At 41.8% G+C, this 54,669-nt stretch carries 51 protein-coding genes, 1 tRNA gene, 1 other RNA gene and 3 pseudogenes (1 of these 56 running past the window's edge); 33 read left to right on the top strand and 23 right to left on the bottom strand.

Translation table 11 applies throughout. The features are described from left to right. The first annotated feature begins 340 nt into the window (after window positions 1–340). On the top strand, window positions 341–1,045 hold the full coding sequence (locus tag ACLFKQ_RS15315) for a DUF4230 domain-containing protein (protein WP_449000665.1): 705 nt from the start codon (window positions 341–343) through the stop codon (window positions 1,043–1,045). Window positions 1,046–1,059: 14 nt separating this feature from the next. On the opposite strand, the gene ACLFKQ_RS15310 is transcribed toward ACLFKQ_RS15315, so the two are convergent. Further along, window positions 1,060–1,497, bottom strand: coding sequence for a GFA family protein (locus ACLFKQ_RS15310; RefSeq protein ID WP_449000664.1), 438 nt, complete (start codon window positions 1,495–1,497; stop codon window positions 1,060–1,062). 112 nt (window positions 1,498–1,609) lie between these two features. Between ACLFKQ_RS15310 and rplI the strand changes: the two genes are divergently transcribed. Together rplI and ppsA are read left to right on the top strand one after the other, a co-directional pair. Beyond that, window positions 1,610–2,068 (top strand): 50S ribosomal protein L9, encoded by a 459-nt coding sequence (gene rplI / locus ACLFKQ_RS15305; RefSeq protein WP_449000663.1) that lies wholly within the window; start codon window positions 1,610–1,612, stop codon window positions 2,066–2,068. 506 nt (window positions 2,069–2,574) lie between these two features. Next, entirely contained in the window at window positions 2,575–4,959 is a 2,385-nt protein-coding gene (gene ppsA / locus ACLFKQ_RS15300; RefSeq protein WP_449000662.1) for a phosphoenolpyruvate synthase, read from the top strand. A 59-nt stretch (window positions 4,960–5,018) separates the two neighbouring features. Here the strand turns inward: ppsA and ACLFKQ_RS15295 are convergent, their stop codons facing one another. From ACLFKQ_RS15295 to ACLFKQ_RS15280, 4 genes are all read right to left on the bottom strand, one after another. Then, window positions 5,019–6,047, bottom strand: coding sequence for an isochorismatase (locus ACLFKQ_RS15295; protein ID WP_449000661.1), 1,029 nt, complete (start codon window positions 6,045–6,047; stop codon window positions 5,019–5,021). 33 nt (window positions 6,048–6,080) lie between these two features. Next, window positions 6,081–6,731: a phosphoribosyltransferase gene (locus ACLFKQ_RS15290; protein WP_449000660.1), complete on the bottom strand. Its 651-nt coding sequence runs from the start codon at window positions 6,729–6,731 to the stop codon at window positions 6,081–6,083. 61 nt (window positions 6,732–6,792) lie between these two features. After that, window positions 6,793–7,050 (bottom strand): redoxin family protein, encoded by a 258-nt coding sequence (locus ACLFKQ_RS15285; RefSeq protein ID WP_449000659.1) that lies wholly within the window; start codon window positions 7,048–7,050, stop codon window positions 6,793–6,795. A gap of 255 nt (window positions 7,051–7,305) precedes the next feature. Next, complete coding sequence (locus ACLFKQ_RS15280; RefSeq protein WP_449000658.1) at window positions 7,306–7,800, bottom strand: BON domain-containing protein; 495 nt, start codon at window positions 7,798–7,800, stop codon at window positions 7,306–7,308. Between the two features lie 346 nt (window positions 7,801–8,146). On the opposite strand from ACLFKQ_RS15280, the gene ACLFKQ_RS15275 reads away from it, so the two are divergent. From ACLFKQ_RS15275 to ACLFKQ_RS15250, 6 genes and pseudogenes are all read left to right on the top strand, one after another. Continuing rightward, window positions 8,147–9,340 (top strand): site-2 protease family protein, encoded by a 1,194-nt coding sequence (locus ACLFKQ_RS15275; protein ID WP_449000657.1) that lies wholly within the window; start codon window positions 8,147–8,149, stop codon window positions 9,338–9,340. Between the two features lie 99 nt (window positions 9,341–9,439). Further along, window positions 9,440–9,955 carry a hypothetical protein gene (locus tag ACLFKQ_RS15270; RefSeq protein ID WP_449000656.1) on the top strand — a complete coding sequence of 172 codons (516 nt, stop codon included), beginning with the start codon at window positions 9,440–9,442 and terminating at the stop codon, window positions 9,953–9,955. 179 nt (window positions 9,956–10,134) lie between these two features. Continuing rightward, window positions 10,135–10,299, top strand: a complete 165-nt coding sequence (gene rd, locus ACLFKQ_RS15265; RefSeq protein WP_449000655.1) for a rubredoxin — start codon at window positions 10,135–10,137, stop codon at window positions 10,297–10,299. Between the two features lie 459 nt (window positions 10,300–10,758). Next, window positions 10,759–12,217: pseudogene (tnpC, locus tag ACLFKQ_RS15260) on the top strand (IS66 family transposase). A gap of 599 nt (window positions 12,218–12,816) precedes the next feature. Beyond that, entirely contained in the window at window positions 12,817–14,553 is a 1,737-nt protein-coding gene (locus ACLFKQ_RS15255) for an alpha-glucosidase family protein (RefSeq protein WP_449000654.1), read from the top strand. 16 nt (window positions 14,554–14,569) lie between these two features. Next, window positions 14,570–16,234 (top strand): alpha-glucosidase family protein, encoded by a 1,665-nt coding sequence (locus ACLFKQ_RS15250; protein ID WP_449000653.1) that lies wholly within the window; start codon window positions 14,570–14,572, stop codon window positions 16,232–16,234. Window positions 16,235–16,322: 88 nt separating this feature from the next. On the opposite strand, the gene ACLFKQ_RS15245 is transcribed toward ACLFKQ_RS15250, so the two are convergent. After that, complete coding sequence (locus tag ACLFKQ_RS15245) at window positions 16,323–16,700, bottom strand: hypothetical protein (protein ID WP_449000652.1); 378 nt, start codon at window positions 16,698–16,700, stop codon at window positions 16,323–16,325. A 422-nt stretch (window positions 16,701–17,122) separates the two neighbouring features. Between ACLFKQ_RS15245 and ACLFKQ_RS15240 the strand changes: the two genes are divergently transcribed. After that, entirely contained in the window at window positions 17,123–17,797 is a 675-nt protein-coding gene (locus ACLFKQ_RS15240; RefSeq protein ID WP_449000651.1) for a M23 family metallopeptidase, read from the top strand. A 4-nt stretch (window positions 17,798–17,801) separates the two neighbouring features. Here the strand turns inward: ACLFKQ_RS15240 and rnc are convergent, their stop codons facing one another. After that, window positions 17,802–18,509, bottom strand: coding sequence for a ribonuclease III (gene rnc / locus ACLFKQ_RS15235; protein ID WP_449000650.1), 708 nt, complete (start codon window positions 18,507–18,509; stop codon window positions 17,802–17,804). Window positions 18,510–18,569: 60 nt separating this feature from the next. Next, an RNA gene (rnpB, locus tag ACLFKQ_RS15230) (RNase P RNA component class A) lies at window positions 18,570–18,964 on the bottom strand. A gap of 117 nt (window positions 18,965–19,081) precedes the next feature. On the opposite strand from rnpB, the gene ACLFKQ_RS15225 reads away from it, so the two are divergent. The 6 genes from ACLFKQ_RS15225 to ACLFKQ_RS15200 all read left to right on the top strand — a co-directional run bounded on the left by ACLFKQ_RS15225 (window position 19,082) and on the right by ACLFKQ_RS15200 (window position 26,436). Then, on the top strand, window positions 19,082–19,669 hold the full coding sequence (locus tag ACLFKQ_RS15225; protein WP_449000649.1) for a DUF3611 family protein: 588 nt from the start codon (window positions 19,082–19,084) through the stop codon (window positions 19,667–19,669). A gap of 33 nt (window positions 19,670–19,702) precedes the next feature. Beyond that, the gene (locus ACLFKQ_RS15220; protein WP_449000648.1) at window positions 19,703–20,053 is read left to right on the top strand and encodes a DUF565 domain-containing protein; all 351 of its coding nucleotides are present in this window, start codon (window positions 19,703–19,705) and stop codon (window positions 20,051–20,053) included. A 494-nt stretch (window positions 20,054–20,547) separates the two neighbouring features. Beyond that, a complete protein-coding gene (locus ACLFKQ_RS15215) occupies window positions 20,548–20,742 on the top strand; it encodes a hypothetical protein (RefSeq protein WP_449000647.1) in 195 nt (64 codons plus the stop codon). Between the two features lie 528 nt (window positions 20,743–21,270). Next, complete coding sequence (locus tag ACLFKQ_RS15210) at window positions 21,271–22,626, top strand: efflux RND transporter periplasmic adaptor subunit (RefSeq protein WP_449000646.1); 1,356 nt, start codon at window positions 21,271–21,273, stop codon at window positions 22,624–22,626. 68 nt (window positions 22,627–22,694) lie between these two features. Next, window positions 22,695–23,168 carry a DoxX family protein gene (locus ACLFKQ_RS15205; protein ID WP_449000645.1) on the top strand — a complete coding sequence of 158 codons (474 nt, stop codon included), beginning with the start codon at window positions 22,695–22,697 and terminating at the stop codon, window positions 23,166–23,168. 85 nt (window positions 23,169–23,253) lie between these two features. Then, window positions 23,254–26,436, top strand: coding sequence for an efflux RND transporter permease subunit (locus ACLFKQ_RS15200; RefSeq protein ID WP_449000644.1), 3,183 nt, complete (start codon window positions 23,254–23,256; stop codon window positions 26,434–26,436). A gap of 302 nt (window positions 26,437–26,738) precedes the next feature. Here ACLFKQ_RS15200 and ACLFKQ_RS15195 read toward each other — a convergent pair whose 3' ends face one another. Continuing rightward, window positions 26,739–26,912, bottom strand: a complete 174-nt coding sequence (locus ACLFKQ_RS15195; protein ID WP_449000643.1) for a hypothetical protein — start codon at window positions 26,910–26,912, stop codon at window positions 26,739–26,741. A gap of 68 nt (window positions 26,913–26,980) precedes the next feature. Further along, window positions 26,981–27,052, bottom strand: a tRNA-Asn gene (locus tag ACLFKQ_RS15190). A gap of 193 nt (window positions 27,053–27,245) precedes the next feature. Between ACLFKQ_RS15190 and ACLFKQ_RS15185 the strand changes: the two genes are divergently transcribed. Continuing rightward, on the top strand, window positions 27,246–27,731 hold the full coding sequence (locus ACLFKQ_RS15185) for a hypothetical protein (protein WP_449000642.1): 486 nt from the start codon (window positions 27,246–27,248) through the stop codon (window positions 27,729–27,731). Between the two features lie 51 nt (window positions 27,732–27,782). Here ACLFKQ_RS15185 and rimM read toward each other — a convergent pair whose 3' ends face one another. The 4 genes from rimM to ACLFKQ_RS15165 all read right to left on the bottom strand — a co-directional run bounded on the left by rimM (window position 27,783) and on the right by ACLFKQ_RS15165 (window position 31,172). Further along, entirely contained in the window at window positions 27,783–28,436 is a 654-nt protein-coding gene (rimM, locus tag ACLFKQ_RS15180; protein ID WP_449000641.1) for a ribosome maturation factor RimM, read from the bottom strand. Continuing rightward, window positions 28,433–29,707, bottom strand: a complete 1,275-nt coding sequence (locus ACLFKQ_RS15175) for a valine--pyruvate transaminase (protein ID WP_449000640.1) — start codon at window positions 29,705–29,707, stop codon at window positions 28,433–28,435. Before ACLFKQ_RS15175 ends, rimM begins: the two co-directional genes overlap by 4 nt. Window positions 29,708–29,857: 150 nt before the next feature. After that, complete coding sequence (locus ACLFKQ_RS15170; RefSeq protein WP_449000639.1) at window positions 29,858–30,541, bottom strand: DUF4335 domain-containing protein; 684 nt, start codon at window positions 30,539–30,541, stop codon at window positions 29,858–29,860. 1 nt (window position 30,542) lies between these two features. Next, window positions 30,543–31,172, bottom strand: coding sequence for a DUF3038 domain-containing protein (locus ACLFKQ_RS15165; protein WP_449000638.1), 630 nt, complete (start codon window positions 31,170–31,172; stop codon window positions 30,543–30,545). A gap of 185 nt (window positions 31,173–31,357) precedes the next feature. Here ACLFKQ_RS15165 and ACLFKQ_RS15160 point away from each other — a divergent pair, with 185 nt between their 5' ends. The 5 genes from ACLFKQ_RS15160 to pdhA all read left to right on the top strand — a co-directional run bounded on the left by ACLFKQ_RS15160 (window position 31,358) and on the right by pdhA (window position 35,360). Further along, window positions 31,358–31,876, top strand: a complete 519-nt coding sequence (locus ACLFKQ_RS15160; RefSeq protein WP_449000637.1) for an adenine phosphoribosyltransferase — start codon at window positions 31,358–31,360, stop codon at window positions 31,874–31,876. Between the two features lie 268 nt (window positions 31,877–32,144). Then, entirely contained in the window at window positions 32,145–33,023 is an 879-nt protein-coding gene (locus ACLFKQ_RS15155; protein WP_449000636.1) for an SDR family oxidoreductase, read from the top strand. Between the two features lie 34 nt (window positions 33,024–33,057). Continuing rightward, complete coding sequence (gene ruvX / locus ACLFKQ_RS15150) at window positions 33,058–33,501, top strand: Holliday junction resolvase RuvX (protein WP_449000635.1); 444 nt, start codon at window positions 33,058–33,060, stop codon at window positions 33,499–33,501. Between the two features lie 123 nt (window positions 33,502–33,624). Beyond that, window positions 33,625–34,224, top strand: coding sequence for a cob(I)yrinic acid a,c-diamide adenosyltransferase (gene cobO, locus ACLFKQ_RS15145; protein WP_449000634.1), 600 nt, complete (start codon window positions 33,625–33,627; stop codon window positions 34,222–34,224). Between the two features lie 104 nt (window positions 34,225–34,328). Further along, window positions 34,329–35,360: a pyruvate dehydrogenase (acetyl-transferring) E1 component subunit alpha gene (pdhA, locus tag ACLFKQ_RS15140; protein ID WP_449000633.1), complete on the top strand. Its 1,032-nt coding sequence runs from the start codon at window positions 34,329–34,331 to the stop codon at window positions 35,358–35,360. A 219-nt stretch (window positions 35,361–35,579) separates the two neighbouring features. Here pdhA and ACLFKQ_RS15135 read toward each other — a convergent pair whose 3' ends face one another. Then, the gene (locus ACLFKQ_RS15135) at window positions 35,580–35,753 is read right to left on the bottom strand and encodes a hypothetical protein (protein WP_449000632.1); all 174 of its coding nucleotides are present in this window, start codon (window positions 35,751–35,753) and stop codon (window positions 35,580–35,582) included. A 336-nt stretch (window positions 35,754–36,089) separates the two neighbouring features. Here ACLFKQ_RS15135 and ACLFKQ_RS15130 point away from each other — a divergent pair, with 336 nt between their 5' ends. The 3 genes from ACLFKQ_RS15130 to ACLFKQ_RS15120 all read left to right on the top strand — a co-directional run bounded on the left by ACLFKQ_RS15130 (window position 36,090) and on the right by ACLFKQ_RS15120 (window position 37,839). Continuing rightward, window positions 36,090–36,545 (top strand): Hsp20/alpha crystallin family protein, encoded by a 456-nt coding sequence (locus ACLFKQ_RS15130; protein WP_449000631.1) that lies wholly within the window; start codon window positions 36,090–36,092, stop codon window positions 36,543–36,545. A 359-nt stretch (window positions 36,546–36,904) separates the two neighbouring features. Next, complete coding sequence (locus tag ACLFKQ_RS15125) at window positions 36,905–37,108, top strand: DUF4278 domain-containing protein (protein WP_449000630.1); 204 nt, start codon at window positions 36,905–36,907, stop codon at window positions 37,106–37,108. A gap of 89 nt (window positions 37,109–37,197) precedes the next feature. Beyond that, the gene (locus ACLFKQ_RS15120) at window positions 37,198–37,839 is read left to right on the top strand and encodes a histidine phosphatase family protein (RefSeq protein WP_449000629.1); all 642 of its coding nucleotides are present in this window, start codon (window positions 37,198–37,200) and stop codon (window positions 37,837–37,839) included. A 171-nt stretch (window positions 37,840–38,010) separates the two neighbouring features. Here ACLFKQ_RS15120 and ACLFKQ_RS15115 read toward each other — a convergent pair whose 3' ends face one another. The 4 genes and pseudogenes from ACLFKQ_RS15115 to ACLFKQ_RS15100 all read right to left on the bottom strand — a co-directional run bounded on the left by ACLFKQ_RS15115 (window position 38,011) and on the right by ACLFKQ_RS15100 (window position 39,527). Further along, window positions 38,011–38,439: a DUF29 domain-containing protein gene (locus tag ACLFKQ_RS15115; protein ID WP_449000628.1), complete on the bottom strand. Its 429-nt coding sequence runs from the start codon at window positions 38,437–38,439 to the stop codon at window positions 38,011–38,013. Window positions 38,440–38,488: 49 nt separating this feature from the next. Beyond that, window positions 38,489–38,709: pseudogene (locus ACLFKQ_RS15110) on the bottom strand (type II toxin-antitoxin system HicA family toxin). 5 nt (window positions 38,710–38,714) lie between these two features. Beyond that, window positions 38,715–38,921, bottom strand: coding sequence for a type II toxin-antitoxin system HicB family antitoxin (locus ACLFKQ_RS15105; RefSeq protein WP_449000627.1), 207 nt, complete (start codon window positions 38,919–38,921; stop codon window positions 38,715–38,717). 288 nt (window positions 38,922–39,209) lie between these two features. Further along, a complete protein-coding gene (locus ACLFKQ_RS15100; protein ID WP_449001044.1) occupies window positions 39,210–39,527 on the bottom strand; it encodes a DUF29 family protein in 318 nt (105 codons plus the stop codon). A gap of 129 nt (window positions 39,528–39,656) precedes the next feature. Here ACLFKQ_RS15100 and ACLFKQ_RS15095 point away from each other — a divergent pair, with 129 nt between their 5' ends. After that, complete coding sequence (locus ACLFKQ_RS15095) at window positions 39,657–40,925, top strand: class I SAM-dependent methyltransferase (RefSeq protein WP_449000626.1); 1,269 nt, start codon at window positions 39,657–39,659, stop codon at window positions 40,923–40,925. Window positions 40,926–41,255: 330 nt separating this feature from the next. On the opposite strand, the pseudogene ACLFKQ_RS15090 reads toward ACLFKQ_RS15095, so the two are convergent. Continuing rightward, window positions 41,256–41,681: pseudogene (locus tag ACLFKQ_RS15090) on the bottom strand (IS4 family transposase); the annotation flags it as partial. On the opposite strand from ACLFKQ_RS15090, the gene ACLFKQ_RS15085 reads away from it, so the two are divergent. Continuing rightward, window positions 41,652–41,777: a hypothetical protein gene (locus tag ACLFKQ_RS15085; protein ID WP_449000625.1), complete on the top strand. Its 126-nt coding sequence runs from the start codon at window positions 41,652–41,654 to the stop codon at window positions 41,775–41,777. The pseudogene ACLFKQ_RS15090 and the gene ACLFKQ_RS15085 sit on opposite strands and share 30 nt — an antisense overlap. Before the next feature lie 189 nt (window positions 41,778–41,966). Here the strand turns inward: ACLFKQ_RS15085 and mfd are convergent, their stop codons facing one another. After that, entirely contained in the window at window positions 41,967–45,500 is a 3,534-nt protein-coding gene (gene mfd, locus ACLFKQ_RS15080; RefSeq protein ID WP_449000624.1) for a transcription-repair coupling factor, read from the bottom strand. A gap of 386 nt (window positions 45,501–45,886) precedes the next feature. Between mfd and ACLFKQ_RS15075 the strand changes: the two genes are divergently transcribed. The 5 genes from ACLFKQ_RS15075 to ACLFKQ_RS15055 all read left to right on the top strand — a co-directional run bounded on the left by ACLFKQ_RS15075 (window position 45,887) and on the right by ACLFKQ_RS15055 (window position 51,073). Continuing rightward, window positions 45,887–47,236, top strand: coding sequence for a glutamate-cysteine ligase family protein (locus ACLFKQ_RS15075; protein ID WP_449000623.1), 1,350 nt, complete (start codon window positions 45,887–45,889; stop codon window positions 47,234–47,236). Between the two features lie 377 nt (window positions 47,237–47,613). After that, complete coding sequence (locus tag ACLFKQ_RS15070; protein ID WP_449000622.1) at window positions 47,614–48,216, top strand: hypothetical protein; 603 nt, start codon at window positions 47,614–47,616, stop codon at window positions 48,214–48,216. A gap of 164 nt (window positions 48,217–48,380) precedes the next feature. After that, the gene (locus ACLFKQ_RS15065; protein WP_449000621.1) at window positions 48,381–48,686 is read left to right on the top strand and encodes a hypothetical protein; all 306 of its coding nucleotides are present in this window, start codon (window positions 48,381–48,383) and stop codon (window positions 48,684–48,686) included. Window positions 48,687–48,864: 178 nt separating this feature from the next. Beyond that, window positions 48,865–50,355, top strand: coding sequence for an Asp-tRNA(Asn)/Glu-tRNA(Gln) amidotransferase subunit GatB (gene gatB, locus ACLFKQ_RS15060; RefSeq protein WP_449000620.1), 1,491 nt, complete (start codon window positions 48,865–48,867; stop codon window positions 50,353–50,355). 226 nt (window positions 50,356–50,581) lie between these two features. Next, window positions 50,582–51,073, top strand: coding sequence for a sigma factor-like helix-turn-helix DNA-binding protein (locus ACLFKQ_RS15055; protein WP_449000619.1), 492 nt, complete (start codon window positions 50,582–50,584; stop codon window positions 51,071–51,073). A gap of 220 nt (window positions 51,074–51,293) precedes the next feature. Here ACLFKQ_RS15055 and ACLFKQ_RS15050 read toward each other — a convergent pair whose 3' ends face one another. Next, window positions 51,294–52,085 (bottom strand): SAM hydrolase/SAM-dependent halogenase family protein, encoded by a 792-nt coding sequence (locus tag ACLFKQ_RS15050; RefSeq protein WP_449000618.1) that lies wholly within the window; start codon window positions 52,083–52,085, stop codon window positions 51,294–51,296. 93 nt (window positions 52,086–52,178) lie between these two features. On the opposite strand from ACLFKQ_RS15050, the gene ACLFKQ_RS15045 reads away from it, so the two are divergent. After that, window positions 52,179–53,651, top strand: a complete 1,473-nt coding sequence (locus tag ACLFKQ_RS15045; RefSeq protein ID WP_449000617.1) for a sodium-dependent transporter — start codon at window positions 52,179–52,181, stop codon at window positions 53,649–53,651. Window positions 53,652–53,767: 116 nt separating this feature from the next. Here the strand turns inward: ACLFKQ_RS15045 and ACLFKQ_RS15040 are convergent, their stop codons facing one another. After that, window positions 53,768–54,669 carry the 3' portion of an alpha/beta hydrolase fold domain-containing protein gene (locus tag ACLFKQ_RS15040; protein ID WP_449000616.1) on the bottom strand. The gene runs 277 nt beyond the window's last position, so 902 of the gene's 1,179 nt are visible here — the last part of the coding sequence; its start codon lies beyond the right edge, outside the window; the stop codon is at window positions 53,768–53,770.

The raw sequence follows: 54,669 nt of genomic DNA, 5'->3' as shown, positions 1-54,669 counted from the left end.
GACATTGTTCTTATCCTTCTCTTATTCCTCATGCTTGCACCTGAATCCTTACTTAAAATTTAAGGTTAGCTAGTGCTAAAGATGAAAAGTGAATCATACTATCTAAACTACGGCATAGAAAATAAATATGCTTCCTATGATCAAAGTGTACATAACTGATTTTTTCTAATTAAAATACTCAGTTTTTTTTACAGTTGCTCTATTTGGGTTCAGTTAAAATTAGATCGAGCCAATTTATAGAATAGGCAGATAAAACTATAGCCAAGTACTGCTAAACTTCAATATATTTTAAAAATAATAAATTTTATTTATCTTTGCGTTTATTTTTAAAGCTTCTATCATGAATCAAACTAAACCATCAATACCGATTTGGCAGATTTTGCTGCTAATCAGCGTAGGTAGTGTTTTTGGAATTGTTTTTCTAATAATATTCGGTATTTGGCGAACGAGCGATCGCTTTTTTGAAACCGTAGAAGGATTGTTGCAACCTCAGCCTATAGTGCCGCGAACCCAACTTTCGACTGCGATCGTAGAACAACTCGAAAGCGTAAGTGAATTGACGACTACAGTTTATAGAATGGAAACCATCGTTCCTGCCTCTGCCGATCGCAAAATTGGTGAATTTTCTTTAGCTACTACCAAACTGCTATATCTGGCTCATGGTGAAGTAAAAGCAGGAATAGATTTAAGCGCAATTACGGTAAATAATATTAGCGTTACCGATAACCAAATCGATATCAGTTTGCCATCACCTCAAATACTCGACAGTAAAATAGACATCAATCGTTCTCGCGTATATAATTACAATCGCGGTTTCCTCAATCTCGGTCCTGATGTCGCACCCCAACTTCAAATCTTGGCTCAACAGCAGACTTTAGAATATATATTAAGTAGTGCTTGTCACGACGGAATTTTAAACGCTGCCAACAAAAAAGCTGCAAAAACAATTTCTCAACTACTGACAATTACCAGCGACAAAGATATCTCGATTCAAACTACACCAACTTCCGTAGAATCTTGTTTGAAGAGTGTCAATAAGAAATAAAAAATATTATTATTTTATTCATTAAGACAATGAACGACTGTTTTATCTTCGGGTAATTGTTCGTATTGGGGCAAGTCGTCGGATATTTGCCACCAGTCGGCTTTTGAGTCGGTAAAAATATGAAACTCGCGATAATTATTATCTAACTTGCCTTCACATCCAGCTATAGGCAAACCTAATAAGTTTGGTCTGAGAGGATATATCGTTACCAAGCTAGAACCGCAATTGCGACAAAAAGTTTTGATTACGTTTGGTGTCGATTGATACTGCGTTACACATTCTTCTCCCTCAAGCCATCTATAGTCTTCCTTTTTAATAACCATTCGGCTTCTAAATGCGGCTCCGTGCCATTTGCGACATTTAGAACAATGACAGTGAATTAAATTACCAGTTACGCCTCGGTATTCGTATTTAACTTTGCCGCAAAGACATTCCCCTTTCAAATTCGCCATTAGTTTGCTCGCCAATCGTACACAACTGATATAATTGTAAGTTCTGGATTATTGAAATCTTGGCGATCGAATCAAATATTAGAAATCATTAAGTAAAGTTAGGAAAGAGAAAATGTCCAAACGTGTCTCTGTAGTTTTAAACCAAGATGTTAAAAAACTAGGTAACAATGGCGATCTAGTAGAAGTTGCCCCTGGTTATGCTCGCAATTATTTAATTCCTCAAAGTTTAGCAGTTTTGGCAACACCGGGAATTATCAAACAGGTCGAACAAAGAAGAGAAAAAGAAAGACAAGAGAAGCTAGCTGAAAAACAAGCCGCTGAAAATAAAAAAGTCGCTTTCAAAACGATTGGTCTTTTGACTATACGCAAACAAGTGGGAGAAGCAGACGCAATTTTTGGTAGTGTTACCGCTCAAGAAATTGCCGATGTGATTAAAGAGCAAACTGGAATTGAAGTAGACCGCAGAGGTATTGAAGTTCCCGACATCAGTAAGACTGGAGAATATCAAGCAGAGGTTAAATTACATCCAGAAGTTTCGGCAATGGTCGATTTTCAGGTTATACCTCTTTAATTGGTTCGAGGTTATTCACGATCGCGGTTATCTAGGTAGATAAAAGAACGAGGAGAGGTTCGAGCTGTTCCTAATGCATCCTCAGTCGATCCCTTCAGCAGTTAGCACAATAGAAGGAAAATATAACACAGCAGGAGTTTGACTTGCTCGCGAAGAGTAAAGTGAACTTCTGCTTTTTTAACAACTCGCTGCACTCGAAGGAAGAGGGAAGAAGGGTAACTTCTTACCTCTTCCCTCTTCCTTCTTACCTCTTCCTTCTGTTTAATTTTTTGTCTCAAATTTACAATCTATAACTATAAAGAGATGCAAAGCTCGTGTCGGTTTGCCAATATGTTCCTGGAAATAGATTGCGAAGGTTAGCCTAATAATATAATTTCCGATAGGCTCGTCTAGATCTGGAACTAATAAGACTCAATTGAATTTTTCCCTCGCTTCTGCCACTGAAGTTATAGCTTTAGAGAAGGCAAGAATTTAGCAACGGACTAAACTTTATCTCTTTTAAATTTATGAATGAAGACAAAAATAATTCTTACACTCGTTGGTTTGCCGATCTAACCAATCAGGATGTGGAGCTTGTAGGAGGTAAGAACGCCTCTTTAGGAGAGATGATTCGTAGTCTCAAAGATGAAAAGGTGAGCGTTCCCGACGGGTTTGCTACTACGGCTGAAGCATACAGAGAATTTTTACAACATAATAATTTAACCGAACAAATTAAGTCTCAAATTGAAGCTTTAGAAAATAAACAACAGTCCTTAGAAGAAACGGGCAAAGCCATACGTCGCCTGTTTTATCAAGCTGATTTTCCCCAAGAAGTCTATCGCGCCATTCGTCAAGCTTACCGAGAACTAAGTCAGCGTTACGATACCGAAGAAGTCGATATTGCCGCTAGGAGTAGCGCCACGGCAGAAGATTTACCAGAAGCCAGCTTTGCAGGGCAACAAGAAACTTTTCTCAACGTCACGGGAGCAGAAGAAGTTTTAAATGCCTGTCGTAAGTGTTACGCATCTTTGTTTACCAACCGCGCCATTAGTTACCGCGAAGAAAAAGGATTCGACCACCTGCAAATCGCTCTTTCGGTGGGTATTCAAAAAATGGTGCGGAGCGATCGCGCCAGTGCGGGAGTCATGTTTTCCATCGACACGGAAACTGGATACCCGGATGCGGTGATTATTACTGCTGCTTGGGGTTTAGGAGAAAATGTGGTACAAGGTACGGTCAATCCCGACCAGTATACGGTATTTAAGCCTTTACTCAAAGACAATCTGCAGCCGATTATTGAAAAAACTAAAGGTAGCAAAGAGAAAAAGATGATTTATGCCACCGAAGGCAGCGAAACGACTGAAAATGTCGAAACTTCGGGTAAAGAACGCCAAGCTTTCGTGCTGAGCGATCGAGAAATTCTCCAGCTGGCTCGTTGGGCGGTGGGGATCGAATCCCACTACGGCAAGCCGATGGATATGGAATGGGCAAAAGACGGTGATACAGAAGAACTATTTATCGTCCAGGCACGACCCGAAACCGTACAGTCTCAAAAGTCTGCCAGTTCGTTGAAAACTTATAAATTGAAAGAAAAAGGCAAGGAATTACTTGCCGGATTGAGCATTGGCGAGGCGATCGCCGCTGGTAAAGTTTGTCGGGTTAAAAGTTCTCAAGATATCGATCTCGTTGAAGATAATAGCATTCTGGTTACGGAAATGACCGACCCCGACTGGGTGCCAATTATGAAACGCGTGGCGGGTATTGTTACCGATTATGGCGGACGTACCTGTCATGCGGCAATTGTCAGTCGAGAACTAGGTATTCCGGCAATTGTCGGCACGGGAGATGCTACTCGCGGCCTTGAAAATGGCACCGAAGTGACTATATCTTGTGCTGAAGGCGATCGCGGCATCGTCTATGAAGGTAAGTTGGAGTATGCTACCGAAGAAATTGACCTGGAAGAGGTTCCCGAAACTAAAACCCAAATCATGATGAATATAGCCAGTCCCGCAGCCGCGTTTCGCTGGTGGCGACTGCCAGCAGAGGGTATTGGCTTGGCACGGATGGAATTTATCATTAACAACATCATCAAGATTCATCCGATGGCTTTAGTGCATTACGACGAGTTGGAAGATAGCAACGCTTGGCGACAAATTCGCGACATAACTCAAGGTTATGAAGACAAACGAGACTATTTTGTGGAAAATTTAGCTCAGGGTATCGGTAAAATTGCCGCTTCTCAATATCCCCATCCCGTAATCGTCCGCATGAGCGATTTTAAAACCAACGAATACGCTAACTTAATTGGCGGACAGCAGTTCGAGCCCAAAGAAGACAATCCCATGCTGGGGTTTCGGGGTGCTTCTCGTTACTACAGCGATCGCTATCGTGAGGGATTTGCCTTAGAATGTCGTGCTATTAAGCAAGTAAGGGAAAAACTCGGTTTTGACAATGTAATTATCATGATTCCTTTTTGCCGCACCCTTGAAGAAGCCGATAAAGTATCGCAAGTATTGGCAGAAAATGGCTTAAAACGTGGGGAAAATGGCTTGCAAGTTTATGTAATGTGCGAAATTCCCTCTAATATCGAGCTGGCTGAGGCGTTTTCCGACCGTTTCGATGGCTTCTCCATCGGTAGTAACGATCTAACTCAGCTAGTTTTGGGAGTAGACCGAGATTCAGCCGAACTTTCCCATCTATTTGACGAACGCAACCTAGCGATTAAACGCATGATTTGCCGTCTAATCGATACTGCTAACAAAAAAGACCGTAAAGTAGGGATTTGCGGACAAGCACCCAGCGATTATCCGGATTTTGCTGCTTTTCTAGTAGAAGCAGGGATCGATTCGATGTCTCTCAATCCCGATAGTGTGATTCAAGTCAAGCGGCGCGTAGCAGAAGCCGAACAGTAGGGGCAAATGGCGATTTGCCCCTACTTTTGTGGGCGTTATGGGCGAATATTAATTTGCATCTACAACCAACTGGCGACCGCCTCGGTGGACTTAACTCGGTGCATTCCGGCACTAGCAAAGCGTTCGAAGGCGATATCGGCGCGATCGCTAAAGTCAACTCCGTCGGGAACGACTATGGGTGAGGTGCAGTCTTCTAGCAAATAGACTTTTTCTGCTAGTTTGGGGTTTCGTGCCTTAATTTCTTCTAGTAAGTTATCTACCGTCCAAGCCACACAATGGCTCTGTGCCTGTCCGGCAATAATCAGCAGATCGAAGCTCAATAACTTATCGAGAAATGAAGCATTCTTTTGAGCGATCGCTTTGCCATTATGGTCTTTTAATACTTCAGGCTGAAGTACTGAGTAGTTTTCCGTTAGGGGATTATCGCCCTTGAGTTCGAAATGAGTCGGGCTATTACGGGCAAAGTTATGAAAAAAACAGGCAGATTGGAGTGCGGAAACTACAGCATGACTAGTTCCCCCTAAAATTGCGTGATAGGGCCAAACAATTAGGGGATACTTACTGTCTAAGTTAAGCTTTCTGACATAATGCTTGGCGTAATCTTGCAGCCAAGAATAATCTCCCTGGCTGATGTAGGGAGCTACTGCGGGATTGACCTGCCAGATTCCCCGTTCCACATCTTCAACTGAAATTTCTGTCATTGGCGATGGTGGTTGCCCAGTATCGTCTATCCAAAATATGGGATGAAAAATTTGCATGGCGCTATGAGTATCCATCGTCACCATAATTTCAGTTATTACACCCAAATTACGATAGATAAATTCGCACAACCGCACGTTGTCTTCTACTGCCGCAGTGCCCGATTTACCTCCAACAAAAAGTTCGTAACCGGGAATACAAAAGGTATTTTGTACGTCGTTCGCCAACAGACCAATTTTAATTTTATCTTCGCTGGCAGGTTGGAGGTGATGCTGTTGCGCCCAGTTTTTGGCTTCTGTGGTTAGGGTTTGATAGGGAACTTGCCAGACTTCTCCTACCGTTGAGGAATCAAAATGTGGGGGTATTGGCAGTTGGGTTTGAGTCTTCATAGCTTAGAGAATTAGAGAAAAAGGAATTGGCTTTTAGTTATCGTCTTTGCTTGCCGCTCGCTCGAGTAGCTCTACGATTTCTTCATCCGTCGTTGGTGGAAAGTTTCTGTACCACAAACCGACGGCAAAGAAAGGTTTGGGGGTTTTTACACAGATGATGCGATCTGCTTTAATTAAAGTCTTATCGCAGGTTTCGGGGGCAGCTACAGCTACAGCGGCAATAACTTGTTTGGGATTTTGCTGTTTGATGGCTGTGACAGCAGCATTCATGGTCGCACCAGTTGCTAAACCATCATCCACTAAAATTACCGTGCGCTCGTTGACAGCTAATGGGGGTCGGTTTGCACGATAAACCCGTTCGCGGCGTAATAACTCTTTTTCTTCTGAGGCGACTACTCGAGCGATCGCTTGTTGGTTCAAGTTCAGACGAGCAACTAATTCATCATTGATAATCTGAATGCCACCACTGGCGATGGCTCCCATAGCTAATTCTTCATTTCCAGGCACACCTAACTTGCGCACTAGTAAAACGTCTAATGGCGCATTGAGAGCTTGGGCGACTTCAAACGCTACAGCAACGCCACCACGAGGCAAACCAAGCACTAAAATGTCATTATGGTCGGCATAGACCATTAACTTTTTAGCTAGCTGGCGACCAGCATCTGTTCGATCTCGAAACAACATTGGTTCGTCGCAGTTGTCCTTCAATTAGTTTGTTTATAACAGTTTCTACTATAGTTTTGCCCTAAGCATCCATAACAAAAGGATCGTTAACCGAAACACAAGCGATCGCATCTATGTCGTGGTGCTTAATTTCGTCTGCTTGTTGAACAAAGCCTGGTAGATGTTTGTCGGAACAAGCAGGAGTAAACGCTCCCGTAACTGCTACCAATACTACTTTTTTATCGGCGAAAAGTTTGTCTGTGGATACTTCTTGGGGTTCTCCAGAACTAAACTTTGACAGATTGGTCGAGGGAATGCGGTCGTCTACGGAAATAATCATCAACTTTTGCCCCAAAATAGACCGTTTATGAATGTTTATCGCGAAATTTGGTGCTTTTTATTTTTCTTGCTTTTTTACCAAAATCTTTTCAGCAATTTGCTTACGCCTCAAAGATTTAAACAATTACTGATAACTAATGGCAAGTGCAGCGGGCAGCTATCTCTCCCTGCCATTTTTCAAAGAAATAAGCTCTCCGCTGCTTTGCATAACATTGTTTAATATGCCAGCACTATTGCCTAGTTATCTACTAGTTATCTATGATGCTTTTTTCTCTAAACCGAGATTGAAAGTAACCTCGCGAACACCAGGAATGGCTTTAGTTTTTTCGACTAGCTCCTCGGCTGTATTTTTGTCTTGAACTCTTCCTGATAGTCGAACAGAACCGTTAGCGACACTGATAATCACATTATCGCCAGAATAACCCTCGATAGTCTCTTGGATAGTGCTATCATCGACGGGCATTTGGTCGGGTCTAGTTTGCTCGATATGCTCGATACCGCTATAGTGACCTCCGTCGGGAGTCAATTTAAGCTTTTCCTCAAATGCCTGTTGTTCTTCCGTTAGAGCGCGGTCGCTAGCCCCTAAAGCTGCAATGTTGGTGGTTGCCAAAGCAGGTAGACTATTAAAGTAAGTAAAAAGTACTACTCCTGCTAAGATCGCTAGGGAAGTTATTCTACGTCTTACACTACTGAAATATAAAAGTAACGCGATCGCTACAAATACGAGTGGATAAATAAAATTAAAATTCATATTTTTTGTGACCTCCTCGAGCGAGTATCGAAAAAAATCTAACTAACTTTAGATTTAAATTTTGTACTTAATCTCTATTGCAGGATAATTTTTAAAATTATTCATCCTTCAAAAGATAGGAAAATAGTTATTTATGGGTTATCAGTCGAAATTACTAGCAAGAGCTAAGTTTTAATCTCCACCCCATGGTAGACCAGTAATTCGGCTTAACTTAGTTAACTTTAAATTAGAGAAAAAACCAAATTAATTATATTTTGTATTACAAAGTAGTCTAAAAGCAGAAGTTTACGGGCTACTAGTAGAGATAAATTTTGAATATTAATTAAGCTATTTATACGGAGGAAATATGCAAGGATTTAGATTGGGCAAGATTTTCGGTTTTGAAATTCGTGTCGATCTATCGTGGCTACTAATTTTCTTTTTAATTTTGTGGACTTTGACGGTAGATTTATTTCCGTTTAACTACCCGGGACTTCCTGAAAATACCTACATAATTATGGGTACGGTAGGAACTCTCTTGTTTTTTACGTCTTTATTACTACACGAACTGTCCCATTCTTTGGTGGCAAGAACTAAAGACATTCCTGTAGAAGGAATTACTTTATTTGCCTTTGGCGGCGTGTCACGTACGCGTATGGATGCTGAAACTCCTGGAGATGAGTTTCAAATTGCAGTAATAGGACCTCTAACCAGTTTGGCACTATCTGGTTTATTTGCCCTCATTTCCTATTTTGGGCAAACTAACGGTTGGAGCATTGTTATTACTGGTGTTGCCGCTTATCTTTCCTGGATTAACCTGATTTTAGCTATCTTTAACCTACTACCTGGATTTCCTCTCGATGGCGGACGACTATTTCGCTCGGCTGTTTGGAAATTCACCAATAATTTGCAGACTGCTACTCGGGTTGCTTCCATTGGTGGCAGAATTTTAGGCTTCGGTTTAATTGCTTTTGGTTTCTGGCAGTTGTTCAGTCCCGTACCCAATTTTATTGGTGGACTGTGGCTGATTTTAATCGGTTGGTTTTTAAATAATGCAGCAGAATCTAGCTATCGCGAACTAGTATTAAGAACTACCCTAGAAGGCTCTCGCGTTAGTGAAGTGATGACTCTAGAACCCGAAACAGTGCCAGCCAATTTGAATTTACAAGAGTTGATGGACAACTACTTCTTCAATCGCTACTATCAGTCTTTTCCGGTAATTGAAGACGATCGCCCCATCGGGATGATTACTCTCAATCAAGTAAAAGGTGTATCGAGACAAAACTGGGGACAGCATACGGTTAAAGAAATGATGATTCCCCTTGAGGAAAACATTGCCATCGCGCCACAAGCAGACATGACCACTGCTCTATCTCAAATGCAAGAAGTGCGATCGCGTCGGCTGTTGGTTACCGATAATGGTAATTTAGCCGGTATTATCTCGGCGACAGATATTGCTAACTGGCTGCGACGACAACAAGAATTTGGCGATTCTCTACCTCAAAAAAGAGTCTTTAAAAAATCGCAACCACAACAAGTAAGCCAAATTCCTTCTAGTTAACTAGAATGTCATATCTTTTTGGCGATCGTTAAAATACGACCTAGCTACGGGCGATCGCCTAGTAAACTCTCAATTTTATTGTCGATCGCAAAACGAATCATGAACTATTTAATTGCAGTTTTAGAAACTAAACAAGAAGCAGAAGCAGCCGCTTATGCTTTGAAGAAAAATAATATACCCACCGAAAACATAACTATTATCGGTGAAGGTTACCAAAGTGCCGATGATTTCGGCTTAATTAACCCCAATCGTCAAGCCAACAAAGGAGCGAAAAAGTTAGCCTATTGGCTGATTCCCTTTGGTTTTGCTGCAGGCTATGCCTTTAATGTACTGACGGGAATTCATATTTTTCCTGGTGATAACTCTTTAATTGACCATATAGCTGGTGGAATCTTAGGCGCAGCTTCTGGCGCGTTTGGAGCTTTTGTCGTCGGTGGTGGAGTCGGCTTGACTACAGGCAGTGGCGATGCACTTACCTATCGCAATCGTCTTAACGAAGGCAAATACATTATTGCTGCCAAAGGTACGGAAAGTTTAGTTCGTCAGGCAACTAGAGTGCTGCGTCAGTTCGAACCCGAATACATTCAAGGATATGAAGAACCCGTAAATGCCTAAATTAACTATTGTAGAGGCGAATTTTCATTCGCCTTTAAGAGAATTTATCTTTAAAAGTCGAAAACTAAGTGGGTGGGCATATTTATCACTTGCCAACGAGTAAATAAATAAGAGAAATTATCCTAATTGAGGTTCTACAATTAATTACACCTACCCACTTGTAGTAAGACAAAATTAAAATGCAAAAATACATTTGTATGGTTTGTAATTATATTTACGATCCTGCTGAAGGAGATCCCGATTCCGGAATTGACCCAGGCACACCTTTTGAAAAGATTCCAGATGATTGGTCTTGTCCTCAATGTGGTGCGACAAAATCCCAATTTGAACTCTACGAAGAATAGCCACTATATTGCAGGCAATAGCCTGCAAAGGTAAAGTATAGGACGACCGACTGTTGTTTTTTGCTATTCTCTATTCTCAAACAAAGTCATTAGTAACTACCTGGACATGATTAATTAATAAATGATGCTTTTCTTGCCGTATTCAGGGCAGCATGAATTTTGCTCCATCAATTTTATATTATATAAAGAACGGGGGGCGAGACAGCGGAAAGGTAGTAGTTATAGAAAAGGATAATTTTTGATACTATGTGTAATTGATTGAAAAGAACGGTTTTTAAGCATTAATAAGCACTTGAAAAATTATTATCCAAACTAGCAAAGACTGTTCCAGAAAAAAACAAAGACTGTTCCAGAAAAAAACAAATAGTCTAAATTATTTGTTTTATATTATTTTAAATCCAGGTAAGGATTCAGGTATCAGGGTTGACAAAAAGGAAAAAGAGATTAAAGTAGCCAATAATGAGCGAAGCTAATCACCCCTTCAAAGCCGAAGAACTGCGCCAGTTGTCCAATGAGAAACTGGCAGAAATCGTGACTACCCAACAAAAGCTGATTGAGAAGCTAGAAAAAAGAATAGAACAACTGGAACAGAGCCTCAACCTCGACAGCCAAACCTCATCGAAACCCCCTTCAACTGACTTGCTGAAAAAAAGCGAGAGAAAACCAGAAGTAGGGTTGGAAGAAGCCAAAAAAGAGACAAAAAGAAAACCAGGAGGACAACCAGGACATCAAGGGAAGACGAGAAAAGGATTTGGGCGTGTAGACCGCTACGAAGTATTGAAACCGACCATCTGCTCCAACTGTGGAAATCAACAATGGAAGACTAAGGGGGTACGAGTAGATACTCAACAGGTAGCCCAGTTGGTGGCAAAACCGATACAAGTCGTAGAGTACCAACGTCATCACTGTCAATGCGGCAAGTGTGGAGCAATAGAGGCAGCTCGACGGTCTCCCACAATGATTCCAGGTCAAGACTTGGGAGTCAGACTACAGGGGTTACTTTCCTGGCTGGGAAACTATGCTCATATGTCCTATGCTAAACAGCAAGAACTGTTGTGGGAACTGGGAGCAATAGAAATTAGTAGGGGAACTTTAGTTGCCACCAATGAACGAACGAGTACAACAAGCGAGTATCAACAGTGTTGAAGGGTTGAAAAAGTCGATTAATTCAGAGCATCCTCCTCTACATTGTGACGAAACCCCCTGCTCAGTTAAAGGAGTCAAAGAATGGCTCTGGGTTTTAGCTGGGTCAGAGTTCTGCCTGTTTCATGCCGGCGATACTAGAAAACGCAGAGAATTGGAAGCTGTATTAGGAGTATTCTATGATGGAGTTTTGATTAGCGACGATTTTAGTGTCTACAACGGCTATTCAGTAGCAGGACAACAAAAGTGTTTGGCTCATCTACGTCGTCATTTTCAAAAACTGTTAAAGACTAAAGGGGTAGATAACCAAGAAATTGCTACCACCTTTCTGTCTCTAATTGATGAGGCATTTAAGCAACATCGGGTTTGGCGACAGACCCATCAGGAAAGCCACTATCGAGATTGGGCAGAGGATTTCCGAAGGCGAGTGACTAGCGCAATTAAGACTTGGCTCAAGAATGCTGGTCATGAAGCTGGAAAACTGCTACGTTCGCTGCGTGATAAGGCGGAGCAATGGTGGTATTTTCTGACACATCCTCAGATACCCCCCGACAATAATCTAGCTGAACGATGTTTGAGAACTGCTGTAACCAAGCGGAAAGTTTGTGGTGGCTCTCGTTCCATCGAACGGTTTCAACATACAGCCAACCTGCTGAGTGCAATTCAATCTTGTCGTTTGCAAGGACGTTCGGTGATTACTTTTTTTCAACAGACTTTACAAGCTACAGTTGGACATTGTTCTTATCCTTCTCTTATTCCTCATGCTTGCACCTGAATCCTTACAAATCCAGATGTTTTCTAGCTTTTTTTTATATGTCGAATGTGACGTTTACTCTAATTTATCTCATTTAGCAAAAGTGCTGAGAGCCTTGAAATCTACAAAGTAATAAGAAACATTTAGTTTAAGGTACAATCGTTAAAAACTATCTTGCTATAGTTTTCTTATGGTTTTTTGCGAGAGTATTAGAGCTATTTTAGAGATTGTTTATAAAGTAAAACTTAAGACGAATATAACGTTTAATTTTGTTGGGTTACAGCGAATAGCAACTAGAAAAATACTCACCTAACCCAACCTACACAAGCATTTAATTTTTGTTTAACAAACACTCTCTTATATTCAAACGTTACAAAAGTAAGTATATTTACCGATTAAAAATAACAAGTCCGTATTTTTCAGTTATATCTTTTAGTGTTATTCGTTCTTTATATGGGTCGATAAACCTTTATAAAAGCCATTTATAACTCGAGAAAGATGAGTGGGGATCGTTACGGTTGTCAAAATAGTAAATATGTTGAAATCGATTTTCGATCTAAATCGAGTTAGCAAGTTTATTTTTTTCGCAATATCAATCATTTTAATTTATGCTCGGCACAATGAAAAAACCTAATGTTAAATGGTGGAAAAATCCTGTAATAAATCGTAGAGCTTGGACGTGGGAAGATGCCAATAATCAACAGCATAATGGTCATTGGTGGCAACACGCAGTAATCTATCAAATCTATCCTAGAAGTTTTCAAGATACTACGGGTAATGGGATTGGCGACCTCAATGGCATTATCGCCAGAATGGACTATATTGCTTCTTTGGGAGTAGACGCCATTTGGCTATGTCCGATCTTTGAATCTCCGATGGAAGATATGGGCTATGATATTACCGATATGCGAGATATCGATCCGGTGTTTGGAGATATCGGAGATTTCGATCGCCTGTTAGAGATTGCCCACGACTTTGGCATTAAAGTTTTGATCGATGGAGTTTGGAATCATACCTCAGACAAGCATCCTTGGTTTGTTGAAAGTCACAAAAACCGCGATAATCCCAAAGCAGACTGGTACGTTTGGGCAGATGCTAAACCAGACGGTTCGCCACCCAATAACTGGATCTCGGCATTCATGGGTAAAAGTGCCTGGGAGTGGGATGAAGTGCGTCAGCAGTATTATTTCTATAATTTTCTTCCCAGTCAACCAGAACTCAACTGGCACAATCCCGAAGTAGTCGATGCCATTCTCACCCGCGCCGAATTTTGGCTCGACCGCGGTATCGATGGTTTTCGCCTCGATGCAGTAAATTTCTACGTTCATGACAAGCACCTACGGGATAATCCCGTTAGACCTGAAAACGGAGTGTTTCCCGATGGAGTCGATCGCGATAATCCGATGGTCGAACATATGTTTCAATACAACTTCTGTCGTCCCGAAAATCTCGAAGCTCTCAAACCAATTCGGGAGTTATGCGATCGCTATGGAGATGCAGTTACTATGGGAGAGGTGACTCTCTGTGAAGATTCCATTACCCTATCGGGTAACTATGTCAAAGGAAAAGACCGCCTGCATTTAGCTTATAACAGTGCCTTAATGGCAGAAGAACCCATGAGTGCTAAACTCATGCGCGAAACCGTCAAACGAGTACAGCAACATTTCCCCGAAGGCGGACAGTGCTGGATGGTAGGCAATCACGATTATGGTCGTCTGCGATCGCGCTGGACGGGAGTAGACGCTGAGGGACAACCCTATCCCGATAAATTTTATTATGCGATCGCCGCTTTATTATTATCCCTACCAGGGGCTCTCTGTCTCTATCAAGGAGACGAACTGGGTTTGAGCGAGGCGAAAATTCCCAAAGATATTCCCGAAGAAAAAATCCAAGACCCCTTCGGTCAAGCACTCTATCCTACCGTACCAGGTCGCGATGGCTCTCGTACCCCCATGCCTTGGGAAGCCGACCGACCCCATGCTGGCTTTACCGATAGTGAGGAGCCTTGGTTGCCAATTCCCAAAAAACATCTCGCACAAGCAGTAGATCGACAAAACGCCGATCCTGATTCTTTACTCAATACTTGGCGCAAATTACTCCACTGGCGCAAACAACAACCAGCCTTAATCGCCGGTAACTTCGAGTTAATCAATACTCCAGAACCCGTACTGGGATTTATCCGAGAATATGCCGAACAGCGTTTGCTATGTCTGTTCAATCTCAGCGACGAGCCAGTAAAATACGATTTGTCATTTTACGATGAGTATACACCAGAAACCAGTTTGGGTTTTGAGAGCAAAATTTGGCAAGATGTTTTAGAGCTTCCCGAATATGGAGTCTTTTTTGCCAATTTGTAGCTATAAAATCAAACGTATGAACTCAGCTTTAGATCCACAGTCTCAAACTCGTCAATGGTGGCGCAGTGCAGTGATTTATCAAGTCTATCCTCGTAGCTTTTTTGACAGTAACGGGGATGGCATTGGCGATTTACAGGGAATTATCCAAAAACTAGATTATATTGCAGCCCTAGGAGTCGATGCAGTTTGGATTTCACCTTTTTACAAGTCTCCGATGAAAGATTTTGGTTACGATATCGAAGACTACTGCGCTGTCGATCCAATTTTTGGCACTATAGAAGATTTTAAATTATTAACCAAAGAAGCAAAGCAGCGCGGACTCAAAATTCTCATCGATCAAGTTTGGAATCATACCTCTAATCTACATCCTTGGTTTGTCGAAAGTCGTAGCAGTAGAGACAACCCTAAAGCAGACTGGTATGTGTGGGCAGATCCCAAACCCGACGGTACCCCGCCGAGTAACTGGCTGGCTACCTTTGGTGGCAGTGCTTGGACTTGGGACAAACAGCGACAGCAGTACTATCTGCACAACTTTCTCGCCGAACAGCCAGACCTCAACTGGTACAATCCAGAGGTTAAAGAAGCAATTTTAGAAGTGGCTAAATTTTGGTTAGATTTGGGAGTTGATGGCTTTCGCTTGGATGTAGTTAATTTCTTTTTACACGATCGCACTCTCAAAGACAATCCTCCTCGTCCCAAAGGCATTCCCCTTCCCGACGGTGCATCACCGAAAGATCCCTTTTTCTCGCAATTAAATCTTTACAATTTTTGCCAACCTGAAATTTTTCCGTTACTGGAAGAGATTCGCCAATTGATGGATAGCTACGCCGACACTACTACCTTGGCAGAAATTAGCTCGGCTGAAGATGGCATTTTAACCGCTAGTGAATACGTACGGGGCAACAATAGATTACACATGGCTTATAACTCCTCTCTAATGAGTGACGAACCTTTAAGCTATGAAAAAATGCAAGAGTTAATCGCACGGGTAGAGGAACTATTTGCCGATGGGGTAATTTGCTGGACTGGTGGCACCCATGATTTTCCTCGTCTTAAGTCACGCTGGCGTAAGTTTCAGATCGATGACGAATTTAGCCATGAAGCTTTCGACCATATGTTTGCCGCACTGATACTATCTCTTAGGGGCAGTTGCTGTATCTATCAAGGCGACGAACTAGGGCTGACACAAGCCCATGTTCCTTTAGAAAAGATGCAAGATCCTTTTGGTTTGGCAGGATATCCTTCTATTCTTGGCAGAGATGGCTCTCGTACTCCCATGCCCTGGCAAAAAGAAGCCCCCAATGCTGGATTTACTGAGGCTCACGAGCCTTGGCTGCCCGTCTCTGAAGAACACCTCCATCATGCTGTAGAACTTCAGGAAACTCACCACAATTCTCTACTGAATAAATACCGTCGTCTGATCGAATGGCGCAAACAGCAACCAGCCCTACTCTGGGGAGATTTAATTTTACTCGACACTGAAGAACCTTTACTGGGATTTATTCGTAAATCTGAAGAGCAACAATTACTTTGTTTATTTAATCTCAGTCCCGCTCCTCTTCGTTACGATTTGTCTAATTATCCCCATTGTGTCGAAGCTGATGAGGTAGATTTTCATAATCGCCAATACGATAGCACAGTAGAGATTCCTGGCTATGGAGTATTTTTTGGTTGTCTTTGACCAATTTTCTGAGAGCTTTTGGGGTTAATAATAATCTAAAATCTAATCGGCGATTGTCGCACTAAGGAAATAGTAGTAAAAAAGTTTATTAGTCGCGATCTCGATTACCCAGAGCCAATACTCCTGCGATCACACAGCTAATAATGCCCAAACTAATTGCCCAACTAGTACTGCCAAAGCTAAGGTCGATTAGCCAGTCGGTAACTGCTCCTGCAATTAAAAAGGGCACGATACTGAATACCGAAGCGTAAAAAGCATTTTGAGAGTCTCGAGCCTGCTGAGTCTCTTGATATTCTTTCATCGTATAAAGCGAGCGCTCGGCAAAATTAAACCACCTGCTCAATTGCTTAGTAATCCAATTCTTGACTTTAGGAAAGCTAACATACAGTGCCAGCGACCACAAACAACTTCCGGCGATCGCTACAGTGTCTAATTCAAAGGTAAATGGCAAGACTTTTAGTTCCATAGTCTTTAAGGGAGTTATAAAGGTTTTCAACCAGATCGAAGCTTGAGAGTTGTTGTACTCCAATTACCCAAAAAGTCGAGCAACCCAATAAATTTAAATAATTTCATCTGTTTTGGAAAATTTTAACAAAACTCTGACCGCAATCTTAACTTTTATCTGTAATACTAATGTTGGTAATAATACTTATCAGACTCTTGCTCGTCAGTAAATTTAATAGTATATTGGAGTGACTAAATTACTAAATGGCGATCGCTTGGAGCGATTAACAAGTCGAACGCTATCTGATGATTTAATTAGTACTCACTCATCTATTTATTTCTTGCAGCTTGAGAAGCTTAGTTGGTAGCTCTTGCCCTAAGTAAATTTGTCAAAGTTAAATTTATATTTGTTTCTCTAAAATACAGATGAGCTATAAATTCAGAGTGAAATGGTACCGTCTGCTGCTGATTGCAGTTACAACCTTTTTGTTATTTATAGGCTTAGAGAATCTTAGCTTCAGACAAATTCAAGCGTCCACTGTACCTAATTATCGACCTGTTTTTCAACATATTGCCAGTGCGATTTGGCAACACGGTTCTTTTCCAGTAGAAAATTTTCAATCATACACCTCTCCTTTCGGCTATCGTATTTCTCCTATTGATGGTAAGCCTCAGTTTCACAACGGTTTAGATCTGGCGGCTCCTCGAGGAAGCTACGTTCGCAGTTGGTGGACGGGAAAAGTAACTAAGGTATCAAACGATCCTACTTGCGGAACTTCTTTAACTATAGAATCTGGCACTTGGAAACATTCCTACTGTCATTTAGAAGGTCATGTAGAAAGGGACAACGCAGGTGCTTACATGATCGATCACCATGGAGGCGTAAAAATCTTACAAGGACAAGAAATTCCCGTCGGAGCCAGAATTGGACGCATTGGTATGACGGGACGCACTACAGGACCCCATCTCCATTGGGTTCTGAAGTACAACGGGGATTATGTCGATCCGGCACTCGTGTTAAAAGAAATGTTTAAAAACCAGACAGTTTCTAGCTCGGCTCCTCGAGCAGCAAGGCTGATTTCCTCGGCAATTTCGCCCAGAAAACTGCCACCACAATAAAAACTTAGTTGTTGCCAAATGCCAAAAAAGCTGCTTTTGCCGCTGCCTGTTCTGAAGCTTTCTTGGAACGACCCTTACCGGTTCCCAAACAACGATTTTGCAACCATACTTCAGCCGTAAAGCGATCGCTATGAGAGCGAAAAGATTTGTTTTCCCTAACGCGATACTCGGGTAAGACTTTATACTTACTCTGAGTCCATTCCTGCAAGGCATCTTTATAGTTTTGCCGTGCGGGGTCTTTTCTAACCTCTACTGCTTTATCTAGTAACGCTTCATCCAACCAGGGACGAATCAACTCCATATTGTTGGTGCTCAAATATAATGCCCCTAAAATAGCTTCAAAAGTATCTGCTAACCAAGACTGTCTGGTTACTGGATTACCCGTAACATTGGCACCAATGAGCAAATATGGTTCGATACCATAAGTTTCTGCTAGTTCCGCTAACAAGCGATCGCTGACTAAAATCGAACGAATTGCAGCAAATTCACCGACCTTTTCCTGGGGGTAAGTTTCCAATAATAGTTCGGCTGCAACTAGACGAATTACCGCATCTCCGACAAACTCTAGCTGTTCGTAATTGTGAGTAGTAGAAATGCTCGGATGAGTAAGTGCCAAATCCAACAACGACCAGTCAACCGATTCAGTAGCTGGTACTCCCAATTTTTGAAGCAGGATTTGGAGTTGTTTTTGGCGTCGTGGATCGGCAAACATTGAAACGAGAAGAAGCTATCGAAAGTCGAGCAAGATATCGGTCGCTCGCTCATCAAAACTAGAGAGAGTAGGACGTAAGCTGGATTCTGTTCTCACCAGTCAAGGTGAGGGCGGTTATCTATCTAGGATGCCTGTTACCAGACACCTCTGGCGGTTCACCTCAAACGGGACTGGAAAAAGACCAACCATAGTCCCTTCGACCTTGCTCCCAACCGGGGTTTACCGAGCCAGTACCTCTCGATACTGCTGGTGCGCTCTTACCGCACCTTTGCACCCTTACCTGTTGGCGATCGGCAATTGATATTTATCGTCGATCGAACAGGCGGTATTTTTCTGTGGCACTATCCTCGCGATCGCTCGCACTGGGAGTTACCCAGCAAGTTCGGTCTTTTGGGAGTCCAGACTTTCCTCAGATTTCTCTCAATGAGTAGATCTGCAACCGCCTCGCCTACTCTCTCCTTTATATATTTTATTATTAAACTTCAAGTTTGAATAAGTTTTATCAACTATTTTGTTCGAGAAAGGTTAGGCTAAACAGTATTAAGTGTTTTAATTTACAGCAAAACTTAATTATGAATAGAAACACAGAAATTACTCCTTTTGAAGAGCGTTCTTCTCGAGCTACTAAATCTCCTAAGATACGTCGTGTATATAAATCTCTAAAATGGGCTGGTCTAACTGGTTTTTGGGTACAGTTGGTTTTGGGAGTAGTTTCCACTGTGATGTTACTTCTAGCTATTATTAACCAAACCGAAAGAAGTAATCCTGGAACTGGTTTAAGTCTCTTTGCTGCCGTTTGTGGTTTGATTTGCCTAATCGTATCGATTTACTTTTCTTTTCGATATGGCAAAATGTCTCAACGTTTGCAGCGAAATACTACTCCCCCCAAAAAATCGACTACCATTAAAACGATTAAAATTGGTTTGATGGTCAATTTGACAGGAATGCTCTTAACTATTATTGGTGCAGAAGCGATCGCCGGAATCGTCTTGTCGAAGATCTTAGCCTTCGATCCGGCAAGAATTTTTAATAATCAAACCAACACCCAGTTCGTCAATTCCCTCGACTTGTTTATCATCCAAGCTAATACCAACATTATTGCGGCTCATTTTGCGGGATTAGCCTCATCCTTGTGGTTACTCAGTCGTATAACTGAATAAAATTTAGCTAACTAATTCAATCTGCTAAATATCGTGCAACGTACTCGACTCTCTACTCTAATCGACACAGCTAGCACTCAATTGGGAACTTTGTTTAGCAATCCCTGGCGCAGAATTGCGCTGAACTTAATTAGTCTCTTGATGGGATTTTTTATGGGTTCGGCAATTGCTACCACAGCAGGACAAGATGCGGTATGGGACGTACCAGCCGCAGGAGTACTCTTGGTTTTTACCGAAGTAACTAGCCGTGCGGTTTATCGTCGTCGCGACCGCGCCAGCACTTCCGAACCTGTTAGGCGATCGCTTTTGATTGACGTGCTCAATTTATTTAAAATCGGTCTTACCTATAGTTTATTTGTAGAAGCTTTCAAGTTAGGCTCTTAAATAATAATTACAAGTTTATAATTGTTTCACTCGACAATTTTTCAAATCAATTGCTATTTATTCGATCTAAGCTGTTAGATAAATAGTAATTTCATTTTAGTTAAAAAGATAGGTAAGACAAAAAAACAGAATAATGGGGCGATTGCTCATCCAATCCCTCAAAAGCAACCTTCGCAGACAACATCTTCAAAGAAAAGAACTTGTTTCTTGAAAAATTTTAAAGTAGCTATAAGCTTTAAGCCAACTTGAAAACTATTAAACAATTTATTTCTTACAAAAATTTACTGTCTTGCTAGTTTTTACCGTTTACGAACAAAAATTAGTTAGATAGAATGAAGCAAGTTTAAAAAACAAGTATAAGTATAAATTAAATGTTATTTTTATATTTATTTGTTTGCTGTAGTTATTTTAGTTTTCTATTATTGCTAGTAGCTAGGGATAAAAAATCATCTTTTAAAAATCCAATTCATTTAAAAGTAGCAATATTAGCTTCAATGTTTTGGCCTGTAGCAATACCATTATCATTACTAGAATTAAAAACTAAAGCCAACAAAAAAGCCAGAGATAAAGCTTTTACCGCTAGCTCTCAGACTCTATCTCTGTCTAACGGCGAAATTAGATATATTAAAGCCATCGAACAGACTGAGGAATCGACCAAAAACACTTCCTCACCAGCTTATGGCAAATAATAAAAACATTCGATCGCCACGATACTCAATCAGCAGCTCTATAAGAATAGACAGAAAAAAGTCAAATTAGGCAATAGGGAACCCAATTTTTTCTGGTTCCAAACTTCAAACTTTTCGAGAGATTCAAAATCAGAGATTACTCCGTGCTCTCGACGGCCGAGCCTATCTTGGGCAGCATTCTCTTGCTAGGTCGGCTTGCGTTCTTTGAGGAAACCTCAAAAGCGTTCCGAACTCTGAAGGCGGCACGGTGAAAAAGTGCGGTCTTGGGGGTTACCTCCATGAGCAACTGCTGAACCCTTTAGGAGTTCTGCCCGCTGCTCTGACCGTTGGTCAACTACCAGTCAGTTCTAGGCACTGAAATCATAGAAATTATACCAGTTCGTGGCTGCAATGAATACCACTAGCAACTCGAGATTTAGGTTTTGAGCGACCGACTGACATTTTTGTGTCATATTTAGAAACTAAAGTTATAAAAAGTTAACCTAACTTAGATTTGCACTCTTATAGAACTGAATCTCAATCGAAGTCATGAAATCCACCGACACTCCCCCAAGCCACTTATCAGACTCAGAACTTGAGGTGGCAGAGCAGAAGGCAGAAAGCTCAGAAAAAACTACCAAGAGCAAACGTAAATTATCTGCATGGTTGCTAGTTATCCTAATCTTGGGAGGACCTGTGACTTTGTGGCAAATATTCACCTCTTTCTCAGAACCTACGGCACAAACCAACTCGCAAGCACCGCCTCCCAAACCAGTTGAAACTATATCCCTCACCCCTGGGACGGCAAGCAGACAAGTTAGATTACTAGGACAAGTAGAAGCAGGAGAAAGAGCGACTATCAATCCGCAAATTGATGCTACGGTACAGAGAGTTTTAGTAAAAGAAGGCGATCTCGTTACTCCGGGAATGACCGTTGCAATCCTCGATGACGCCGACTCTAGATTGGCTTTAGCAGAAGCTAAGGCAAGATTGGCACGGGAAAAGAGTAATTTAGCCAGGTTACAAGTGGGTACTCGCCCAGAGATTATTGCCCAACGGCAAGCCGAGTTAAATGCAGCTAGAGCCAGAGAGTTAGAAGCACGAGATAATTTGGAGAGAGTTTCGGACTTAACTGAAGAAGGAGCATTATCACAGAGAGCTTTAGTTGAAGCCAAAACCGCAGCCGATGCCGCAACCAGTGAGCAATTTCGTATTGCGGCCCTGTTAGCTGAAGCTCAAGCAGGACCAACTCAAGAAGAAATCGATGCCCAACGAGGTTTGGTCTCTGCCGCCCAAGCTGCAGTAGAACAAGCAGAGTTAGCCATGCAGCGTACGGAAATTAAAGCGATATTTTCTGGGATAGTTCAGTCGCGAGAGGTCGATCCTGGTGATTATGTTGAAGTTAACGATCCTGTGATAACTTTGGTGAGCGATCGCTCTTTAGATATTTTTTTAGAAATTCCCGAAACCTTAAGCGGACAAGTCGCCCCAGGTATGACAGTAAACTTAACTGCTCGCGCCCTACCTAATTGGCAACGAGAAACGGCAATTACAGGCGTAGTACCCACTGCCGATCCTGCCTCTCGCCGACGGCTAGTACGAGTCAGTTTAGATAATCCGCCCCAGGAACTGTTACCAGGTATGGCAATTCAGGCTAATTTAGCCATGCCCATTGATGCTACCAATACCTTCATCGTGCCCCGAGATGCTCTAACTAGACGGGGAAATAAATGGCTAGTGTTTGCTGTCAGTAATAACCAAGCTCGACAGTTTGAAGTAGAAACGATCGCCGATATGGGTCGAGAAGTGGTTATTGCTAATCCCGAACTGCAACCGGGACAAACAATTGTGGTTAGAGGTGGAGATGGACTGACAGATAGCGCGGCGGTGAACGTGGTTAACTAACTCGTTATTTGTTAATCGTCAATCGTCAATAGTAAATTGCCAATCGAATACCTTAAATAATTTTCATCATGTTGGAAAACGAACCTAAAACTGAGAAACGAGTTCATCTCAGATTGAGAAACAGAGATCTTGTCGCTGCCTACACGTTGCTACGAATTGTAGTAGGAATTAATTATTTCAATCATGGTGCAACCAGGATTTTTAATATTCCTGGCTTTATAGATTCGATGGTAAACACTATGCAATCTTCCTGGATTCCTGAATTTTTAGTCAGAATTAATGCTGCTTTAGTACCGCCAGTAGAACTAGTTGTAGGTGTATTGATAACTATCGGTCTATTTACGCGGGGTGCTTTAATTGCCTGTTTTGTCCTGATGATCGTCCTAATGTACGGCGTTACTATAATTCAAAACTGGGATACAGCTGGCAGCCAACTGATTTACAATATCGTCTTATTTATTCTCCTTGCAGGAGTCAGTTTCGATCGCATTTCTGTAGATGCTTGGTTGAGAAGAAAAAAGCGGCGAACGACCATGGATTGATTAATCAAAGAGCTCGTTTAAAAAAATTAGCGTGACTCCTAGTTACTAATAACAAATGACAAACGACCAATAACTAACTAATAAAATGAGTTTAATCAAAACCGCCGTTCGTTGGCGACATGGCACGGGAGTATTATTTTGTTTGTTAGCCCTTTTTGGGATTTTAGCCTTATTTCAATTACCTTTAGAATTACAGCCAGGAGGCGATCGCCCAGAAATTAGTATTTCTACCTCTTATCTAGGTACTTCTCCTGCCGAAGTCGAAGATTTAGTGACTCGCCCTATCGAAGAAAGACTCGAAGAAGTCCAGGGAGTCCAGGAAATTACCAGTACCAGTCGGGCGGGTATCAGCAACATTAATATTGAGTTTAACTGGGATAGCGACATCGATCGCTCATTGGTTGATGTTCTCAATAAATTACAGCAAGTCGAAGCACTACCCACAGAAGCCGATGAGTCCGATGTAGAAGTAGTAAGCGGTAGCAGCAGTCCGATGATGTGGGTAATCTTAATCCCCAAAGAAGGTTTTGAGGCTGACGACTATCACTATCGGGATTTAGTTGATGATATAGTCGTGCCCCGTTTCCGTCAGGTACGGGGTGTGGGACAGTTTTTAGTCTCTGGCGGGAGAGAAAGGGAAGTAGAAGTGATTGTCGATCCCAAAGCTTTAGCCGATCGCAATCTTACCATTGGCGATGTAGCTGCTACCCTCCGTAATAATAACCGCGATATACGGGGCGGTCCTTTAGTCTTAGGACGTAGAGAGTATCGCGTGCGAACTGTCAGTCGTATTCAAGATGTCGAACAACTAGAAGGTTTTGTGCTGCGTCGGGATGAGTCGGGAACGGTTTATCTGGGTGATGTCGCCGAAGCGAGAATGGGTAGGGCGATACAAGATCGAGCTTTAATTAGAAATAACGAACCTGCGGTAGCTGTGGGGATTATTCGCCAAGTAGGAGGCAACGTTCCCGAAATTTCGGCAGGAATTAGAGAAGCGTTAGTAGATTTAGAAGCCAGATTCGATCGCGAGGGAGAAAGCGTAACTTTTGATATTCCCTACGATGAAAATGACTACATCGATGAATCGATCGCTTTTGTCCAAGGAAACTTGATTATTGGGGCGATTTTAGCCGCCATAGTCTTACTGTTGTTCCTGGGTTCGTTGAGGACAGTGGGGGTAATTGCGATCGCCATTCCCACGACTTTAATTACCGTTTTTATTGTCTTCTATTTATTGGGTCGTACCCTCAACGTAATTAGTTTGGCAGGGTTAGCCTTTGCAGTGGGAATGGTGGTAGATAACGCCATTGTCGTCTTAGAAAACGTCTTTACCCAGATGCAAAAAGGTAAAACTCCCATGAAAGCAGCGATCGATGGTACACAGGAAGTAGGCGGGGCGATGCTGGCTTCTACCCTAACCACCGTAGCGGTGTTTGCACCTATAGTATTGGTTACAGGAGAAGCAGGACAACTATTCTTCGATATCGGCATTGCCCTTTCCGCTTCCGTAGTGTTTTCTCTGTTTGCGGCACTCACCCTGATTCCCATGTTAGCGGGACTGTTTCTCAAACGGACAGAAGCAGAGCAAATGTTAGCCGGAAGTAACTATCGGGGTAATAATTGGTTAGAACGTGCTGTCGCCAAAACTTCGGCAATTTTTCGCCTAGGACAGAGTAAATTAGAAAGTTTTCTCTTAAAAACCGTGCGTTGGTCTTTAGGAAGAGGTAGATTAAAACGTCGCTTGCTGGTATTGGCTATTCCAATTACTTTAATTTTCATAAGTTTTCAACTGCTACCCCCTGCCGACTACCTACCAGAAGGAAATCGCAATCTAATTTTATGGCTAGCCGAACCCTTTCCAGGTACGAGTATTCCCGAAGCGATCGAACTTACTCAAGCACCGCGAGATTTTATTCGAGAACAGCCAGGAATTATGCGTACTCTTTACGTATCTCGTCCTGGGTTGCGAGCGATCGCGGGTTTTGTCGAACCAGAGTTAGCAACAGGTAACAATTTAGATGCTATAGTCAATCGTCTGCGGGAAGCCAGCGCAAATTTTCCTGGTTTTCGTTTTATGGTACCGACGCGACGCTCTATTTTTCAAGACCCTGGTAAAGAATTTGAGGTGCAGATTATTGGCGAAGACTTGGCAGAATTAGACCGACTGCAACAACAAATCATCCCACAGATCCGAGAGTTAGCAGGAATTCAAAATGTCCGTTCCGATTTCGTGACGGGTGCGCCAGAATTACAGGTAATTCCCAACCGCGAACGTCTAGCCGAAGCGAGTTTATCGGAAGCAGAAATCGGCGATATGGTACAGGCGGCTTTGGGTGGTTTGCGTGCCTCAGAATTCGTTGATGGCAAACGCGAACTAGATGTTTCTGTTGAATTACAGGATACTTTTGTCGAAACCCCCGAACAGTTGCGCCAACTGGCTATCTATAACGGTTCTGGTCAACGAGTCCAACTAGCCGACGTAGCAGAAGTTCTAGAAATTACGGGTGCAGATGCGATCAACCACGTCGATTTAGAAAGATCGATTACTCTAACCGCCAATGTCGCCAGAGAAGCACCGTTAGGCGCATTAATCGATCGCACCGATCGAGAAATCCTCGAACCCCTGCGCCAAGAATTACCCCCTGGTTTCCGCGTCGAATTAGCAGGATCGGCAGACGTTTTAGCCGAAACTCTATTCCAGTTAGGCTCTACTTTCTTACTCTCGCTAGTAATCACCTATTTACTCTTGGTCGCTCTCTATCGCTCGTTTATCTATCCCTTATTAATTATGGCAACCGTACCGATGGGCATGACAGGCGCATTACTAAGTCTAGTAATTGCTAATTCTATTCCTGGTGTGGTCGTACCTTTGGATATGATTACGGGGTTGGGTTTTGTGATTTTAACTGGAATCGTAGTTAACAACGCCATTCTCCTAGTCGATCGCGCCTTACAACTCCAAGCAGAAGGCATGGAATACGATGCTTCTCTCTATTATGCTGTAGGCGATCGCTTGCGCCCTATTTTTATGTCAGCAGGAACTAGCGTACTGGGTATGTTACCTTTAGCGATCCTTCCAGGGAAAGGCGCAGAACTCTATCAGGGTCTAGGTATTGCTTTAACAGGCGGTTTGGCTTTCTCTACTTTCCTAACTCCTACAGTAATTCTCGCTTTGATGGGATTATTACAGGATTTTAAACCAAAAAGAAGTGTAGATGAGCAAGAGCTTCAAAAAGAATCGAGGAAATTGGTATCGGATAAAAGTTAATAAAATAGTTAGCCAATACAATAAATAGTTGTCTTTATATGATGATTAGAGCAAAGCGTAAGACTCATCTATTATATTATTTATACGCTGCTATTGTATTTTATTGTAATTTAATTGATACACTGTCTCTGTTTGATTTTCCTGTGCAATGCGATCGCGCCTGACAACCCCAAGAAGAATGTATGGAATACGATGTCTCTATATGATTAATTATACTGAGTAACAATCGCTTTTTTTCTCTCTATGCTTATTTTGATTATGTGGTGAAGTGCGATCGTCGAACCAATAGCGATTCAGTAAAATTACTCTGGTTTCCAAGGCTCGATAATCTCAATACCACATTCATCAAAATCCAATATATTTCGCGTCGCTAGGGTGGCATCATGAGACAGTGCGATCGGAGCAATCTGAGCGTCAATCTGAGAAATAGGACGACCGAGTGTTCTTCTTAAAGTCGAGCTCGAACATATTGTCAATACGACACTAATTTGTTAGCGATGACAAATAGCTTAACAGTTGACAACAAAAATGGGATTAGAATTAACTCCCCAGGTAGGATTTGAACCTACGACCAATCGATTAACAGTCGACCGCTCTGCCACTGAGCTACTGAGGATTGCTTATGACAGCGATTCTTATCATAACCAAAAAAAAATAATTTGACAAGTATCTTCACGAGATATTCTATGTTTCCCAAATAGTGTAGTGTTGAGGATATCCTAGAAACTAATAGCAAATATTTGAATCGACTCGAGCTAGTTACTATCTCGAGTCGTATTATTTTCGTAATTATTTTTAAACTATAAGTAATGTTAGTGAATCGTCAGCAAAATGTATATCTTTCATTTATTTCTATCGATCTACCACTGTGGAATGTCATTGAAACCACTGCTTCTTTGTATCAACAAGATGGCGATCGCTTTCGTTTATTATTAGACCGACAAAATTTACCTTATTCTACTTTTGCTGAGACAAGCAAAAGTCCCAAAGCTGGTGAAGATGTCCCCAAAGGTTTATTTTGGCTGGAAATTTCGCCCTATCGAGTCATTTTAACCATGCAGAGCGATCGGCGCTCGAGCTATCGGCATTTTTGGGAAAAAGGGATTTATGGTGTCAGTCGGTATTGTTTGAATAGTAGTCCGCCAGCAAAATGTAATTCTCTACGGCTACGAAATTACACTCGACAGCTAATTTTAGAAGCCGATCCCTATCCTAAATTTTTGCAAATCGAATATGAATTGTGGTCGGCAAAGCTTAAGTTGGGTTCTTATATTTTGTATGTAGATATAGACTAGTAGGCAATCCCTAGAACTAGATCCCTCGTTCCCCAAAGATCCCGAGCTGCCCTAATTCTCGTCTCGATTAATTTCCAATAAGCCAGGAGGAGGACAAATTTCCAGTCGTTTATTTTTTAGATCGACGACGGGAACTATTTCCTTGACAAAAGGAATATAAACCGTAGCGGGTTTACTTTTAGCTTTAGATTTAGATTTTTTGCGTTTGCTTTTGCGGGTAATTAGGGAAGAATCGATTATCTCTGTCTGTTTTGGTTCTGGTTGGCGATGCAGCTTTACTTCTAATAAATCGTTACCGGCAGTATACATTTCTACCGTCACGCCAATTTTTTCTCCAGTAGTGCGATCGTATACTTCTAAATCGATCAAATCGGCAACGTGATATTCATCGGGAGCTAAATTAGGTTTATCCCTGCGATCTGCTAGTAGCACGTATTGACGTAACTCTTCGGCGCGATCGCGGTTGTCAATTCCTGCCAATTGGATTGCATAGAGATTTTTACCGGCAAGATAACGCCCTTTTAACAATTCCACTGCGATAATTTCTTGAGTCCGGGGATGCCGCAACCAGCGAGTTCCTGGCTTGAGAAAGCGTTCGGGAAAGTCAGAATTGGGATAGATCTTTAATTCTCCCTTCAATCCTTGAGGTGAGACGATCGTCCCCACTTCGATGAGGTGGGCGATCGCGAATTGCTCGTCATTCATAATACTGATTGGTAAATATTATCGGTGACTGCTGCCAAACGCTTCATGGCAGTAACTATTTCAGCCTCGGTTGCAGTCAAACTGAGACGCAGACACTGATGTTTGTGTTGCCAGTCTACTCGTAAGCCTGGAAAGAAACTGTTTCCAGGTACGGCAATTACTCCTTCTCGTTTGAGATGCTGATAAAATTCCCAGTCGGTTATCGGTAAATCTTTTAGCCACAGCCAAGCAAAAATTGCCCCTTCGCCGCGATGTAAAAACCAGGGTACGCTGTTGGGCATTGTCTTATCTAAGGTAGCTTCGAGAAGTTCTAACTTGTGCTCATAATGGGGACGAATAACCCGAAGCGCGATCTCGGCTAGTCGACCAGAAGCAATGGCTCTGGTGGCGATCGCCTGTCCGTAACGGGAGGAATGAATGCAGGCATTGGTTTGAAAAGATTCCAAAATTCGAATTAGCTCGGGTTCGCCAATTGCTACCCCAATTCTCTCTCCAGGTAATCCTGCTTTGGACAAACTCAAGCAGTGGATGATATTGCCGCCAAACTGAGGAGTCATGGGGGTAAAGTTGAGCGCGGGAAAAGGAGGTGCGTAAGCAGAGTCGATTAGTACCGGTACGTTATTAATTGCTGCTAAGGTAGCAATTTTTGCCACTTCATCATCGCTCAACACATTACCCGTTGGGTTACAGGGACGAGAAAAAATTACGCAGCCAGTTTCGGCAGTAATTTTTAGCTGTTTGAAGTCGGGACGATATTTAAATCGATGCAGATTCGCTTCGATTTCTAACTGCGGTTTGTAGGCGACTAAAGCTTCGGGGGATAGGCTGACTCCACCATAACCCGTGTAGTCGGGACTAAGAGGTAGAACGACCTGCTTGAGTTCTCCAGTTTCTGTATAGCCGCCAAAGGCGTTCGCTGCATAAAAATATAGCGTTTGAGAACCAGGAGAGATCAGAATGTGGCGATCACTCAAGTTCAAACCGTAGCGAGCATTAAAATCGTTTTTGACCGCTTCAATTAATTGTGGATACCCCTGAGAAGATCCGTAACGACAGACGACTTCACCGTATTCTTTACTGGCTAATAATTCCTCAGTACATTCGCGCCAGAGATTTTCTACCTCTGGAAGAATTACGGGATTACCAGCACTGAGATTGATAAATTCTCTACCACCACTATTACTCAAGGTTTCGATAATATCTTTCATGATCGCCCGAACTCCCGTAAGTTGGGACATTTGCTTGCCGAATTGAGATAGAGTGGAGTTCATGAGTTTGGGGATAATGGGGAATTGGCGAAGGAATTAAAGGTTTATTGTCAATTTTAAACTACGATTAGTAAGGGCTAATTGACAATCGGCGATCGTTGATATTTATTAATCATCGACCTCGTGTCTGAAACTTTATTCCTCTTATTCTGTTTATTCTGTTGGCGAATTTTCTGAATTAGGATTAGTTCTCGGTGGTGCGCTTTCTGGGTTTACAGGTATTGTTTCGGTAGGAGTCGCTTCTAATTCGGGTTCTCTTTCCCGCACTTCTGGAGGAGGAATTAGCCAAAAAACTGCCGCCGCTACAGCCAAACTGGCAACGCCGACAACCGCAGGAGTTACTCGATCGGCTAGGGGTTGTTCTGGTTGACGGTAACGCCTACCTACGGCTTGCAATTCTAAAGCCAGTTGGGGTAAGGTAGCGCGATCGCTTACCATTCGATCTACAGCATCTACCAGATCGAAAAACTCCACCGTAGTTAGATCGAGAGATATCGTAGCTTCGCCGCTATCTGGTGGTGGCTCAACAGTCACGCGATGTAATTCATTTTCAGTTCTAGAGATCTCGACCAGGGGATATTCTGCCTTAGTATTCTGAGGATGGGGTAAGCCACTTAAAATTTCTTGAGCATAACTACTGACAGCCTTGACTAAATTCTCGAGAAATATGCTACCGCCGCTCAGTTTGCGCTCTGAACCGATGATACACTCCGCATTAACTAAGATTACCATCGGCAATCGCCCGTCTAAAATATCAACTTTATCTTCACCAATATCTTCCAATCCCTCGAGGATTAAAGAGCAGTTGGGCAAGTCATACTGCCGCTTAATAGTCACGTCAAGCTACCTCTCCATCGAACAAACTATACCAAACTCGTTCCACGCCTCTGGTACCAGTACAAAATAACAGTTTTTGTAAGAGCGTTAAAGCTAACTCATTCAACTGTGATTCTGAGCTTAGATAAGCCGATACTTTCGCCCGACGGTAATTCATCCGACTGCGAAAATGAGCGCGAAATCTGGCAAAATATTCCGAGAGACGAAAATGATTTTCTAGCGGGAGTTGTTTGGCTCGCATTTGTTGTTCTGCAATTAACAGTTGTCTGATTAAGACCATCAAATCTTTGGCGCGATAGCTAGCTAGAATTACCAATGCTTTTGCCACATCTAAACTCAGAGAATCTCGGGTATAAGAACGCCGCCAAGGATTACTACAGCGCAAACGCCAAAGTACTACTCGATTTTTAATAATTTCTTCTATTTTTAACTGTTTTGCCGTAGCTAACATCTTTTCAGAAGCACCTAACTCTAGAGCTTCAACAGCTAATAAGAGTAAATCGATTTGTTGCTGAGTGTGAGGAGAACAACCACGCGCCGGGAGGGCAATATCGGGTAAGGAATTCAAGACTGCCGGCTTTTTGGCGATCGCTAACTGAAGATCGGATGTCGTGCTTGCAGATTGACTCATTATCAAATTAAGTCCATATTCTAAACTAAATATATTTTCTTCTTAATCGAGGATAACAAATAGTTTCTGCTGCTATGATGCCATAGCGATGGCGATCGACGTTACTCAATCGGTCGCTGGATGTAAAATCCAGCGCTGCGATTGAGCATTACTCAAAGTAGATTTACTAACTTTTATTTAGATCTATGGAACTAAAATCTTTAATTCGCGACATCCCCGATTTTCCGCAGTCAGGAATTACATTTCGAGATATTACTACTCTGCTTAAAAACCCCCAGGGTTTGCGCTTTACTATCGACACTATGGCAGAAAAATGTCGCGATCGCGGTTTGTTACCCGATTATATAGTAGGTATGGAATCACGGGGCTTTGTTTTCGCCACACCTCTAGCCTATCAACTCAATGCGGGTTTTATTCCAGTGCGTAAACCAGGGAAACTTCCTGCGGCGATTCATTATATCGAATACCAACTAGAATATGGTACGGATAAGTTAGAAGTCCATCAAGATGCCATCGAAACTGAGGCGAAAGTTCTAATCGTTGACGATTTGATTGCCACCGGTGGAACTGCCAAAGCCACCGCTGAACTGTTAGCCAAACTGGGAGCAAAAATTTTGGGATTTGCTTTTGTAATCGAGTTGACTGGTCTGGGTGGCAGGCAAAAGTTACCCGATTTACCTGTTGTTAGTTTGATTGAATATTAAACGAAGGAAGAAGTTCGAGGGAAGAGGGAAGAAGGTTATTTAAATAGTAGATTTAAACTACTATTTAAATGTAGACTTTTTATTTAGCGATTAAAAAGGGCACTTGAACCCAGTAGCTCAAAGCAAAAGTTAAATATTAGGCAATAGAAACTGGGGAATTGAACAGTTGAAAATTAACGAGCGACAGTTATTTTTCAGTTTCTTTATTTCCTCTACCAGACTTAAGATCAGATCGTACCTAGATTTTTAGCAACGCCGATAATTGTCTATGAAGAAGCTATTAGTTACTGGTGCAAGTGGTTTTTTAGGTTGGAATTTGTGTCGGGTAGCTCGATTGCACTGGCAAGTATACGGCACTTATTTTTCCCATCCAGTAGAGATATCTGAAGTCAGTTTAACCAAAATCGATCTTAGAGATTATGTCAGTCTCCAACAGCTATTTATGACAGTTAAACCCGATGGGGTAATTCACACTGCGGCGGCGGCTAAACCTGACTTCTGTCAGACTAATCCTCAAGAAACTTATACTATTAACGTTAGCGCCTCGTTAAATATCGCTCGTTTGTGTGGCGAGTTTAAGATTCCCTGTGCTTTTACTTCGACAGATTTAGTTTTCGATGGCAAAAGTTCTTTTTACAAAGAAACTGACTTTGTTTCTCCTGTTTGTTATTATGGCGAACAAAAAGTAGCAGCCGAACGAGAGATGTTAGCCATACATCCCCAGACAGTAGTTTGTAGAATGCCGTTGATGTTCGGTATGGCTTCACCCGTAGCTGCTAGTATTTTGCAGTCTATGGTTACTAAACTAAAAGTGGGAACAGAATTAAATTTATTTATCGATGAATTTCGTACTCCAACGAGCGCGACAACGGCAGCACGAGGATTATTGCTCGCTATAGAGCGACAAGTAACGGGCATACTGCATTTAGGTGGACAAGAGAGAATCTCTCGCTATGATTTTGGTTTATTGTTAGCAGATATCTTAGATGCACCGACAAGTTTGATTAAAGCTGGAAAACAAGGAGAAGTAACTCTGGCTGCCCCGCGATCGCCCGATACTTCTTTAGATAGTAGCAAGGCTTTTGCACTCGGTTATCAGCCTCTATCTTTACGAGAAGAGTTACTAAACATTGTCGAATATGTTTAACGTTGATAGTAAGAGAATAATTAAGGTAGCCGAGATGAAGAAAATTTCCGCTTTAGGATTAGATGTCGGAAAAAAACGCCTGGGAGTAGCAGGTTGTGACGGTACGGGTTTGATTGCTACTGAGTTGACTACGATTTATCGTACTTCTTGGGCAAAAGATCTCGAACAGCTCAAAGCGATCGTCGCTGCCAGAAAAGCAACCATACTGGTAATCGGTTTGCCTTATTCTTTAAATGGCACCATTGGTCCGCAAGCCGAAGAAGTACAAAAATTTGCCGAAAGAATTACTCAAGAGCTACAGTTACCCGTTGAATATGTAGACGAACGCCTGACCTCTGTAGAAGCCGAAACTCAATTAAAGACTCAAAAACGGTTTTCAACTCGCGACAAGGGAGCGATCGACCGCCGCGCCGCTGCCATAATCTTGCAACAGTGGTTGGATATGCGTCGTCGCGATCGCTATTTCACTCACTATTGATTTGTTGTGGTGAGACGACTTAAGTTTAATATGTATTCCCGCTCGAACTATGCTACAAGTTCGTCTTTTTTAGCAAGGGAACTCAAAAAACTGTATACTCTTTAACTTCAACCATTAACGACGATGAACCAAGAACGATACAAACAAAAAATGCAGCGACGCAAGGAAGTTCAAGAGCGTCGTCTGGCGGCGAAAAATAAGCAAAAAGGTTTAATTATTGTCAATACAGGTGACGGCAAGGGTAAGACTACCGCCGCTCTGGGAATGGTAATGCGATCGCTCGGACATGGTTATCGAGTGGCGATAATTCAGTTTATTAAAGGTGCCTGGGAACCGTCAGAAAAAGTAGTTTTAGCCAAATGGGAAGGGCAGTTACGCTTTCACGCTATGGGGGAAGGTTTTACTTGGGAAACCCAAGATAGAGAAAGAGATACTGAAAAAGCGATCGCAGCTTGGGAACGAGGACTAGAATATATTACCAATCCCGAATATAAGTTGGTTTTATTGGATGAAGTTAATGTGGCTCTCAAATTAGGATATTTAGATATAGAGCGAGTGCTTGCTGGTTTAGAACGAAAACCAGCAGATTCTCACGTAATTTTGACGGGCAGGGGCGCGCCAGCCGAATTGATTGAGAAAGCCGATCTCGTTACCGAAATGACTTTAATCAAACATCCTTTTCGGGAACAGGAAATTAAAGCACAGCCAGGAATTGAATTTTAAACGACAGCGCGAAAGACGAGCGATCGCTTTAACTTTGCTGTTTTCTGGAGGCTAAAGTTTTATGATTGAATATATTACTTTTTTACTCAAAAAATACAGACTATATGTGTGCCGAAAGAACTTTACCAAAATTCGATTCTAGCAGCGTCAACCTGACTAAAGAAGAGGCATTAATGCTTTACGAAGATATGGTTTTAGGACGCTCATTTGAAGATAAGTGTGCTGAAATGTACTATCGAGGCAAAATGTTTGGCTTCGTTCATCTTTATAACGGTCAGGAAGCGATATCTTCTGGAATAATCAAAGCATTGCGTTCTCGTGGCGATTATGTCTGTAGTACTTATCGCGACCACGTTCACGCTCTCAGTGCGGGAGTTCCTGCTAAAGAAGTAATGGCAGAATTATTTGGTAAGGAAACAGGCTGTAGTAAAGGAAGAGGCGGTTCGATGCATATGTTCTCTGCCGAACACGGGCTATTAGGTGGTTATGCTTTCGTAGCAGAAGGAATTCCCGTGGCTACTGGTGCGGCGTTGCAAAGCAAGTATCGTAGAGAAGCTATGGGAGATGAAGATTACGACTCAGTAACCGTTTGTTTTTTTGGCGACGGGGCGAGTAACAACGGTCAGTTTTTTGAATGCTTGAATATGGCGGCTCTCTGGAAACTGCCAATAATTTATGTGGTAGAAAATAATAAGTGGGCGATTGGGATGTCTCACTATCGCGCTGCTTCACAACCAGAAATTTACAAAAAAGCCAGCGTATTCGATATGCCTGGTTATGAGGTCGATGGTATGGATGTCTTAGCTGTCAATTCCCTAGCTAAAGAAGCGGTTGCTAGAGCGCGGGCGGGTGAAGGACCGACCTTGATTGAAGCTCTAACCTATCGCTTTAGAGGACATTCCCTTGCCGATCCCGATGAATTGCGATCGCCTGAAGAAAAAGAATTTTGGGCACAACGAGATCCAATTAAGAAATTTGCCGGTTATATTACCGAAAAAAATTTGGCTAGTACAGAAGAACTAAAAGAAATAGATAGCCGAATTTCTGCTCAAATTGAAGAAGCAGTTAAGTTTGCCGAAAGCAGTCCCGAACCCAAACCCGAAGATCTACGCCGTTATGTGTTTGCCGAAAGCTGATCTGTTGGTTAAGTAGTAAAGTAGGAAGTTGAGATATCGGGTAGACCAGATCTCGATCTGAGGCAGGAGGCAGAAGGAAAGAAAATTAAGGGGAAAAAGCGAGCGCGACTAATTGCGACTAATTAGAGGGATTTGAGATCGGAGGTCATATATTGTTCTCCTCATCACCTCCTCCCCTCTTTTTTCAGTTTTTTTGTCTTCCTCTAGTTTCTTGCGTCTTCAATCTTGGCGGCTTTGTCTTTCAATGGTCTCAATTGCCGCATTGATCGCTGCCAATCGCGCTTCTAAATCGTCCCGTATGGATTTGAGAAATTTAAGTTTACGCTGACGACGTTGTTGGGAATTAGAGTCGAAATCGTAGCAAGAATAATCTTTGAACCAAGGAAAGAACATTTCTAATCTCCTGAAGAAAAAGGAATCAGGACGAACTCGTACCAAAACCTATCTTTACTTTAAAATAATTTTCTCAATTAAACCATTGTCTCGACGGTTTTTAGCGATCGCTTGGTATTCAAGTGAAGAGTAAGTAGGTCAATTCAATTCAACAGTTTGTCATAGATAAACTAGGTACCCGAACGTAAACGGTACGGTTTTTGTTACTTCTTAGTTCGGGCAGAAATTCCACCAAATCCGAGGTATAACCGCACTTACACTTAGATTTGTAGATGACTAATATAGTAATTGAACATTAATTAAACATCACAAAAATCTACTAATTAAAGAAAAAATATGGCTTTAGTTCGTTATAATCCTTGGAAAGAAATGAATTCTTTACAACGTCAAATAGACAGTATTTTAAATGAAGTAATGGTTCCCGCATCTTTAAGAGATTTTAGTAATCTTACCAAAGTCCCTGCAGCAGAACTATCTGAAACCGAAGAGGCTTTACATCTCAAATTAGAAATTCCTGGAATTAAAGCTGCCGACTTAAATGTTGAAGTAATGGCAAAAAGCGTAGCTATTAGTGGCGAACGCAAATCTGAAACCAAATCTGAAGAGAAAGGCAAAACTCGTTCTGAATTTCATTACGGTAAATTCCAAAGAGTAATTCCTTTACCTGTCAAGATTCAAAACACCAACGTTACAGCCGAATACAAAGACGGTATCTTAAATCTAACTCTACCCAAAGCAGAGGAAGAAAAAAACAAAGTCGTTAAAGTAAATCTCAGCGAAGCTGCTGTTTAAATTAGTTAAACACGACGTATTTCTTCAAGCGATCGTAGCTTAAATAAGCGACTCAGTTGCTCGATGCAACTGAGTTTTTTAATTTTTGGCATTGCTGATTTCGGATATGATTTGCCCCCCTACCCCCAATTCTGGGGAAGAAAATCAATTACAAAGTACCCAATTATTCAAACAAGAAAACTATAATACTTCAATTCAGCAACGTTTAATTTTTTTTGTAGGCTGGATTAACTTCGTTCTCTTTGTTACCAATGTCATACAAATATGACATTCAATCTCAAGGCTGCAATTTTTGGTAATGTCGCACATAGATAAATAACAGTTACTTAAATTATTAAGGATTAAGGAGAGAGCGATTGATGCAGCTTACTTATCGTGGGATTAAATATCAAACTAACTTAGCGGAAATTGAGATCGAGAATAACCAACGAATTGACAAAAATTTTATTGCCGATCGCTCCCAGAAAATCTGCGGAAAATCAATTTGTTATTATACTTATCGTGGGATTAGTTATATTAAGTATCCCGTTTTCACTGCCAAGCAGATAAATTTTAAGATTTAATCATTGCAGTGCGATCGCCGAATTGCTCGATATAATAAATCTATCAAACTGAATATTTATACTCAATCACTTATAGTTCGAACGTCTATATGTCATCACAAACAGTGTGGATTGCCAGACACGGAAATCGTATCGATTTTGTCAACCCAGAATGGTTTAATACCGCTGCAAGACGTTACGATCCTCATCTCTCCAATGATGGTTTGCTTCAAGCCAGAGAACTGGGACAAAGGCTAAAACAAGAAAACATCAAACATATTTTTGCTTCTCCATTTCTACGTACCATTCAAACCGCTAACGAAGTCGCAGAAGTATTAGATCTATCAATTAAAATTGAAGCGGGATTGGGTGAATGGCACAATCCTGAATGGATGACAGAATTTCCTGAAACTCATCCTCCAGAACTATTAAAAGCAGAATTTCCCCGTCTCAACTGGAATTATCGATCTCTAATTATCCCTAAATATCCCGAAACCGAAGCTGAGGTAAATCATCGTACTGCAGAAACTGCGAGAAGGTTAGTTGCCAAGCACTCGGAAGATATACTGATCGTCGGACACGGTGCGTCTGTGTGGGGTGCTACTCAAGGCTTAATACCGGGATATCCAGTTTTTAATGTCTCTTTATGCTGTTTGGTAAAAATAGTCCGCAATGGCGATCGCTGGCAGCTAGAATTATGTGGCGATACTTCTCATCTCAGCCAGGTCGAAACGAAAGTTCGGTATAACTAAAAGTAATATTAAATAATTAAAGAAAGCATCATTACATCTTTAACGCTACTAGTTTTTAACAGTGGTTTTGTCATTAGCAGTAAAGCGATCGCTATTGATGGGTAAGTCTAATTCGAGTATCATACTTTACCAATCGTATTGTTAATTAATTGACTAAAGCGCGATCGCAATTCATCCAAAATATTCATCTGTCATAATTGTTTCTATATCCACTAAATTGTCTGTAGGAATAGAAAATTCTCGTTTCATTGCTTTAACTGATTTTGCGTACCAGTCAAGATAATTTTGTTCTAAATAATTATTCAAGCTGGGAGACTCTTCTAAAATACTTTTAATTTCTTCACGAAAATTAACTACTTCTTTTTCCCAACTACGCCGACTATATTCCTTCTCGCTATTCCAATACTTAAGTTTGAGAATATGCTCTATCAGTCTTTTAGTATAACTGCGTAAAGCACGTCTCTCACTGGCGGTCATATCATTAATTTCTTCAATTAGATTCTCCCAATCCATGTTTTCTAATTGTTTGTTTTGAATCGCTTTAATAATCTTTTGTCGCCAAAGGTTTAAGTCTTGATGATAAAGCTCTTTTAGTTGCATAGTGATTTAATAGTATTTGATTAGATTAAAGGCGCGATTGCATTATTGTCTATCGTGACTCCAGCAAATTATCTACCGTCGTGTCAATATCGCTGGCAATTTTTACAGCGTGGGTGATATATCTTTTCCTTTGTGAAATGGTACTGTCGTACCTCTACCATCTGGATGACGAAATTGCTTATGCGAACCTTTTTGGCGTATTTCTGCGAAGCCAAGATTCTTCAAGATTTTGACAACTTCTTGCGGCTTCAAAACGGGTATATTACCCATATTAATTAAATTGTAATTAGTTGCGTACCGACAAACTCTGTCTCAAAGTTAGGTGCGTCATCTTCTAAAAGCATCTCAATAACTTCTCTCAAGTTCTCTTGTAGTTCGTCTATGGTTTCTCCTTGAGAATGTGCGCCAGGAAAACCAGGAACATAACCGACGTATAATTTCGTATCGCGGTCTTTCTCAATAATGGCAGTGAATGTTTTCATCAAAGTTTAAAAGTTTGTTTTTATCTTACTGAATTTATTGGATGGTGCGATCGCACCTAAAATGTTGCCATGCCTCATCTTCTTTTAGAGTTGACCAATCTGTAAAAATCAATCGCACTTACACTAATTTTAATTTAGGTTATCCAACTGTCTTTACGACTCGACTGTGTTGCGATCGCTCACGATATTTTGTGAGACAAAGCGATCGCTATTGATGGGTAAGTCTAATTCGAGTATCATACTTTACCAATCGTATTGTTAATTAATTGACTAAAGCGCGATCGCAATTCATCCAAAATATTCATCTGTCATAATTGTTTCTATATCCACTAAATTGTCTGTAGGAATAGAAAATTCTCGTTTCATTGCTTTAACTGATTTTGCGTACCAGTCAAGATAATTTTGTTCTAAATAATTATTCAAGCTGGGAGACTCTTCTAAAATACTTTTCTGCTCAGATCGAGTTTTCTTCTCTCTATACTTATCTAACTGTGAGCTTCGTTTCGAGATTCCAGATGGTTTGAGTTGAAGCGTTTTTGAGGACAAGCACTTTGGCAGGAGCAGGCGAGCTCTGTTGTTGTCAAGAGTGAGGAAGTGGCAGAGCACAAGTTTGCATACTAAAACCACATTTTGAATCACTCTGAGTTAAAATTTTCCAGTAATGGAGCGAGCACTAATTATCTTTTTATCTTTGATAGGAACAGAGCAGAGGGGGCTATGAACAGGAAAATTATCATGGACTTCATTAATGTTAGAGAATTAATTCAGCGATATGTGGAACGAGCACTAATTATCTTTGATAAGAACAGAACAGAGAGTGCTACGAAGAAGGAAACCAACATGGACTTCATTGATGTTAAAAAATTAATTCAAAAATATGACGTAAAAGAACATGCAAAGTTAGCTGACCGTTACTTTCAAGGATTTGAGCCTACTAGCCCACAACTCTACAAGCCTTTTATGGGGACTGACGCGATTCAACTTATCCCGAAATTGGGAGTCGTACTTAGCAATTTGGATTTTTTTCCAGAGATGCGAGTTCTTGACTTTGGGGGGGGTACTGGCTGGCTTGCCCAATCTCTGGCTATGATGGGCTGCGAGGTGATTTGCTCGGATGTGTCAGCCAAAGCGTTGGCTCTCGGTCAACAACACACTCAAGCAAAGTATCCTGAAATTTACGACCGTATTTCTTATCAGCAATTTGATGGTTTTAATATAGAGTTTGAAGATGAGTTTTTCGACCGAATAGTATGCTTTGACTCATTTCATCACATTCCAAATCAAGAGCAAGTTCTTCGTGAGTTTGCACGTGTTCTAAAGAGAGATGGAATTGCTGTTTTTTGCGAGCCTGGTCCACAGCATTCTCTTACGCCAGCCTCTCAGATGGAGATGAAAAATTTCAATGTAATTGAAAACGATATTCATATTGAGGAAATTTGGGACATTGCAAAAAAGGTTGGATTTAAAGATATCAAACTATCTGTGTTTACTCTCAAACCTACTTTATGTTCACTTTCAGAGTTTCAATCATTAAGGTCCCATCAAACAGCTAGCGATCTTCTTCATCATATGTACAAAACATCTTTTAAGCCAATATGGAGCGATACTCGTCTTTTTGTCCTTTATAAAGAGCCCAAGATTCATGATAGTCGTTGGACTGACGGTTTAAGTGCTAAGATTACAGCATCTATCTTTGATGAGGGAAGCAGCTACCTCATCTCCGGTAGGGTAGTCAATACGGGATGGGCGCAATGGCGTTCTTCAGGCTCTGAAACAGGTGCGGTCAATGTCGGAATATCCTTGATGATGCTGAATGGCACGTATAATCAAGACTTCAAACGCATTAGTTTTTTAGATCGTCCCGCTCCTCAAGGCTATGAAGGGACATTTTCAACTCGCCTTCCAAAAGATAGAGTTGAAGATGCTGAGATTTATCTAGATTTGGTGGCCGAACAGGTCACCTGGTTTGACCCAATCTGTAACACAAAGCTTCGGCTTAAGTAAGGCATAAGTCTCAAGCAATTGTGAAAGAGGCTTTTAAGTGAATCTAGTTGATAAATCTCCTGCAAGAGCTTTCAGTCATCACTAAAGTATAGCGATCGCTGTTGATGGGTAAGTCTAAGTTGTGAAACTGAACTTCCAGTTGAAAAAAACGAAGAAAAGCTCGCGCTGAGGGCGTTTGGGTGATTTTGCAAACGCTCCTGACTGGGTAGAATCGCTCTAAGGCTTTATTGAAGGGAGTTTTAAGACGACCGCGTATAAGAAATTATCATATAGCGATCGCTTAAATTTGTCAATGCCCATTGGTGACAAGTTAAGCATAAAAGCTAGTTGTCAAGAGGGAAAAGGAGATAAATCAAGAGGTGGTTTGGCTCTTCGCAGACGAAAGGATTTAACTATCCCCAAGTCGCGATTTTCAGGTGCGGTTAAATAAGTAATCAAGTTAGTCGCCAAACCTTGATTCAAAGCCTGGGTAAAATGATAAATCCCACGAAAAACCATTTCGACGGAAATCTGCTCAAATGGTAAAGTCAATTCGTCGGCAACCTCATCGGATAAATCAACTAAAATGACGTAAAACAGCCAGGTAGCCCAGAGTTGCAATTTAATACCGTTAATGGAACCAGTCCATAAATAACTTAAACCCAAGAGGCGTTTGAGTAACAGAAAAGTTTCTTCGATTCGCCAACGACGGGAATACAAGTCACCAATGACATAAGGAGTTAAAACATGAGGTTCGAGCACGGAAGTCAGATAATTTGGTTGATTAGTAGCTTTTTAAAGCTTTCTTCTGATTCGGTAATTTCAATTTTTAGTACTCCAGACATAGCTCAATTTACTAGCGATCGCTCTTAAGTATTTATAACATTTTTTGATCCAATTGGTATTACATGGACACATACACGAGCACTAATAGCTAAAACCCTTGCAGAGCAAGGATTTTAGAAGAAGATAGTACAAATGTCTAGGAAGTTCAGTTAAAAGATCTAATAATTAAGTAAGATCAATCTCATAGTAGAGAATCTTTACATGAAGCGATCGCGCCTACACCAACTCTAACTCTGGTAAACCTTTATGAATCGCACCAAGCCATTCAATCAAGTTATCTAACTGCTTTTGTGGCTTAACTACACCCAAACCGCGTACGATGACTTTTTTGGGTGCATAGACAAAGCGGGATTTTAGGTGAGAGGGAATCTTTTCGGCAAGCAGATTCCAGGCGGGTTCTGCCATCGGGGTTTCTAAGACAATGTTTTGTTGTCCTTCGGGTTTGATACGGGAGAAGCCTATAGCTTTAGCAATTTGCTTGAGTTCCATTACCTGGATTAATTGCTGAGTTGGCGCAGGAATGCTGCCATAGCGATCTTCCCATTCGGCAGCGATTTGCAGTAGTTCTTTTTTAGAAGTGGCGGTAGCAATGGCGCGATAAGCATCCATTTTTTGATCGGTATCGGGGATGTAGTCGGCAGGGATGAAGGACGTAAGTTTGAGATCGACTTGGGTATCTTCGACCTTAGGTATTTCTTGCCCCTGAATTTCTTGGATAGCTTCTTGTAACATTTCCATATAGAGATCGAAGCCAACAGTAGTCATTTGTCCCGACTGTTCGGCACCCAAGAGATTACCTACGCCGCGTATTTCCATGTCTCTGGTTGCTAGTTGATATCCCGAACCCAACTGGGAAAATTCCTGTAATGCCCTGAGTCTTTTTCTGGCGGTATCGGAGAGGGTTTGTTTGCCTGGATAGAGTAACCAAGCGTGTGCCTGTACGCCCGATCGCCCGACTCTACCTCTTAGCTGATATAGTTGCGATAGACCAAATCTTTGTGAGTCTTCGACGATAATCGTGTTAACCCGAGGAATGTCTAATCCAGATTCAATAATCGTGGTGCAAACCAAAATATCCGCTTCCCCGTTACTAAAAGTCAGCATCGTAGACTCTAATTCCGATTCTGGCATCTGTCCGTGCGCGATCGCAATTCGGGCACTGGGAATCATCTCCCGTAGCTGTGCACTAGTTTCTTCAATGCCTTCCACTCTGGGAACTACATAAAATACCTGTCCTCCTCGATCTAATTCGTTGCGGATGGCGTTTCTGATTACTTCGGGGTTATAAGGAGAAAGATGGGTTTTAATCGGGCGACGAGAAGGGGGTGGAGTGGTAATCAAACTCATTTCCCGAATTCCCGATAGAGACATATACAAAGTACGGGGAATAGGAGTCGCTGAGAGAGTTAAAACGTCTACCTGAGATTTAAAGGCTTTGATTTTTTCTTTTTGATTGACTCCAAAACGCTGTTCTTCGTCTACCACCAACATTCCCAAATTTTTAAACTTGACATCTTTATTGAGTAACTGATGAGTACCGACAACCACATCTAATTCTCCCGTAGCTAGACGCTGCATGATTTCTTTTTTCTCGGCAGGAGTACGGAAACGATTTAATAAGCCGACATTTATTGGATAGGGGGCAAATCTTTCTTTGAGGGTGTGATAGTGCTGCTGCGTCAGAATAGTAGTAGGGGCTAAGAAAGCCACCTGTTTGTTACCGCTGGTAATTACTTTGAAAATAGCCCGAATTGCCACTTCGGTTTTACCAAAGCCCACGTCACCACATACCAGACGATCCATCGGGCGATCGCTCTCTAGATCGATTTTGATATCTTGGGTGGCTTTGAGTTGATCGGGTGTAGGTTGATAGGGGAAAGAATCTTCTAGTTCCTGCTGCCAGGGATTGTCGGGAGGATAGGCATAACCGGTTTGTTTGGAACGTTTGGCGTAGAGTTTTAATAAATCTACTGCCAGTTTCTTAATCGATTTACGAACTTTAGTTTTAGTTTTCGACCAAGAAGCATTTGCCATTTTGTTGAGTTCTGGCGGACGGCTTCCCGTCTGACGAAAACGTGATAGCATATCCAAAGAATCGGCTGGGACGCGCAAAGTGCCATCGGCGTACTGCACCACTAAATATTCTCGATTAGATAGAGGTTCGAGTTTGAGAAACTTACCGATGCCGTGATGTTTGTGAACTACATAATCCCCAGGACGTAATTTGTCTAAATCAACTTTTTTAGAAGCGGCGCGGCGACGTTTGCGAACGTAGCTGGCAGTGGCTAGAGTGTGCTGTCCAAAAAATTCTCTGTCGGTAACGACGACAATGCGAAAGGTAGGTAAGATAAAGCCCGATAGTTCTGCCAAACCAGAATATTTTAAAGCGACTGCCGTATCTTGTATCTGGGCTTTGTCGATCGCTCGATAATCGCGAGGATTGGGGATAAACTGTACTGGACAGTCATGTTCTTGTAACAGTGAAACCGAACGGGATGGTTGGGCAGAAATCAGCCAGGTTCGATAGTTCTTTAAGGTCATCTGGCTATAAATTTCTCGTTTACCTCTGAGGATGGCGGCGAGTTTGCCAAACTGATGGGGGGTAATGGGAATAGGACGGCTATTGAGGTTGTGAATTGAGACTGTCTCGGGGTTACTTATTGGTAAATGGGGGTGTTCTTCGGCAATTTCTGAAAGATAGATCCGAGAAAACCGTTCGGTATCCCCCAGACAGTTTTGAAAATTGCTGTGGATTTTGGGTAAGCTTGGCTCTAGACTTTGCCACTGTTCCTCAGCTAATTTAATCCAGCGATCGCTGTGTGCCTGACACTGTTCGATTTCGTCGAAGGCAATCAAGGTATTTTCTGGTAAATAATCTAAAAGAGAGGCGGGGTTACCAAAAGCAAATCCTAAAAAACGTCTCATGCCTTCGGAGGGAATGCCTTCGGTAAAACTCTCTAATTCTGCATCGGATAAATAATCATCGATATTTTTATTGGCTGCTAAAATCTGGTTGGCAACGATCGTCGAAAAAGAAGTCGGCGTTAATAATAATTGCTCGATTTTATCTAAAGATCTTTGGGTAGCAGGATCGAACTCCTGAAGCCGTTCCAACTCATCTCCAAACCACTCCAACCGTACGGGTAATTCGGCTGAAACGGGAAAAATATCGACAATATCTCCGCGTCTACTCCACTGTCCTTCCGTTTCCACTAAGGAAACCCGGTCGTAACCCAATCTGGCTAAAGATTCGTCTAACTGCTTTGTTTCCAAACCCATGCCTCGTTGCAGTCTCAAACAATAGGCTTGAAATACCTCTGGCGGTGGTAAGTGGGGCTGTAGCGATCGCTCGGTGGCAATAATTGCTAATGGCTGTTGTCCATTGCCCGAGCTCTCATTAACAATTGATGACCGATTACTGATAACTGACAATACTTGCATCTGACCCCAAACGATCTCCGATTCGGGGTCGAAAGGGTCATAGGGGGAGGCTTCAGAAGTAGGATAGAAATTTACCGTCTGCCAGCCCATCGCCTCTAGTTGCGCTGCCCAGCGACCAGCGTCTTCGAGTGTAGGACAAACCAGCAATAAATTTTTGCCTTCTGCTCGTGCCAAACCAGAACTAACAATGCCTTTAGGTAGGCGAGGAATACCATTAAGCAGCAAAGATTGTTTTTTATTGAGTTTTCCAGTTAATTCTCTAGTTAAAGGTGATTTTTCAACCGCACGAACGATAGATCCAAAAGCCATAACCGATAAAAAATTAACAATAAAGTGACGAATAACAGAGGATATATTTAGTAAGTCCAAACCAGAGCCCAACAAGCATACCGCTCGGTCTAAATATTAGTATAAGTATATTAATTAACCTCGTTAGATAGGCATTTCCCAATTTAACTTATGGTATCTCTGGGTAGGTGATGTATATCCGTCGATTTTGAATTTGGTTGAGTTCTAGCATAGTGATGCAGTTGTTACAAATTTGGAGAAGTTTAACAATTATTCTCTATTGTGAATGAAAATTTCAGACGATAATAATTACTGGGCAATTTTCCTGTCACAATCTTGATAAAGTTTGAGGATTGAGGCTCCACGCTCTACTCCTTAGATAAAAAATACCTTTACTAAATAATGATATGGCGCTCGATAACTCTCGTCTCGGTTTAGAACAAGAATTTTTCATTGTCGATGCTGAGGGTTTTTTATCCAATCGCGCCGATGAATTTTTGCATGGCTGTCAGGAGATAGCCAAGTTACAAAATCGTCCAGTTTCATGCTTCGATCCTGAATTTGTCAAAAGTATTGTCGAGATTAATACCGTCCCAGCAAACAATCTTAACGAATTAACCCAAGAATATCTCGAGCTACTGCAAATATTGCTCGAAGTCTCTCGACAGCTAAACTTAAGACTTTATCCTCTCTCTACCTATCCTTTGTACGTCACGCCAGTAATGAGAGATAAACCCAACTATCACTTGCAAGTACGTACGGTTGGGGCAGGAAGATTCGACCATGCCGCCAAATGTACTGGCACTCACATTCATTTAGACCTACCCGAAGGTGTAGTAGATCGCCGAGTCGGTATATCTTACAATTCTTCTCCCGAAGCGCGATCGCTACTGATTAATCTCTACAATTTGGCTACTGCTTTGGATGCGGCAATAATTACTTTGTCTCGTGCCTGCCCTTTTTATGATGGTAAAGTAGCAGGAAAAGCCTTGCGAACCATTCACTATCGTGGTAGTCCTCAATTTGCTTGGGAGGGGGTTTATACTTACTTGCAAACAGTAGGTGGTTTGCTGCCTTACGTAGAAACTACAGAGAAGCTGATCGAACAGTTATTCAATCGCTATCATTGTTGGCTACAGGCAATGGATCGCGCTGGAGTAGACAGAGAAATTTTTTTAAATTCTGGCGGCGAACTACTAACCGCAGGTTGGAATCCCATTCGACTTAATTCCGTTGGTACTGTCGAACTAAGAGGAATGGACAGCAACTATCCTGAAGTTGTCCTAGCACTGGTCGCTTTAATTTCAGAAGCCGCCAATCGAGTGCGCCGTGAAGGTATAATCGTCAGACCCCAACCTGGAATTAAAACCTTCAAACTACAGGGAAAAGAGTTAAGAGTGCCCGAATTTGACTATCTTAACAGCAAATTACTCTATGCTGCAGTTACAGAAGGTATAAACAATGCCGCAGTTAGAGATTATCTCGATTCAATTTTAGAATTTAGTTTTCATCATAGTGAACTGTCCGATCGCCTGGCACAATTCAAAACGGCATTGGGCAAGTATACTACCACTGAAGCTCAACTACTGGCAAAGTTTCCGACAACCACAGGTGAAATATCTCGAGAAGATGGTTTGGCTTTAGTTCGTTATTGCTGCGATCGCCTAGAAGAACAGGTAAATTATCTTTGCGATCGACATTCAGCCGAAAATGCTTTATTTTCCAGTTTGGATGAAATAGGTAAAAATAATTCTTAATGTAATTTACTTTAAAACATTATCAATCTCTTAACTTCGGCTGGCACTGCGTATATTATCAAAACTAAAATTAAATAAAATAATATTAAGTAATTTCTAAGTTTAACACTTTTTTTAATTGCCAAAGAGTAATACTTTATACAAAACAGTTATTAGTTCGATGAACTCCCAGTTATTAAGATAGGAATTTTGAAGGAAGAAAAATTTAATGGTTTGAGGAGTTGATTTCTTAGAGAGTTTAATTAGTTTAGTAATGTTCGTGGCGTGACATTTGCACGATTGCTACTCAAACCTCATATTTCTTAATACGGTGGGCAGAACTTCTGTTTGGGCTGAGTATTTAGCATATATAGTTTATACAGTCGGAGGCTATTGTTATGGTTACTTCATTTACTTCCGATAGCGATCTTGAATTTAGTCCTGCTGTACAGGGTACAACTATAGAAGCTTTGATGGGTGATGATACTCTAGTAATCATCGGCTCTGGTAGCCAAGATAATACTATCTATGGTGAAAATAGCGATGAGATAAGCAGATCGGTAGCAGCAGATGATGACAGACTGATAGTTGTTGGCGGTGACAATAATAATAACGTTATCGTTGGTGATGCAGAAAATCTGGTTAATAATGCCATGGGTGGAGACGACCTGTTATTTATTAATGGAGATAACAGTGATGACAATCAAATCTTTGGTGACGCAGAAGTCAGTTTATCAAACTCATCTGGTGGTGACGACCTTCTAGTAGTCTTCGGTAGCGATAGCGATCGAAATGAGATCTATGGCGATGCACCCTTATTAGAAAATGATTCGTCTGGTGGTAATGACCGTCTACAAGTCTTTGGAAACAACAATACGAATAATACTGTCTCCGGGGATGGAATTCTTCGCAATTCACAAGGTGGCAACGACTCCATAATTGTTGAAGGAGATGGCAATAACAACAATATTATATTATTTACGGTGAAGGAGAGGAAATAGATAATTCAATTGCCGGCAATGATAGCATCATAATTACTGGCGATGGTAACACTGTTTACGGTGACGCTCTTAACGCGAGCGGCAACTTCCAAGGGGGAGATGATACCTTAATTGGCTCTGGAGGAGTTAATACTTTTTATGGTGATTATGGTGATGTATTAGATATGGGAACGATTGCCGGCGGTAAAGACACCTTTGTAGTGATGGAGGGGTTTACCGACCAAGAAGGTAGTGACAGCGAATACAACATCTTCAAAGACTTTCGTTCGGGAGAAGACATCATCGGACTTGCAGGTGGTCTAACATTCGACGATCTCAGCTTTGGAGTCAATTCGGATACGACCATCGTATCCATTGCTGACACTAGCGACGTACTAGCCTGGGTTGAAAACACAGTTGAAGGCGGAATGACTACTCTGACAGCGGATGACTTTACACTATATAGCGAACTCTATTGGATTTGTAGCTAGCAGTTAAAACGGTCAGAGGGCTGTTGCTAAATTTAGTTTGGGTGACAGTCCTTTAGTTATAGATTGGCAATAGTAGAAACCGATCGCACATACAGTAATGCTCTGACTGTCTTGGCATCGAGCGAACCAGATAAAATAGATAGAAATACGATTTACTATCTACAAAATAGCTAAACTTATGACCAGTGCTGCACCAGCCAAGACCGAATACGAAGCAATAATCGGATTAGAAACCCACTGTCAACTCAATACCGAAACTAAAATTTTTAGTCGCGAATCGACGAAATTCGACCCAGAGAACCCCAATACCAACATTTCGCCGATATGTTTGGGATATCCTGGAGTACTTCCAGTATTGAATGAAAAAGTTTTAGAATACGCAGTCAAAGCAGGATTAGCTCTTAACTGTCAGATCGCACCATATAGTAAATTCGATCGCAAACAGTATTTTTACCCAGACTTACCGAAAAATTACCAAATTTCTCAATACGATCTGCCCATTGCCGAACATGGCTGGATTGAAATTGAAATCGTCGAAAAACCCAACGCCGAACCAGTGAAGAAAAAAATCGGTATTACTCGCCTACACATGGAAGAAGATGCCGGAAAATTAACTCACGGAGGAAGCGATCGCCTAGACGGCTCGTCCTATTCTTTAGTAGACTTTAACCGTGCTGGGGTACCTCTATTAGAAATCGTTTCCGAACCCGATTTACGTTCCGGAAAAGAAGCGGCTGAATATGCCCAAGAAATACGCCGCATTATGCTTTACTTAGGAATTAGCGACGGCAAAATGCAAGAAGGATCCCTCAGATGTGATGTTAATATCTCGGTGCGTCCCGTCGGTCAATCAGAATTTGGTACTAAGGTAGAACTCAAGAATATGAACTCTTTTAGTGCCATTCAAAAAGCGATCGACTACGAAATTAAAAGACAGATTGAGGCGATCGAAAATGGCGAACCAATCTATCAAGAAACTCGTCTCTGGGAAGAAGGATCGGGACGGACTAAAAGTATGCGACTTAAAGAAGGCAGTAGTGACTATCGTTACTTTCCCGAACCAGATTTACCACCCATCGAAGTATCTCAAGAACAGCTAGAAAAATGGCAAGCAGAATTGCCCGAACTACCGGCTCAAAAACGCCATCGTTACGAGTCCGAATTGGGACTATCGGCTTACGATACGAGAGTGCTTACTGACGACCGTTACGTAGCCGAATATTTTGAAGCGGCGGTAACTGCTGGCGGCGATGCCAAACAGGTAGCTAACTGGGTCATGGGAGATATTGCTGCTTATGTTAACAGCAATAACCTAACCATTTCAGAAACTGCTCTTAAACCAGCAATGCTGGCAGAATTAATTTCTCTAATTGCCGATGGTACGATTAGCGGCAAAATCGGTAAAGAAATCTTACCAGAACTTTTAGCTAAAGGTGGTTCGGCAAAAGAACTGGTAGAGAGAAAAGGACTGATTCAAATCTCCAATACGGGAGAAATTGAAAAAATTATTGATGAAGTCCTCAGCGCACATCCCAAAGAACTAGAACAATTCCGCAATGGTAAAACCAAACTCAAAGGTTTCTTTGTCGGACAGGTAATGAAGAAAACTAGCGGACGTGCCGATCCCAAATTGACAAATCAATTGTTAAGTAAAAAATTACAGAGATAAAAAAAGTAGGGGTGTTTCATGAAACGTCTCTACCAAAATTTCTGTCACAGATTGAATGCCTCTCTCGTCTAAGTTAATAGATTCTCCAACTTGAGGCAAAGATCGTGACGGAAAGAATTAACTAAAGACAAGTCGAGCCTAAGGCATACAAAGCGGTGTTGGGTCTAGAACAATATTTAGCTCAAAGCGGCTTAGATAAAAAAATTATATCCCTGTAGGAACGTGGTTGCCAGAACCAATAGTCGCTCGCACCGATGAACCTAGTGAAATAGTTGAATTAGCTGATTCTTTATCTATCGCCTTTCTGGTAATACTAGAAAAGTTATCCCCCGTAGAAAGAGCGGTATTTTTACTGCGAGAGGTTTTTGAGTATGATTATGATGAGATTGGTAAAATTGTGCGCAAAAACTCTGCTAACTGCCGTCAAATTGTCAGACGCGCCAGACAGCATCTCGGAAACAATCGTTCTCGATTTAGTACTACGCTTCAGCAACAGGAACGATTGGCGAGAAAACTTATTGCCGCTTGCGCTCGCGGCGATTTACCGGGATTAATCGAGCTATTGGCAGCAGATATCACCATTTGGTCAGATGGAGGCGGTAAAGTTAAGGCATTGCTCGAACCAGTGCGAGGTACGGCAAAAGTCGCTCGTATTTTAATCGCTTTACGTCGTAGCAAGCTCATTCCTAACTATAAATTCAGAGCTAGTTATAGTTAATAGTCAAATAGGCATAATGGATTCTATTGAGGGCAGCATTCAAAACGTGGTTACTTTTGAGTTTGGCGAGCGCCACATACATTCAATTTATTTTATGAGAAATCCTGATAAACTAAGGCATATTCAAGTCCCCAAATAAAAAAAGCTCTCGAAAATTGACGGTCGAGTAGCTAAAAATTAATCTAGAAGTTATTCGCAATTGCTGTTTCTATTAACAAGATTACGATTTTGAATAAGATATCTGACGATTGACTTTGGGTTTGGCAAAGCGTTCCCAGGCATTACCACCGCGTAAGAACAACTCCATCCAGACTACTTTCTCGCCATTTTTGCGGTGCCAACCAGAACTACCTGGTGCAAAGGCGAGAGTTCCTTCGGGGACGCGAAAGCTACCGTCGGAATAAACAGCATCGCTAACCACGTCGCCAACGCGGACTACGACTTTTTTAGATAGAGGTAGATCGACGCTGCTGGCTGGTATGGTAGTTTTAATATTGCCATAGCCATCAACCCAAGCTACGCGATCTAAGGGTGGATCGGGAATTGCTTCTGGTGCGATCGCATCTCCTAGCAGACTATAATCCTGCATGGCGATCGCTGCTGCCGCTTGAGGAAATACATCGCGAGAGCGAAACTGGGAACCTCCCCGAGACACTTCAATGTTATTAATTTGCACGGCTTCTTCTTTGACAAATGAAAGAGTGTAACCCGCCAAAACTCCCACAATTTGTACTCCATTACTTAGCTTGACGTAGGTCAATCCTTCTCCTTCATTGTCGGGACGCGCTTCGAGATTGTCTTGGCGAGGAGCGCAGTTATGATAGATTAGGCGATCGGATGCACCGGGATTGAGACCGAGTTGAGCAATCCAAAATCCTGTTGCTAAGGTACTAAAAGGCGGTACACTCAAGCAATAAATTTGAGCAGAGGAAAGCTTTTGATTTAAGCGTTGGCTGACTTCAGCAAATGCAGGATCTCCAATACCGTAATCACCAATAAGATTAATCAACATCGGTCGTTTTATAGCGATAGTTTCTTTCTCATATTATTCTCTAACGCCAGATATCAGTTAGATTGAACATAATTTTGTATAGGAGACGCTCGAATGACTCGTCAACGTTGGGCTTCAAGAACAGTTTTTATTCTCGCTGCGGTTGGTTCTGCTGTCGGTTTGGGAAATGTCTGGCGTTTTCCCTATCTGGTAGGGAAATATGGCGGAGGGGCTTTTTTGGTTCCCTATCTGATTGCTTTACTCGTGGTTGGAGTGCCCCTACTAATGTTAGAATTTGCCGTCGGACAAAAGATGCAGCAAGGAACGGTTGGTTCATTTCGTCAATTAAACTCTAACTTTGGCAGTTTGGGGATTTTTGCGTTAATTTCGGGTTTTATTATCGTTTCCTACTATACCGTAGTTATGGCTTGGTGCTTAATATATCTTCTAGCGTCTGTTCGAGTCCCCTGGTCGAGTAATTCAGAAGCCTATTTCTATCAAAATGTTTTGCAACTCAGCGATCGCGTCAGTGCTTTTGGCGGTATTAATTGGCAGGTTCTACTCGCCTTGGTTGTAGTGTGGCTCGCGATCTATTGCTGCGTTTGCCGGGGTACAGACAGCGTCGGAAAAGTCGTGATCTACAGCGTTCCGCTACCGGTTTTGTTACTATTTGCCTTGTTGATACGAGCGGTAACTTTACCCGGTTTTTTAAGCGGCTGGCAGGTCTATTTAACCCCAAACTGGAATTCGTTGAGAGTTCCTGAAGTTTGGACTGCTGCTTTTTCTCAGATTTTTTTTACTCTTACTCTAGCTTTTGGAATCATGATAGTCTACGGCAGCTATAAAGATAGGGAAGATGATATTGCTAAAAATACTTGGTTGACTGCATTAATTAATAGTGGCATCAGTTTGTTTGCTGGCTTTGTCGTTTTTGCCATTCTCGGCTATATGAGCCTACAAACTAATACTCCCGTAACCGAACTAGCAGCATCGGGTCCTGGGTTAGCTTTTGTCGTGTTTCCCGAAGCTTTAAGTTTGATGCCTCTTCCCTGGCTGTTTAGCCTGATGTTTTTTGTCATGCTCTTTTCACTGGGAATTGACAGTGCCTTTTCTATTGTTGAGGCTTTAAATGCCGCGATTTTGGACGAACGCAGTGACTGGCAAGTATCGCGAGTTGCAATAGGTGTTTGCTGCCTGGGATTTTTAGCTGGAACTATTTATACTACTAAAGCCGGACTGTATTTTTTAGATGCGATCGATCATTTTGTAACTAACTATAATTTAGTCTCAATCGGAATTTTTCAGACAATTTTAGTCGGCTGGCTCTATGGCAGTGAGAAGCTGAGAAGATATATAAATAGTGTCAGCGAATGGCAAGTGGGAAAATGGTGGAATTTTTCTATTAAATATCTGGTTCCGATTATTTTGGTGGCTCTACTTGCCGCTCAATTTTCTACCGATCTTCGAACTCCCTATGGAGGTTATCCTAGTTGGTTGTTAGCGCTCGGCTGGTCTACAGTCTCGATTCCTTTATTGATGTTCGTAGTTTTACTAGTGGTGAACGGTAGAAAAAAACAGGAAAACTGAGAGGCAAAGGAAAGGGGTAGACTGGGAGACTTGGATAAAATTTATTCCTACTTCTTTGCGCTTTCTACTTTCTACTTTTTTATACTCGGTGACTCCCGAAAGTCGCTTCGCTCCTACTACCTGGTAAATGCCCATGCCAAAAAGCGTTCGGTGTAATACAGGGCAAGCTGATTGCCAACTCCTGCAAATACGGCATCAAAAGCGTGTTCTGCCCAAGGAATTTCTAGCAAAATGGCAAGACTATCCGTCTCTTGGAATTCAGCGTATAATTGCCTGCCATATTTTGCCTGCACTAAGTGGTCGCGTACTGGGTAAATTAACAGTGAAGCAGGCAGATCGGACTTAACATAATTAATTGGAGACGCTTGCTGGTAAAGCTCGGCAACTGATTCGGCAGTTCCTCCTAAAAAATTTTCTAGAACTTCACGGGTATGGATCGGATCGGGAACGGGTGGATCGCGGTATCCTTCAGGTAAATTAGTAGGTCCATAATAATTAACTACTGCTTTAAACTTGATGGCATCTGGTTGATAAGCGGCAAGCATTGCCAGATGTGCTCCTGCGGATCGCCCTACTAAAGCCAGGCGATCGCAATCTATTTCTAAAATATCGGCGCGGTCTTTGATGAATTGTAAGGCTGTTTGAACATCTTTGAGTTGGATGGGAAATTTGTATTGAGGTGCATGGCGATAATCAATGGCGATGACCGTGTAACCTCGTGCTGCCATGTAACGGCTAAATGTCTGGTAATTATTGGGATTGCCTTGTCGCCACGCTCCGCCATAGATAACGATAATTCCCGGATTTTTACCTAACTGTAAGGGACGGTAAGTGTTTAGTTTGAGTTCAACTCCATCGGGACTAGCAAAGTTAATCCCCTTTTGTACCCGCACTTGTTTTAGGGTAATGCCGCGAAAAACATCGGCTAGGATAAACGGTCGCGGTCGCATTTGCGACTTTACTGCTTGAGGTATCTTATCTAAATAATCCGTTCCCAAGGCTGTCTCCATAGCTGCGG

This window comes from Myxosarcina sp. GI1(2024) (assembly GCF_053543375.1).
Note: the sequence above shows the minus strand (reverse complement) of the source record. Positions and strands in the feature narration are given on the sequence as shown.

What these genes read in the sequence shown, in the direction of transcription:
- ACLFKQ_RS15315 (WP_449000665.1), top strand. Translation starts at nt 341, where the DNA reads ATGAATCAAACTAAACCATCAATACCGATTTGGCAGATTTTGCTGCTA.
- ACLFKQ_RS15310 (WP_449000664.1), bottom strand. Translation starts at nt 1,497, where the DNA reads ATGGCGAATTTGAAAGGGGAATGTCTTTGCGGCAAAGTTAAATACGAA.
- rplI (WP_449000663.1), top strand. Translation starts at nt 1,610, where the DNA reads ATGTCCAAACGTGTCTCTGTAGTTTTAAACCAAGATGTTAAAAAACTA.
- ppsA (WP_449000662.1), top strand. Translation starts at nt 2,575, where the DNA reads ATGAATGAAGACAAAAATAATTCTTACACTCGTTGGTTTGCCGATCTA.
- ACLFKQ_RS15295 (WP_449000661.1), bottom strand. Translation starts at nt 6,047, where the DNA reads ATGAAGACTCAAACCCAACTGCCAATACCCCCACATTTTGATTCCTCA.
- ACLFKQ_RS15290 (WP_449000660.1), bottom strand. Translation starts at nt 6,731, where the DNA reads ATGTTGTTTCGAGATCGAACAGATGCTGGTCGCCAGCTAGCTAAAAAG.
- ACLFKQ_RS15285 (WP_449000659.1), bottom strand. Translation starts at nt 7,050, where the DNA reads ATGATTATTTCCGTAGACGACCGCATTCCCTCGACCAATCTGTCAAAG.
- ACLFKQ_RS15280 (WP_449000658.1), bottom strand. Translation starts at nt 7,800, where the DNA reads ATGAATTTTAATTTTATTTATCCACTCGTATTTGTAGCGATCGCGTTA.
- ACLFKQ_RS15275 (WP_449000657.1), top strand. Translation starts at nt 8,147, where the DNA reads ATGCAAGGATTTAGATTGGGCAAGATTTTCGGTTTTGAAATTCGTGTC.
- ACLFKQ_RS15270 (WP_449000656.1), top strand. Translation starts at nt 9,440, where the DNA reads ATGAACTATTTAATTGCAGTTTTAGAAACTAAACAAGAAGCAGAAGCA.
- rd (WP_449000655.1), top strand. Translation starts at nt 10,135, where the DNA reads ATGCAAAAATACATTTGTATGGTTTGTAATTATATTTACGATCCTGCT.
- ACLFKQ_RS15255 (WP_449000654.1), top strand. Translation starts at nt 12,817, where the DNA reads ATGAAAAAACCTAATGTTAAATGGTGGAAAAATCCTGTAATAAATCGT.
- ACLFKQ_RS15250 (WP_449000653.1), top strand. Translation starts at nt 14,570, where the DNA reads ATGAACTCAGCTTTAGATCCACAGTCTCAAACTCGTCAATGGTGGCGC.
- ACLFKQ_RS15245 (WP_449000652.1), bottom strand. Translation starts at nt 16,700, where the DNA reads ATGGAACTAAAAGTCTTGCCATTTACCTTTGAATTAGACACTGTAGCG.
- rnc (WP_449000650.1), bottom strand. Translation starts at nt 18,509, where the DNA reads ATGTTTGCCGATCCACGACGCCAAAAACAACTCCAAATCCTGCTTCAA.
- ACLFKQ_RS15225 (WP_449000649.1), top strand. Translation starts at nt 19,082, where the DNA reads ATGAATAGAAACACAGAAATTACTCCTTTTGAAGAGCGTTCTTCTCGA.
- ACLFKQ_RS15215 (WP_449000647.1), top strand. Translation starts at nt 20,548, where the DNA reads ATGTTTTGGCCTGTAGCAATACCATTATCATTACTAGAATTAAAAACT.
- ACLFKQ_RS15210 (WP_449000646.1), top strand. Translation starts at nt 21,271, where the DNA reads ATGAAATCCACCGACACTCCCCCAAGCCACTTATCAGACTCAGAACTT.
- ACLFKQ_RS15205 (WP_449000645.1), top strand. Translation starts at nt 22,695, where the DNA reads ATGTTGGAAAACGAACCTAAAACTGAGAAACGAGTTCATCTCAGATTG.
- ACLFKQ_RS15200 (WP_449000644.1), top strand. Translation starts at nt 23,254, where the DNA reads ATGAGTTTAATCAAAACCGCCGTTCGTTGGCGACATGGCACGGGAGTA.
- ACLFKQ_RS15185 (WP_449000642.1), top strand. Translation starts at nt 27,246, where the DNA reads ATGTTAGTGAATCGTCAGCAAAATGTATATCTTTCATTTATTTCTATC.
- rimM (WP_449000641.1), bottom strand. Translation starts at nt 28,436, where the DNA reads ATGAATGACGAGCAATTCGCGATCGCCCACCTCATCGAAGTGGGGACG.
- ACLFKQ_RS15175 (WP_449000640.1), bottom strand. Translation starts at nt 29,707, where the DNA reads ATGAACTCCACTCTATCTCAATTCGGCAAGCAAATGTCCCAACTTACG.
- ACLFKQ_RS15165 (WP_449000638.1), bottom strand. Translation starts at nt 31,172, where the DNA reads ATGAGTCAATCTGCAAGCACGACATCCGATCTTCAGTTAGCGATCGCC.
- ACLFKQ_RS15160 (WP_449000637.1), top strand. Translation starts at nt 31,358, where the DNA reads ATGGAACTAAAATCTTTAATTCGCGACATCCCCGATTTTCCGCAGTCA.
- ACLFKQ_RS15155 (WP_449000636.1), top strand. Translation starts at nt 32,145, where the DNA reads ATGAAGAAGCTATTAGTTACTGGTGCAAGTGGTTTTTTAGGTTGGAAT.
- ruvX (WP_449000635.1), top strand. Translation starts at nt 33,058, where the DNA reads ATGAAGAAAATTTCCGCTTTAGGATTAGATGTCGGAAAAAAACGCCTG.
- cobO (WP_449000634.1), top strand. Translation starts at nt 33,625, where the DNA reads ATGAACCAAGAACGATACAAACAAAAAATGCAGCGACGCAAGGAAGTT.
- pdhA (WP_449000633.1), top strand. Translation starts at nt 34,329, where the DNA reads ATGTGTGCCGAAAGAACTTTACCAAAATTCGATTCTAGCAGCGTCAAC.
- ACLFKQ_RS15135 (WP_449000632.1), bottom strand. Translation starts at nt 35,753, where the DNA reads ATGTTCTTTCCTTGGTTCAAAGATTATTCTTGCTACGATTTCGACTCT.
- ACLFKQ_RS15130 (WP_449000631.1), top strand. Translation starts at nt 36,090, where the DNA reads ATGGCTTTAGTTCGTTATAATCCTTGGAAAGAAATGAATTCTTTACAA.
- ACLFKQ_RS15125 (WP_449000630.1), top strand. Translation starts at nt 36,905, where the DNA reads ATGCAGCTTACTTATCGTGGGATTAAATATCAAACTAACTTAGCGGAA.
- ACLFKQ_RS15120 (WP_449000629.1), top strand. Translation starts at nt 37,198, where the DNA reads ATGTCATCACAAACAGTGTGGATTGCCAGACACGGAAATCGTATCGAT.
- ACLFKQ_RS15115 (WP_449000628.1), bottom strand. Translation starts at nt 38,439, where the DNA reads ATGCAACTAAAAGAGCTTTATCATCAAGACTTAAACCTTTGGCGACAA.
- ACLFKQ_RS15105 (WP_449000627.1), bottom strand. Translation starts at nt 38,921, where the DNA reads ATGAAAACATTCACTGCCATTATTGAGAAAGACCGCGATACGAAATTA.
- ACLFKQ_RS15095 (WP_449000626.1), top strand. Translation starts at nt 39,657, where the DNA reads ATGGACTTCATTAATGTTAGAGAATTAATTCAGCGATATGTGGAACGA.
- ACLFKQ_RS15085 (WP_449000625.1), top strand. Translation starts at nt 41,652, where the DNA reads ATGAGGTTCGAGCACGGAAGTCAGATAATTTGGTTGATTAGTAGCTTT.
- mfd (WP_449000624.1), bottom strand. Translation starts at nt 45,500, where the DNA reads ATGGCTTTTGGATCTATCGTTCGTGCGGTTGAAAAATCACCTTTAACT.
- ACLFKQ_RS15075 (WP_449000623.1), top strand. Translation starts at nt 45,887, where the DNA reads ATGGCGCTCGATAACTCTCGTCTCGGTTTAGAACAAGAATTTTTCATT.
- ACLFKQ_RS15070 (WP_449000622.1), top strand. Translation starts at nt 47,614, where the DNA reads ATGGTTACTTCATTTACTTCCGATAGCGATCTTGAATTTAGTCCTGCT.
- ACLFKQ_RS15065 (WP_449000621.1), top strand. Translation starts at nt 48,381, where the DNA reads ATGGGAACGATTGCCGGCGGTAAAGACACCTTTGTAGTGATGGAGGGG.
- gatB (WP_449000620.1), top strand. Translation starts at nt 48,865, where the DNA reads ATGACCAGTGCTGCACCAGCCAAGACCGAATACGAAGCAATAATCGGA.
- ACLFKQ_RS15050 (WP_449000618.1), bottom strand. Translation starts at nt 52,085, where the DNA reads ATGTTGATTAATCTTATTGGTGATTACGGTATTGGAGATCCTGCATTT.
- ACLFKQ_RS15045 (WP_449000617.1), top strand. Translation starts at nt 52,179, where the DNA reads ATGACTCGTCAACGTTGGGCTTCAAGAACAGTTTTTATTCTCGCTGCG.